The 48771-nt window shown below is 38.6% G+C and carries 61 protein-coding genes and 1 pseudogene (1 of these 62 cut by a window edge); 12 read left to right on the top strand and 50 right to left on the bottom strand.

Annotation, left to right across the window (positions count from 1 at the left end; translation table 11 throughout):
• Positions 1 to 234: 234 nt before the first annotated feature.
• Both N0B29_RS12040 and N0B29_RS12035 read left to right on the top strand, forming a co-directional pair.
• A complete protein-coding gene (locus N0B29_RS12040) occupies positions 235 to 2115 on the top strand; it encodes a methyl-accepting chemotaxis protein (RefSeq protein ID WP_263833968.1) in 1881 nt (626 codons plus the stop codon).
• Positions 2116 to 2399: 284 nt separating this feature from the next.
• Complete coding sequence (locus tag N0B29_RS12035; protein ID WP_263833967.1) at positions 2400 to 4259, top strand: methyl-accepting chemotaxis protein; 1860 nt, start codon at positions 2400 to 2402, stop codon at positions 4257 to 4259.
• 3 nt (positions 4260 to 4262) lie between these two features.
• Here N0B29_RS12035 and N0B29_RS12030 read toward each other — a convergent pair whose 3' ends face one another.
• From N0B29_RS12030 to rpsJ, 38 genes and pseudogenes are all read right to left on the bottom strand, one after another.
• A complete protein-coding gene (locus tag N0B29_RS12030) occupies positions 4263 to 4919 on the bottom strand; it encodes an HAD family hydrolase (RefSeq protein WP_263833966.1) in 657 nt (218 codons plus the stop codon).
• Between the two features lies 1 nt (position 4920).
• Positions 4921 to 6879: a transketolase gene (gene tkt / locus N0B29_RS12025; RefSeq protein WP_263833969.1), complete on the bottom strand. Its 1959-nt coding sequence runs from the start codon at positions 6877 to 6879 to the stop codon at positions 4921 to 4923.
• Positions 6880 to 6901: 22 nt separating this feature from the next.
• On the bottom strand, positions 6902 to 7762 hold the full coding sequence (locus tag N0B29_RS12020; RefSeq protein ID WP_263833965.1) for a polyprenyl synthetase family protein: 861 nt from the start codon (positions 7760 to 7762) through the stop codon (positions 6902 to 6904).
• A 10-nt stretch (positions 7763 to 7772) separates the two neighbouring features.
• Positions 7773 to 8840 carry a DUF7488 domain-containing protein gene (locus N0B29_RS12015; protein WP_263833964.1) on the bottom strand — a complete coding sequence of 356 codons (1068 nt, stop codon included), beginning with the start codon at positions 8838 to 8840 and terminating at the stop codon, positions 7773 to 7775.
• Between the two features lie 10 nt (positions 8841 to 8850).
• Complete coding sequence (locus N0B29_RS12010; protein ID WP_263833963.1) at positions 8851 to 9168, bottom strand: YbaB/EbfC family nucleoid-associated protein; 318 nt, start codon at positions 9166 to 9168, stop codon at positions 8851 to 8853.
• Complete coding sequence (gene panD, locus N0B29_RS12005; RefSeq protein ID WP_263833962.1) at positions 9168 to 9533, bottom strand: aspartate 1-decarboxylase; 366 nt, start codon at positions 9531 to 9533, stop codon at positions 9168 to 9170. The genes N0B29_RS12010 and panD overlap by 1 nt, the downstream gene beginning before the upstream one ends.
• Before the next feature lie 44 nt (positions 9534 to 9577).
• The gene (locus N0B29_RS12000; RefSeq protein WP_263833961.1) at positions 9578 to 10891 is read right to left on the bottom strand and encodes a UDP-N-acetylmuramoyl-L-alanyl-D-glutamate--2,6-diaminopimelate ligase; all 1314 of its coding nucleotides are present in this window, start codon (positions 10889 to 10891) and stop codon (positions 9578 to 9580) included.
• A gap of 9 nt (positions 10892 to 10900) precedes the next feature.
• The gene (locus N0B29_RS11995; RefSeq protein WP_263833960.1) at positions 10901 to 11464 is read right to left on the bottom strand and encodes a tetratricopeptide repeat protein; all 564 of its coding nucleotides are present in this window, start codon (positions 11462 to 11464) and stop codon (positions 10901 to 10903) included.
• Positions 11464 to 11745: a NifU family protein gene (locus N0B29_RS11990; RefSeq protein WP_263833959.1), complete on the bottom strand. Its 282-nt coding sequence runs from the start codon at positions 11743 to 11745 to the stop codon at positions 11464 to 11466. Before N0B29_RS11990 ends, N0B29_RS11995 begins: the two co-directional genes overlap by 1 nt.
• A 151-nt stretch (positions 11746 to 11896) precedes the next feature.
• The gene (gene rplQ / locus N0B29_RS11985) at positions 11897 to 12247 is read right to left on the bottom strand and encodes a 50S ribosomal protein L17 (protein WP_041959209.1); all 351 of its coding nucleotides are present in this window, start codon (positions 12245 to 12247) and stop codon (positions 11897 to 11899) included.
• Between the two features lie 3 nt (positions 12248 to 12250).
• A complete protein-coding gene (locus N0B29_RS11980; protein WP_263833958.1) occupies positions 12251 to 13264 on the bottom strand; it encodes a DNA-directed RNA polymerase subunit alpha in 1014 nt (337 codons plus the stop codon).
• A 15-nt stretch (positions 13265 to 13279) separates the two neighbouring features.
• Positions 13280 to 13906, bottom strand: a complete 627-nt coding sequence (gene rpsD / locus N0B29_RS11975) for a 30S ribosomal protein S4 (protein WP_263833957.1) — start codon at positions 13904 to 13906, stop codon at positions 13280 to 13282.
• Between the two features lie 76 nt (positions 13907 to 13982).
• A complete protein-coding gene (rpsK, locus tag N0B29_RS11970; RefSeq protein ID WP_263833956.1) occupies positions 13983 to 14375 on the bottom strand; it encodes a 30S ribosomal protein S11 in 393 nt (130 codons plus the stop codon).
• 21 nt (positions 14376 to 14396) lie between these two features.
• A complete protein-coding gene (gene rpsM, locus N0B29_RS11965; protein WP_067177758.1) occupies positions 14397 to 14765 on the bottom strand; it encodes a 30S ribosomal protein S13 in 369 nt (122 codons plus the stop codon).
• Positions 14766 to 14767: 2 nt separating this feature from the next.
• The gene (rpmJ, locus tag N0B29_RS11960; RefSeq protein WP_038533455.1) at positions 14768 to 14881 is read right to left on the bottom strand and encodes a 50S ribosomal protein L36; all 114 of its coding nucleotides are present in this window, start codon (positions 14879 to 14881) and stop codon (positions 14768 to 14770) included.
• A 163-nt stretch (positions 14882 to 15044) separates the two neighbouring features.
• Positions 15045 to 15263 (bottom strand): translation initiation factor IF-1, encoded by a 219-nt coding sequence (infA, locus tag N0B29_RS11955; RefSeq protein WP_012857710.1) that lies wholly within the window; start codon positions 15261 to 15263, stop codon positions 15045 to 15047.
• Between the two features lie 16 nt (positions 15264 to 15279).
• A complete protein-coding gene (gene map / locus N0B29_RS11950; RefSeq protein ID WP_263833955.1) occupies positions 15280 to 16038 on the bottom strand; it encodes a type I methionyl aminopeptidase in 759 nt (252 codons plus the stop codon).
• Between the two features lie 4 nt (positions 16039 to 16042).
• The gene (secY, locus tag N0B29_RS11945) at positions 16043 to 17305 is read right to left on the bottom strand and encodes a preprotein translocase subunit SecY (protein WP_263833954.1); all 1263 of its coding nucleotides are present in this window, start codon (positions 17303 to 17305) and stop codon (positions 16043 to 16045) included.
• Positions 17302 to 17706, bottom strand: a complete 405-nt coding sequence (gene rplO / locus N0B29_RS11940) for a 50S ribosomal protein L15 (RefSeq protein ID WP_263833953.1) — start codon at positions 17704 to 17706, stop codon at positions 17302 to 17304. The genes secY and rplO overlap by 4 nt, the downstream gene beginning before the upstream one ends.
• 19 nt (positions 17707 to 17725) lie before the next feature.
• Positions 17726 to 18169 carry a 30S ribosomal protein S5 gene (gene rpsE, locus N0B29_RS11935; protein WP_012857714.1) on the bottom strand — a complete coding sequence of 148 codons (444 nt, stop codon included), beginning with the start codon at positions 18167 to 18169 and terminating at the stop codon, positions 17726 to 17728.
• A 24-nt stretch (positions 18170 to 18193) separates the two neighbouring features.
• A complete protein-coding gene (gene rplR, locus N0B29_RS11930; RefSeq protein ID WP_263833952.1) occupies positions 18194 to 18550 on the bottom strand; it encodes a 50S ribosomal protein L18 in 357 nt (118 codons plus the stop codon).
• A 9-nt stretch (positions 18551 to 18559) separates the two neighbouring features.
• A complete protein-coding gene (gene rplF, locus N0B29_RS11925; protein ID WP_263833951.1) occupies positions 18560 to 19096 on the bottom strand; it encodes a 50S ribosomal protein L6 in 537 nt (178 codons plus the stop codon).
• A gap of 76 nt (positions 19097 to 19172) precedes the next feature.
• On the bottom strand, positions 19173 to 19568 hold the full coding sequence (gene rpsH / locus N0B29_RS11920; protein ID WP_263833950.1) for a 30S ribosomal protein S8: 396 nt from the start codon (positions 19566 to 19568) through the stop codon (positions 19173 to 19175).
• A gap of 11 nt (positions 19569 to 19579) precedes the next feature.
• On the bottom strand, positions 19580 to 19765 hold the full coding sequence (locus N0B29_RS11915; protein WP_012857718.1) for a type Z 30S ribosomal protein S14: 186 nt from the start codon (positions 19763 to 19765) through the stop codon (positions 19580 to 19582).
• A 1-nt stretch (position 19766) separates the two neighbouring features.
• Entirely contained in the window at positions 19767 to 20312 is a 546-nt protein-coding gene (gene rplE / locus N0B29_RS11910; protein ID WP_263833949.1) for a 50S ribosomal protein L5, read from the bottom strand.
• Positions 20312 to 20548 carry a 50S ribosomal protein L24 gene (gene rplX / locus N0B29_RS11905; RefSeq protein ID WP_263833948.1) on the bottom strand — a complete coding sequence of 79 codons (237 nt, stop codon included), beginning with the start codon at positions 20546 to 20548 and terminating at the stop codon, positions 20312 to 20314. Before rplX ends, rplE begins: the two co-directional genes overlap by 1 nt.
• Positions 20548 to 20916 (bottom strand): 50S ribosomal protein L14, encoded by a 369-nt coding sequence (gene rplN, locus N0B29_RS11900; protein ID WP_012857721.1) that lies wholly within the window; start codon positions 20914 to 20916, stop codon positions 20548 to 20550. The genes rplX and rplN overlap by 1 nt, the downstream gene beginning before the upstream one ends.
• Positions 20916 to 21167: a 30S ribosomal protein S17 gene (gene rpsQ / locus N0B29_RS11895; protein ID WP_012857722.1), complete on the bottom strand. Its 252-nt coding sequence runs from the start codon at positions 21165 to 21167 to the stop codon at positions 20916 to 20918. Before rpsQ ends, rplN begins: the two co-directional genes overlap by 1 nt.
• Before the next feature lie 9 nt (positions 21168 to 21176).
• Entirely contained in the window at positions 21177 to 21365 is a 189-nt protein-coding gene (gene rpmC / locus N0B29_RS11890; protein WP_037960715.1) for a 50S ribosomal protein L29, read from the bottom strand.
• Entirely contained in the window at positions 21352 to 21777 is a 426-nt protein-coding gene (rplP, locus tag N0B29_RS11885) for a 50S ribosomal protein L16 (protein ID WP_087439377.1), read from the bottom strand. The genes rpmC and rplP overlap by 14 nt, the downstream gene beginning before the upstream one ends.
• Positions 21777 to 22490, bottom strand: coding sequence for a 30S ribosomal protein S3 (rpsC, locus tag N0B29_RS11880; RefSeq protein WP_263833947.1), 714 nt, complete (start codon positions 22488 to 22490; stop codon positions 21777 to 21779). Before rpsC ends, rplP begins: the two co-directional genes overlap by 1 nt.
• 4 nt (positions 22491 to 22494) lie before the next feature.
• A pseudogene (gene rplV / locus N0B29_RS11875) lies at positions 22495 to 22824 on the bottom strand (50S ribosomal protein L22); the annotation flags it as partial.
• Between the two features lie 7 nt (positions 22825 to 22831).
• Positions 22832 to 23113 carry a 30S ribosomal protein S19 gene (rpsS, locus tag N0B29_RS11870; protein WP_067177783.1) on the bottom strand — a complete coding sequence of 94 codons (282 nt, stop codon included), beginning with the start codon at positions 23111 to 23113 and terminating at the stop codon, positions 22832 to 22834.
• A complete protein-coding gene (rplB, locus tag N0B29_RS11865; RefSeq protein WP_263833946.1) occupies positions 23114 to 23944 on the bottom strand; it encodes a 50S ribosomal protein L2 in 831 nt (276 codons plus the stop codon).
• Between the two features lie 2 nt (positions 23945 to 23946).
• Complete coding sequence (locus tag N0B29_RS11860) at positions 23947 to 24228, bottom strand: 50S ribosomal protein L23 (RefSeq protein ID WP_025345777.1); 282 nt, start codon at positions 24226 to 24228, stop codon at positions 23947 to 23949.
• Between the two features lie 2 nt (positions 24229 to 24230).
• Entirely contained in the window at positions 24231 to 24845 is a 615-nt protein-coding gene (gene rplD / locus N0B29_RS11855) for a 50S ribosomal protein L4 (protein ID WP_263833945.1), read from the bottom strand.
• A complete protein-coding gene (gene rplC / locus N0B29_RS11850) occupies positions 24842 to 25420 on the bottom strand; it encodes a 50S ribosomal protein L3 (RefSeq protein WP_096047369.1) in 579 nt (192 codons plus the stop codon). The genes rplD and rplC overlap by 4 nt, the downstream gene beginning before the upstream one ends.
• Before the next feature lie 9 nt (positions 25421 to 25429).
• The gene (gene rpsJ, locus N0B29_RS11845; protein ID WP_012857732.1) at positions 25430 to 25741 is read right to left on the bottom strand and encodes a 30S ribosomal protein S10; all 312 of its coding nucleotides are present in this window, start codon (positions 25739 to 25741) and stop codon (positions 25430 to 25432) included.
• Between the two features lie 254 nt (positions 25742 to 25995).
• Between rpsJ and N0B29_RS11840 the strand changes: the two genes are divergently transcribed.
• Positions 25996 to 27069 carry an ATP-binding protein gene (locus N0B29_RS11840; RefSeq protein WP_263833944.1) on the top strand — a complete coding sequence of 358 codons (1074 nt, stop codon included), beginning with the start codon at positions 25996 to 25998 and terminating at the stop codon, positions 27067 to 27069.
• Here N0B29_RS11840 and N0B29_RS11835 read toward each other — a convergent pair.
• Positions 27058 to 28308 (bottom strand): ATP-binding SpoIIE family protein phosphatase, encoded by a 1251-nt coding sequence (locus tag N0B29_RS11835; RefSeq protein ID WP_263833943.1) that lies wholly within the window; start codon positions 28306 to 28308, stop codon positions 27058 to 27060. The two genes, N0B29_RS11840 and N0B29_RS11835, sit on opposite strands and share 12 nt — an antisense overlap.
• A gap of 75 nt (positions 28309 to 28383) precedes the next feature.
• Here N0B29_RS11835 and rnhB point away from each other — a divergent pair, with 75 nt between their 5' ends.
• The 4 genes from rnhB to N0B29_RS11815 all read left to right on the top strand — a co-directional run bounded on the left by rnhB (position 28384) and on the right by N0B29_RS11815 (position 33271).
• The gene (gene rnhB / locus N0B29_RS11830) at positions 28384 to 28932 is read left to right on the top strand and encodes a ribonuclease HII (RefSeq protein ID WP_263833942.1); all 549 of its coding nucleotides are present in this window, start codon (positions 28384 to 28386) and stop codon (positions 28930 to 28932) included.
• Between the two features lie 254 nt (positions 28933 to 29186).
• Positions 29187 to 29414, top strand: coding sequence for a FeoA family protein (locus N0B29_RS11825; RefSeq protein WP_263833941.1), 228 nt, complete (start codon positions 29187 to 29189; stop codon positions 29412 to 29414).
• Positions 29414 to 31588: a ferrous iron transport protein B gene (feoB, locus tag N0B29_RS11820; RefSeq protein ID WP_263833940.1), complete on the top strand. Its 2175-nt coding sequence runs from the start codon at positions 29414 to 29416 to the stop codon at positions 31586 to 31588. Before N0B29_RS11825 ends, feoB begins: the two co-directional genes overlap by 1 nt.
• A gap of 105 nt (positions 31589 to 31693) precedes the next feature.
• The gene (locus N0B29_RS11815) at positions 31694 to 33271 is read left to right on the top strand and encodes a transporter substrate-binding domain-containing protein (RefSeq protein ID WP_263833939.1); all 1578 of its coding nucleotides are present in this window, start codon (positions 31694 to 31696) and stop codon (positions 33269 to 33271) included.
• Positions 33272 to 33284: 13 nt separating this feature from the next.
• Here the strand turns inward: N0B29_RS11815 and N0B29_RS11810 are convergent, their stop codons facing one another.
• Genes N0B29_RS11810 through N0B29_RS11775 form a run of 8 tightly spaced genes read right to left on the bottom strand, consistent with a single transcriptional unit; the run spans position 33285 to position 40653 of the window.
• Complete coding sequence (locus tag N0B29_RS11810) at positions 33285 to 35651, bottom strand: TonB-dependent receptor plug domain-containing protein (protein ID WP_263833938.1); 2367 nt, start codon at positions 35649 to 35651, stop codon at positions 33285 to 33287.
• Complete coding sequence (locus N0B29_RS11805; protein WP_263833937.1) at positions 35648 to 36166, bottom strand: YfiR family protein; 519 nt, start codon at positions 36164 to 36166, stop codon at positions 35648 to 35650. Before N0B29_RS11805 ends, N0B29_RS11810 begins: the two co-directional genes overlap by 4 nt.
• Entirely contained in the window at positions 36157 to 36855 is a 699-nt protein-coding gene (locus N0B29_RS11800; protein WP_263833936.1) for a sensor domain-containing diguanylate cyclase, read from the bottom strand. The genes N0B29_RS11805 and N0B29_RS11800 overlap by 10 nt, the downstream gene beginning before the upstream one ends.
• Complete coding sequence (locus tag N0B29_RS11795; RefSeq protein ID WP_263833935.1) at positions 36807 to 37433, bottom strand: CHASE sensor domain-containing protein; 627 nt, start codon at positions 37431 to 37433, stop codon at positions 36807 to 36809. Before N0B29_RS11795 ends, N0B29_RS11800 begins: the two co-directional genes overlap by 49 nt.
• A 20-nt stretch (positions 37434 to 37453) precedes the next feature.
• Positions 37454 to 38527 carry a chorismate synthase gene (aroC, locus tag N0B29_RS11790; RefSeq protein ID WP_263833934.1) on the bottom strand — a complete coding sequence of 358 codons (1074 nt, stop codon included), beginning with the start codon at positions 38525 to 38527 and terminating at the stop codon, positions 37454 to 37456.
• Entirely contained in the window at positions 38524 to 39207 is a 684-nt protein-coding gene (gene rnc, locus N0B29_RS11785; RefSeq protein WP_263833933.1) for a ribonuclease III, read from the bottom strand. Before rnc ends, aroC begins: the two co-directional genes overlap by 4 nt.
• Positions 39207 to 39632 carry a ribonuclease HI gene (rnhA, locus tag N0B29_RS11780; protein WP_263833932.1) on the bottom strand — a complete coding sequence of 142 codons (426 nt, stop codon included), beginning with the start codon at positions 39630 to 39632 and terminating at the stop codon, positions 39207 to 39209. Before rnhA ends, rnc begins: the two co-directional genes overlap by 1 nt.
• Positions 39607 to 40653: a tetratricopeptide repeat protein gene (locus tag N0B29_RS11775; RefSeq protein WP_263833931.1), complete on the bottom strand. Its 1047-nt coding sequence runs from the start codon at positions 40651 to 40653 to the stop codon at positions 39607 to 39609. The genes rnhA and N0B29_RS11775 overlap by 26 nt, the downstream gene beginning before the upstream one ends.
• A gap of 112 nt (positions 40654 to 40765) precedes the next feature.
• On the opposite strand from N0B29_RS11775, the gene dnaG reads away from it, so the two are divergent.
• From dnaG to N0B29_RS11750, 5 genes are all read left to right on the top strand, one after another.
• Positions 40766 to 42424 (top strand): DNA primase, encoded by a 1659-nt coding sequence (gene dnaG, locus N0B29_RS11770; protein ID WP_263833930.1) that lies wholly within the window; start codon positions 40766 to 40768, stop codon positions 42422 to 42424.
• Positions 42402 to 43385, top strand: a complete 984-nt coding sequence (locus N0B29_RS11765) for an argininosuccinate synthase domain-containing protein (protein WP_263833929.1) — start codon at positions 42402 to 42404, stop codon at positions 43383 to 43385. Before dnaG ends, N0B29_RS11765 begins: the two co-directional genes overlap by 23 nt.
• Before the next feature lie 61 nt (positions 43386 to 43446).
• Positions 43447 to 43827 (top strand): response regulator, encoded by a 381-nt coding sequence (locus tag N0B29_RS11760; protein ID WP_263833928.1) that lies wholly within the window; start codon positions 43447 to 43449, stop codon positions 43825 to 43827.
• A complete protein-coding gene (locus N0B29_RS11755; protein ID WP_263833927.1) occupies positions 43828 to 44427 on the top strand; it encodes a chemotaxis protein CheC in 600 nt (199 codons plus the stop codon).
• Positions 44428 to 44429: 2 nt separating this feature from the next.
• The gene (locus N0B29_RS11750) at positions 44430 to 45440 is read left to right on the top strand and encodes a sensor domain-containing diguanylate cyclase (RefSeq protein WP_263833926.1); all 1011 of its coding nucleotides are present in this window, start codon (positions 44430 to 44432) and stop codon (positions 45438 to 45440) included.
• Between the two features lie 49 nt (positions 45441 to 45489).
• On the opposite strand, the gene N0B29_RS11745 is transcribed toward N0B29_RS11750, so the two are convergent.
• The 3 genes in view from N0B29_RS11745 to N0B29_RS11735 are tightly spaced (at most 5 nt apart) and all read right to left on the bottom strand, a layout consistent with a single transcriptional unit that may run on beyond the window.
• Positions 45490 to 46776 carry a response regulator transcription factor gene (locus N0B29_RS11745; protein WP_263833925.1) on the bottom strand — a complete coding sequence of 429 codons (1287 nt, stop codon included), beginning with the start codon at positions 46774 to 46776 and terminating at the stop codon, positions 45490 to 45492.
• Positions 46769 to 48286, bottom strand: a complete 1518-nt coding sequence (locus N0B29_RS11740; RefSeq protein ID WP_263833924.1) for a PAS domain-containing sensor histidine kinase — start codon at positions 48284 to 48286, stop codon at positions 46769 to 46771. The genes N0B29_RS11745 and N0B29_RS11740 overlap by 8 nt, the downstream gene beginning before the upstream one ends.
• A gap of 5 nt (positions 48287 to 48291) precedes the next feature.
• Positions 48292 to 48771 carry the end of a protein-glutamate methylesterase/protein-glutamine glutaminase gene (locus tag N0B29_RS11735; protein WP_263833923.1) on the bottom strand. It continues 549 nt past the right edge of the window, so 480 of the gene's 1029 nt are visible here — the last part of the coding sequence; the start codon falls outside the window, past its right edge; it ends in the stop codon at positions 48292 to 48294.

Here is a 48771-nt window from a genome sequence, read left to right as displayed (position 1 = left end):
AATTGAGAAGATCAATGTGATCTCTAAAGAGAATGTTGGAAGTATCGACAATGTCTCTCAAGCATCAGAACATTTACATGTAATGACTGAAAATCTCAACAATGAGCTTGGGAAGTTTAAGTCGTAACCTAATTGCTAAGAACAAGTAAAAGAAATTATTTACTTGTTCTTACCTCCCTCTGTGACATTTTGTGCTAAAATTTTTCAAGTAAGTTTATATCAAAGGGGAGTGCTATGCAATTTAAGATAAAAATTACACTGACTATCTCGATACTTATGTTTCTAAGCCTTAGCATTTTTGGTCTTTTTAGTTACATAGATACGAAGAAAAATAGTGTTATTCAAGTAGAATCCAGTATCCAAATGGCATCACGCTCATTGACGGATTATATTGATCTTTGGATTGCTTCGAAGAAAAATGTTGTCGATGCTACGGCACGCTCACTTTCCAATATTGCTTCCTTAAGTGAAAATGAAATCAAGCATACCCTGCAAGAGACAACAAAAACTATCGGAGGTGTTGACTCTTTTATTGGCTTTGAAGATGGCAAAATGCTTTATGGTAGCAGTGCAAAAGTCGCCGCTGGTTTCGATCCTCGAACACGCCCTTGGTATATAACGGCCAAAGCCTCTAAACAAGCAGGTGCAAGCGACGCATTTATTAGCTCTAGTACCAAAAAATATGTTGTTGCCGTTATGGCACCTATTATCAACAATGGGGTCGTGATAGGTGTTGTTGCGACCAATATTGAACTTGATGCTCTGTTTAAGACCCTCTCCGATATTAACTTTAACGGTGGGTATGGTGTTCTTACCGATACAAAAGGCGTCTTGATCGCTCATCCCAACAAAGATCTTTTAGGCAAAGATCTTCCTTCATTAGTGCCTGAGCTAACCCGTCAATTTGGCGATAAAAAAGAGGGTGTGATCAACTACACTTATAAAGATGCTGGTAAAATATTTGCCTATAAAATTTCAACAGAAACAGGCTGGATGCCCGCCATTACCTTTGATAAAGCAACAGCTTATACGTTTTTATCGGCTCAAATAAAAGAACTTTTTCTGCTTGGCTTGGTAATGCTTATTCTCTCTATTGGATTGACCATTTTCTTTATCACTAAACTTCTAAAACCACTCGGAAATCTCAATGGCGTAGTCGAAGAGCTCTCAAGTTCAGAAGGTGATCTTCGCCAAAGACTTCACGTAGAACACAAAGATGAGTTTGGGCAAGTTGCTGGTAACATCAATAGGTTTATTGAAAAGCTCCATGAAATTGTGAAAAAATCTAAATCCATCAGTCATGAAAATGCTTCTATCTCTGAAGAACTCTCACATACCGCTATAGAAGTTGTTAAAAATGTTGATGCAGAATCTAAAATCGTAGAAAGTACCAAACAAGAGGGATTAGCGCTAACGAGTGCTATCGAAAATTCAGTTGAAAAAGCTAAAGCTTCGCAACAGATACTCCAACAAACTCAAACGGATATCCTTAGCGTTAAAAGCAAAGTCGAGCATTTAGAAAACACGATGCAAAGCACTGCTTCAAAAGAGCAAAGTTTAGCAGAACGTCTTAATACAGTCAGCCACAATGCCAATGAAGTCAAAGATGTTTTAAACATTATCCGTGAAATTGCAGATCAAACCAATCTTCTTGCCTTAAATGCGGCTATTGAAGCGGCACGGGCAGGCGAACACGGACGTGGATTTGCCGTCGTTGCCGATGAAGTACGAAAGCTTGCGGAGCGTACTCAAAAAAGCTTGGTAGAGATAGATGCAACGATTAATGTTGTTGTTCAATCGATCATGGATGCCAATACAGAAATTGCAACAAATGCCAATGAAGTGAATGACCTAGCTTCTATCTCCGTCGAACTTCAAGAAGAGATGAGTACCATTGCTTCTATTATTCATACGACAACCAAAGATACCCATCTGACTGTTGAAAGCTTCATTGAGACAGCAAAACGCATTCAACATATTGTTAATGAAATTGAAAAAATAAATGTTATTTCAAAAGAGAATGTCACCAGTATTGGCAATGTCTCCCAAGCGTCGGAACACTTACATGTAATGACTGAAAACCTCAATAATGAACTAGGGAAATTTAAGTCCTAGGTTCTATCCACACAAAATGTCCAAGTACACATTAATTAACTTGGATATTTTGTATTACTGCCTAAAATTTCAACATTTTTTTTGATATTTTGCAACATATTTGAAACGAAGAGATGTTATAATCCTCATATTTTAGAAAAAATAAGACTGGAATCCTCATAAAAGTCTCATTTTAGTCACAAAAAAAGCGCTATAATAAAAATCTTGTCGTCGTTTATTCGATTTAAATAGCCATTCCTGTATTGCAAACATCTAAACACACTATCATAAAAAAAGGAGTCATGATGCACTTCAAAACGAAAGTTACCCTCATTATTGCACTTTTAATCTGTATCAGCCTTACTGCATTTGGTTTTGTAAGTTATATTGATACGAAGAAAAATAGCATTACGCAAGTTGAGGCAAATCTCAAAATGGCTTCGCGCTCATTGACGGATTATATTGATCTATGGATTTTAAGCAAAAAAAATAGCTTAGAAAGTTCAGCGCGTATGCTCACAGATATTGAAAATATGAGTGAAGCACAAGTCAAAGCGATCCTTCAAGAGAGTACCAAAGCATCCGGTGGACGTGATAGCTTTTTAGGGATTGAAGCGAGTGGTGTCATGATTTATGGTAGCAATACTACTCCTAAAGTTGACCCTCGTACACGACCGTGGTATGTCATGGGTAAAACAACAGGCAAAGCAGGGATGACAGATATTTACCGTGGATCTGCCGATCCTATTGATTTGGTTGCTGTTATGGCACCTATCGTTAAAAATGGTAAAATAATTGGTGTTGTGGCAACCTCTTTTGAACTCACCCATATTGTTAAAGCAGTAAGTGATATTAACTTTAACGGTGGCTATGGCATGCTTTTGGATGCCAAAAAAACAGTTATCGCACACCCTAAAGCTGACCGTTTAGGAAAAGAGTCTGTTTTAGCTTCAAAAATCAAAACTGAACCTGAAGGAATTATTGAATTTTATTTAGACACCAATAAACTTTTTGCGTTTAAAGCATCTCAGGAAACGAGTTGGATTCCAGGGATTGTTTTTGAAAAAGAGTCCGCTTATGCGTTCTTAAATGGTCAAATCAAAGAACTTTTTGTGATAGGTTTGATCATGCTGGTTCTCTCCGTAGCTATTATGGCCTTTTTAATTAAAATACTCCTTGATCCACTCGACAAGCTTAACAACGTTGTTAAAGACCTCTCTAGCAGTGAAGGTGATCTTAGACAAAGACTTCAATCTTTAACCCAAGATGAGTTTGGTCAAGTTTCAGGGAATATCAACAAGTTCATTGAAAAACTCCATGAAATTGTTAAAAAATCTAAAGAGATTAGTAATGAAAATGCCTCTATCTCTGAAGAACTTTCACGTACGGCTTCAGAAGTTGTTAGAAACGTTGATGCGGAAGCAAAAATTGTAAGCAAAACCAAAGAGAGCGGTATTGCACTCACGAATGCCATTGAAGCTTCAGTGCAAAAAGCGACGATTTCGCAAGAAGCATTACGTAAAACACAACAAGATATCAATACTGTTAAAAACCAAGCCGAACATTTAGAGAAAACGATGCAAGAGACAGCGGTTAAAGAGCAAAATTTGGCAGATCGTCTTAACACAGTGAGTCACAATGCTAATGAGGTAAAAGAAGTTCTTAGCATTATTCGTGATATTGCTGATCAAACAAACTTACTTGCTTTAAATGCGGCCATTGAAGCGGCGCGTGCAGGAGAACATGGACGTGGTTTTGCCGTTGTTGCCGATGAAGTACGAAAGCTCGCAGAGCGAACTCAAAAGAGCTTGGTGGAGATAGATGCGACCATCAATGTCGTTGTTCAATCCATCATGGATGCCAATACCGATATTGCTCACAATGCAGAAGAAGTGAATACCCTTGCTTCTATCTCTATTGAATTACAAAACGGTATGAACAACATTGATACCACGATTCAAAAAACCATTGAAGACGCACATATGACTGTTGATAATTTTGTTCACACAGCAACACAAATCAAAGGGATGGTAGAGGAGATTGAGAAAATCAATGTCATTTCTAATGAGAATGTCGCTAGTATCGATAATGTCTCTCAAGCCTCAGAACATCTTCATACGATGACAGAAAATCTTAATAACGAATTAGGTAAGTTCAAATCCTAAAATTCAAACCTCAGCGAGGAGCTTTATGACCTCGCTGGGTGTTTTCATTAAATGCTTCGCCCCGTGTTCTCTAAGTTCAGCTTCTTCTCTAAATCCCCATAATGCACCAAGCGCTATCATTCCCGCACTATTAGCCGTTTGCATATCAATCATCGTATCGCCCAAGTAATAACACTCATTTGGCTTTACATGTAAAAAATCGCTAATGTCCAAAGCACCTTTTGGATGAGGCTTTCTAGGTACGCCCTCACGTGCGCCATAAACCACATCAAACTTCCACTGACGTAAATATTTCATAGCACACATTTTGGTAAAGGAGTCTGGTTTGTTGGAGAGAATTGCCATAGCAAAACCTCTTTTTTGAAGGAAACTAAGCAACTTACTGATGCCGTCGTAAAGCTTTGTATTTTGATTAAACTGTTTTGCATAATGACTTTCAAAAAGTGCAACAGCTTCTTGGATCGTCTCTTCAGATTGAGGATTTGAGGCAAAGATGTTTTCAAAAAGCTTGAAAACACCCTCCCCTACAAAATAGCGGTATTTTTGAGACTCTTCTGTGTTAAACCCGAGCGTTGATAACGCAAAATTAGCACTGATAGCAATATCTTCTAATGTATCAAGAAGTGTGCCATCCAAATCAAAAATAATAACTTTGTTCATACTAGCACTTGCAGTCTGTGCCACTACTTTTCTGATAATTTATACCTAAAAATACACATACTTTTTGAGTCACTGTATCAGGTGTCAAACCAAATTTATCAAAGAGAAGTTCCGCTGGAGCACTTGCACCAAAACGTTTCATGCCAATGACTTCGTCTGCAAAGCGGTACCACTCTAGTCCAGCACTTGCCTCGATAGCCACAACTTTGGTCTTAGGATCAATGATGGTATCAATATATGCTTTATCTTGCTCAATCAAAAGATCAAAACATGGTACGCTCACAATATTGGTAGCAACCCCCATTTTTGTAAGCATACAGCCAACTTGAAGTGCCATATAAACTTCACTACCACTTGCCATTAAGGTTAGGGTTGCATTTTCACGTTTAGTGAGCAAATAACCACCATTTTCAACATCACCATACGCTCTCTCATCTTTGAGAGCTTTAAGTTTTTGGCGAGAACAAACAAATGCAGCAGGTGCTTGCATACTGAGTGCTTTTTGCCATGCTTTAACATTTTCTCTGCCATCACATGGGCGATAAACATAAAAGTTTGGAAGCGCTCTAAATTGACTGAGTTGTTCAATCGGCTGATGCGTTGGGCCGTCTTCCCCCACACCAATACTATCATGTGTCCAAATGTAAAAGTTTTTAAGCTTCATAAGTGCGGCTAAACGAACTGATGGTTTCATATAATCACTAAAGATGAAAAAAGTTGCTCCAAAAGGAATAAACAATCCATAAAGTGCAAAAGCATTAATGATAGCACCCATCGCATGCTCACGAATACCAAAGTGAATGTTGCGACCTAAAGGGTAATCGCCCATGCCATTTAACTCACTTTTATTCGAAGGTCCAAGATCGGCACTACCGCCTAAAAAGCTTGGAATTGCTTTTGCTATGGCATTAAGAATCTTACCATTACTATCGCGTGTCGCTACATCACCCTCAAAATTTGGCCATTCGATCTTTGAAAAGTCAGGATTTAAAAGCGCCTCTAAAAGAGCTTTTTGATCACTTTTGAGATCATTTTTAATCAGTGCATTCCATTTTGCTTCAGCCAGATCACCTTTTTCAAGGGCGCAGTTAAAACGAGCATAAACATCTTCATCCACGCTAAAACTTTTTTCAGGATCAAAGCCTGCTTTGATTTTAGAGTTTTTAATCTCTTCGCATCCTAAAGGAGCACCATGTGCATGATGACTTCCTTCCATCTCACACGCACCTTTAGCAATCGTTGTATCGGCAATAATCAAATAAGGCTTTGTTTGCTCTTTGGCTTGCTCTAGCACTGCATTGATCTCATCAAAATCATGCCCATCAATACGAGACACTTCCCAACCTTGCGCTTCAAAACGTTGCTTAACATCTTCGCTCCACGCAATCGAAGTATCACCTTCAATCGTAATGGCATTGCTATCGTAAATAACCACGAGATTATCTAAAGAAAGATGTCCCGCCAATGAACATGCCTCATAGCTAATACCTTCTTGAAGATCACCATCACCGCATAAACAGTACACTTTGTGAGTAATGACTTCTGCTTTTGGGGCATTCAAAAGTGTGGCTGCATATTTTGCTGCCATTGCAAAGCCAACGGCATTAGAAATTCCTTGTCCTAATGGGCCTGTTGTGACTTCAACACCCGGTACATCACCATACTCAGGGTGACCTGGTGTTTTACTGCCTAGTTGTCTAAAATTTTTAAGATCATCTATACTAATGTCATAGCCAGTTAAATGTAAAAAAGAGTAAACAAGTGCTGAAGCGTGTCCACCACTAAAAACCAAACGATCACGATTGAGCCACTTTGGATTTTTAGGGTTATGCGTAATATGTCGTGCTAAAATTGTAACGATGTCAGCCAACCCCATAGGAGCTCCCGGATGGCCACTATTGGCACTTTGCACCATATCTGCTGCTAAAAATCGAATGGTATCAGCTTGTTTTTTTAACATTTTTTTATTTTCCATTGTCCATCTATCCTTTAAAATATTCATCAACAATACTTTTGAGTCTTTGCGACAAAGCAGTATCAAGCTTATTTAACTCAACATCCAACTCGATTAAAAGTTTTCGTTTCTCTTCTTTTGCACCCTCTAATCCTAACAAATTGACAAACGAATTTTTATGCCCATCATTTTGTGTTGGCTTGCCTGCCTCTTCGCTCGTGAGTGTCGCATCAATAATGTCATCTTGAACTTGAAATAAAAGACCCAGTTTCAAACCGAACTGATAAAGTGCCTCTTGCGTCGCCTTATCCAACTCACAAATAACAGCACCCATCAAAAGTGAAGCCGCTATCAATTTTGCTGTTTTGTGCAGATGCAAAAATGTCAGCTCATCTATATTTAAGTGCTTGTCTTCAAAAAAGCAGTCAATCGCTTGTCCTAAAACCATACCATAAATGCCTGCATCGCTTGAAAGAATTGAAACCAACTTGATTTTAATCTCAGCACTCAAAGGAGCGTTGGCTAAAAAATAAAAAGCGTGTGTATTAAGTGCGTCACCGACAAGAACGGCTGTCGTTTCATCATAGGTTACATGTAAAGTAGGATGACCCCGTCTAAGCGGTGCATTATCCATACAAGGTAAATCATCATGAATCAGTGAATACGTATGCATCATCTCTAAACCAAGTGATACATGTAAAGCATTTTCAATCAAAAGAGGACGTGTACCTTCTACAACACTAAGCAACAAAAGGGGACGAAAGCGTTTTCCTCCCACATCAAGCATTTCACCAAAAGCATGGCTAAAATGGGGATGAAAACTCTGGATAACAGGAAGCTTTGCTTTTAAAAATGCTTCAAATTTTTCGACTAACACTTTAGAACTCAAAACATCCCTTTCAACGATTCAGTGTCACAAAAAACTGAAAGTCTTCGCGATCAAATAATAGACTCATCTCTTTATTTCGTGCTTTTGCCATATACGCATCGGCTTCTTGAACTCTCTGAACAGGAAGCTCATCAACTTGCATTAAACGATCACCCACCTTGAGACCACTCTGTTCGGCAAAAGAGTTTCTCGCTATCTCTTTAATTCTAAGATCATTGTCAAACTTAAAGCCTTTCATTTGCAAATAACTCTCTTTTTTTACTTCAGGGACATGGGCTTTTTTTGGTTCAACTTTTTTAACAGGTTTGGGAGCTAAGATATTTTCCTCAATCCATGCATTATCTCTTTGAATCTGAGCACTTACTTTGGTGAGGTCTTGAAATGTTTTAAGGGCATCGGCAAATTCTGTTACATTACTCACTTTCTTACCATTGAGTAACGTAATTTTATCGCCAGCTTTGAGTTTTGCATCTTTAAAATTTGGGTCAACAAAATCAACAACAACGCTCTCATTGCCATCCACTACGCGTACACCCAACTCTTGAAAAGAGGCTGATTTACCCTCTATAAAACGCCCAAGTGCCTCGGAGCCAATAAAAAATTTATCCCCAATTCCAAGACCATACATTTCACAACAAAGTCCACCCACAATGCTATTCACTTCACCAACACCGCCAAATTCAAAAAAATCATTAGCGCCATTACCCATTTTTGAAGCATTGACAGCAACTAACGAATTATCGGTCATACTTGCAAGCCATTCACCCATTTTGAGCTCACTCGTTGCTTTAAGTTTCATAGGGATAAGTGGTTTTGGAGAATCAAACAAATAAAGGTTGGAGAAATAGTCATACCTCACATAAGGCACACTAGGCTTCTCTTTTGAATAGGCTATGGCTTGTTTTTCACTAATGGCAACCGCTCTGGTTTTACCAAAATAAACAACAGATTGTCTGTTTTTTTCATAGCACTGCGAAAAATCAGGATAGACAAACTCTGCTTTAGAAGCAGGCACTGGTGCATCAGCTGAAAAAAGGACTTGGGTTATTAACAAAAGAAAAAGACCTAGACGTTTCACATACCACCCCTTAACTTTTTGCGCCAAATCCTCCAATGCTGGAGAGCATTTGAGTTGTCGCTAGTTTTTTATTATCTTCTACCATTTTGGAAACATCATTCATAGCACTTATGAGTAAAATCTGCAAAGATTCTTTATCATTTAAAAGAGAATCATCAAGGGTTATATCGACCACTTCTCCATTACCATTCATGCTTACGCTCACCATTCCACCACCACTTTTAGCGGTGAATTGTTTACTATTGGCATCTTCTTGCATCTTTTGAGCTTGTTTTTGTGCAACTTCTAGCATTGCACCCATTTTGGAAAGATCAAAATTTTCAAACATTAGATGTAATCTCTCACTTCAATCATAGCATTACTGTCATCAACTAAAACAACGGTTGGCTTAAACGTCTGCATTTCATCTTTGGTCATGTGCGCGTATGCAATGATAATGATTTTATCGCCAATATGGGCCTTGCGTGCTGCTGCACCGTTAAGGCAAATATCTTTTTGCCCAGCCTTGCCTTCAATCACATAGGTTGTAAAGCGCTCACCGTTGTTGATATTGACCACTTCCACTTTTTGCCCCACGCAAAGGTTGGAAGCTTCGATCAACTCCTTATCGATTGTAATTGAACCAACATAGTTCAAATTAGCATCCGTTACGGTTGCTCGATGAATTTTACTGTATAACATCTCAAGCGTCATCGCTTTTATACCTCTTCTAGATTAAGAAATTTGTTTATTTTACCCTATTTTTGCTTAGTCCATTGAGCGATGATACTTTTAACAACTTCTCGATCATCGAAAGGAAATTTTTTCCCTTGAATCTCTTGATACGTTTCATCGCCTTTACCAAGAATTAAAAGTACCTCATTTTTTTCTTGCATCATCAGTGCTTTTTCAATCGCTTTATGGCGATCTACTTCTACATGTAAATGCTCTTTGGGGTGCATTCCAGTCAAAATTTCATCAATAATACTTTGCGGATCTTCGGAACGTGGGTTATCACTCGTCACGACAATCTTTTTAGCATAGCGTTCAGCCATGGCTCCCATTTTTGGTCGCTTCGTTCGATCTCTATCGCCCCCAGCTCCAAAAACAACCACAAGGTCGCGCTCTTTCATACTATCAAGTACCTTTTCCATTCCATCAGGAGTGTGAGCAAAATCAACAATGACCAGTGGGTCATTACTGACCACTTCCATACGACCTTCCACGCCACCAAAGTGCTCTACTGCTTCACAAATCGCCTCCATAGGTGCAACACCTAACATATCAACTGCGCTAATGGCGGCTAAAATATTATAAAGGTTAAAAAAGCCATGTAACGGTGATTCAAAGTCATAGACTTTATCAATTTTGGCTACCGCGGCACTAATGCCTTCTTTGAGTGAATAGGCTAAAATTTTATAAGTTGCGGGATGTTCAATGCCATAACTCATAGCATTCGTACGATTAAAGCGAATTTTACTCTCATCTTTGTTAATCAGTTTCAAACTCGTATCTTCAAAAAAACGACTTTTAACAGCAATATATTCATCAATTGTTTTGTGAAAATCAAGATGATCTTGCGTCACATTGGTCAAAATTTTCAAAGCAAAAGAAAGCCCATCAATACGGTTTTGAACAATCGCATGTGAACTCACTTCCATCACGAAATACTCACATCCAGCATCCACTGCCATTTTAAGATTCTTAATTGTTTGTAAAATAGGAGGTGTTGTAAGGCTTTTATCTTCAATGCGTCTATCGTTAATAAAACAACCTCGCGTGCCTTGCAAACCTACCTTTTTACCTAAATCAAGCAGTATGGAGTAAATAGCCGCAGCGGTTGTCGTTTTACCATTCGTACCTGTAATTCCAATGATTTTAATCGAATCGCTAAGACCTAAAAGATCTAAGCACTCTTTGGGCGAAATAATCTTCGTACAACCATGATCAATGGCGCTTTGCTTATAAATAGCATTTTGATCGCTCATAACAAAGATGCTAGAAGCATCACACTCGTTCGAATTATCCGTTACATGTAAAAACGGCTCATGGTTTTGCAAATCTATTTTCACGGGAACTCTCTATTTTTGTACTTTTTTAATAAGCGATAACAGTTGCTCATCGTTGGGGAAAAGAGTGACAGCACTCTCCAGGTAGTTGAGGGACATTTCAATAAATCCATTTTCAATCAATTTAGCGAGGAAATCGACAAAGTCTTCTTTTTTGGAAATAATCACTTTGGTTGAAAACATAATGTCTTCAAAAGCTTCTTTAAAACTTCCTCGTGATTCAATAAGCGTCATAAAATCTTCATATTTTATGCCATTTTCAGCGTTAATGCGTGCTTCAAAATCATTCTCTTTAAATAAATGAGCTATTTTTTCACTGTGCGCTTCAACCGAATTAATAATCTCTTCCATTACCTCTTCGCAATCTTCAGCGCCATTTTCTTTGGTAAGAATATAGTACTCAAACAAAGCTATAGCTTGTTCTTCATTGTGCATTGCCATATCGCATAAAATGGCTCCAATTCGAGCTTCTTTGGATTTAGGGTCCTCACTTAGAGCTAATGCAAATTGTAGCATTGCCTCTGAAAAGTTTTTTGCGTAAAATTTTTCAATGCCTTTTTTAATATAAGCGTTCATTACTCTCCAATTGCTTCGAACTCATGCTCCGTGCCTGGTAAAATATTTACAACTTCTATTTCAGGATGAATATCAATTCTAAGCTGTCGTTCAACTCCGTATTTAAGTGTTTGTCCACTCGATGCGCATCCTTGACAAGCACCTTGAAGCTGAACAAAAACACGCCCACCTTTAATCCCAAGCAATGTCAATCCACCGCCGTCCAATGCCAACATTGGCTTTATTTTTTCAAGTGATTTTTCAACAACGGGAAACAACTCTTCATCACTAAATGGTATCATAGATTCTCCTATAGCAAAAGTATCTAATTTAACAATAGTTTGAGTTAAAAGTGACTTAATTTTTGAGGGGAAAATGGGTAGTTTAGGGTAAAAAAATTTTAACGAAGGTAAGCTTGGGGACAGAACGTCCCCAAAGCAAAAAAAGCAAGATTTAGACGAGCTCTAAAAACGCCATAGGCGCTGCGTCGCCTTTTCTTATACGTGTTTTAATAATACGGGTGTAACCACCATTTCTTTCAACATATTTAGGTGCGATCTCGTTGACCAATTTTTTTGTACACTCTTTATCTTGAAGCGCCGCAAAAACTGTTTTGTGAGCATGATCGCCACCAACTCCAGCCTTAGTAATCAACTTCTCAACAAAACCTCTAAGCTCTTTTGCTTTAGGAAGTGTTGTTTCGATTTTTTCATATTTAATGACAGCTATAGCCATATTCTTCAACAACGCCGCTCTGTGTGATGAAGTACGACCAAGCTTTCTGTATCCGTGCTTATGTCTCATAAATTAACCCTCGTTGGCTTCAGATTTTAAATCTTCAATTTTTTTCTTGAGCAAACTTGCTGTCTCGTCAGAGAAATTATATCCGACAGGATAACCACTCTCTTCCATAACTTGTCTGATCTCTTCTAACGATTTTTTGCCTAGATTTTTGAGGTTTTTGAGCTCTAACTCGCTCATAAGAGCAAGCTCGCCAATAAATTTAACCTCTGCTCTATCTAAACAGTTGAAGCTACGAGCACTCAGATTTAACTCTTCAATACTCTGTAATAGCTTTCCAAACTCCACGTTCTCATTAGAACTCTCACTTTTTGGAGCCACTGCAATATCCAAAATGCCATTAAAAACTGACATTTGTGCATACATCGCTTCAAGTGAATTTTTAAAAGCTTCGATTGGAGAAACAAGTCCATCTGTTTCGATTGTAAAAACAATTTTTTCATAGTTAGGATTGTCTTCAACCAAAACATTCTCAATATCGTACACTGCTCTTTTTACAGGTGTAAAGAAAGCATCAAGTGCAATATAATCTTCTCCGACCAAACCTCTAATGTTCTCACTTGGAACATAGCCGATTCCTTTTTCGATGATTAAAGAGAAGTTAAACTCTGCATCTTCATTGATTGTTGCCAAATATGCATCTGGTGTAACAATTTCAATTTGTGCATTCGCTAAGTCACTTCCTTTGATCTCTTTTGGTCCAGTAAATGAGTAGTTAACCTCTACACGTTTCTCATCGCCTTTGATTTTGAAACGAATATTTTTGAGGTTAATGATGAAAAGAGCAACATCTTCAAGCATACCGCGCATGCTATCAAATTCATGGGTTACGCCTTCAATCTTTACAGCCGTTGGGGCGGATCCTACTGTACTACTTAAAAGCAATCTTCGTAAAGGATGTGCCAATGTTACCGCAAAACCAGATTCAAATGGGTATGCACTCACTTGAACCTTATTTGCCGCAATATTCTCTACCTCAATTTCAGTTGGCATGTAAGCTGATGTATTGATTTTTTTCATATACTACCTACTTTATTATTTAGAGTATAGCTCAACGATTAATCTTTCTTCAACCGGAATAACTACTTCTTCTCTTTCTGGGATGCGTGTAAAAATACCCATTGCTTTTTCTCTCTCAACGTCAACCCATGGTGCGATACCAGTTTGTTGTGTTAATTCAAGAGCTCTTTTAACCTGTGGATTATTTTTAGATTTTTCACAAACCTCTACTTTATCACCTGCACGTACAACATAAGAAGGAATGTCAACTCTGCTGCCATTCACTAAAATGTGTCCATGTGTAACTAATTGACGTGCAAATCTTCTTGTTGTTGCAAATCCCATACGGTAAACAACATTATCAAGTCTTCTTTCGATAAGAAGTACAAGGTTAATACCTGTGTTTCCTTCTCTTCTTGCTGCTTCGTCAAATATACGTCTGAATTGTTTTTCAGAAACTCCATACATAAATTTAGCTTTTTGTTTCTCTCTTAATTGGAGTCCATACTCACTAATTTTTGTTCTTCTTTGTCCGTGTTGACCTGGTGCATATGGACGCTTATCTAATGCGCTTTTACCAGCAAGTCTGCGCTCACCTTTAAGGGCTAAGCTGACACCAAGTCTTCTCTCGAGCTTTTCGACTGGTCCTCTATATCTTGCCATTTTTTCTCCTAATCTATTGCATAAACGAAAAAATTATTTTGTTTCTCTAAAAGAGGTTCTGTTCTAAAAATTAGAATTAAACTCTTCTTCTTTTTGGAGGTCTACAGCCGTTGTGTGGAAGAGGTGTAATGTCTTTTAGGAAAGACACTTTAATACCTTCTGTTGTACCAGCACTTTTTACCGCTGTCTCGCGACCACTGCCCGGGCCTTGAACTTTAATACCGATTTCTTTGAGACCATGCTCTTTTGCTTTAGTCAATGCATCTTCTACGGCTTGTTGTGCTGCATAAGGAGTAGATTTTTTACTACCTTTAAAGCCCAAACTACCTGCACTGCTCCAAGCAATAACATTTCCCATCTCATCAGTTACAGTTACGACAGTGTTATTAAATGTTGCAGAGATATAAATGATACCTTTAGCAATATTTTTTCTAACAACTTTTTTACGTACTACTTTTCTTTTTGCCATCTGTTTCCCTTTGAGACTTCGTTATTTAGCTTTAGCGCCAACGGTGCGTTTTTTACCTTTTCGGGTACGCGCATTCGTTTTTGTTTTTTGTCCACGAACTGGCAAGCCTTTTCTGTGTCTAAGACCTCTATAGCTTCCCATATCCATCAAAGCTTTAATATCCATAGCCACTTTTTTACGAAGGTCACCCTCTACTTGGAATCCTGCTTGAATCTCTTTACGAATCGCAGCAACTTCATCTTCACTTAGCTCATGAACTCTCTTATCAAACGAAATTCCAGTAGCTGTTAAAATAGCTCTAGAACTTGTTAAACCTATACCGTAGATGTATGTCAAACCATACTCTACTCTCTTTTTCATTGGAAGGTCTACACCTGCAATCCTTGCCATGCTTATCCTTGTCTCTGTTTATGTTTTGGATTTACGCAAATGACTCTAACGATACCTTTTCGTTTTATCACTTTGCACTTATCGCACATCTTCTTTACAGAAGGTCGTACTTTCATTCGTGACTCCTGAACTTTTTTTCCACTGGGATTTTGAGTTAAACTGTCACAGGTTTGATGATGTATCTCAAACCAACAATCGAAAAAACAGTGGTTTCTTTTTCGATTATTCTTCACACAGCTTTACAAAAGGGGTAAATTATACATAAATTAAGCTAATAATTTACTTATACCTATAAGTTATACGCCCTTTATCCAAACTATACGGAGTTAACTCCACTTTTACAGTGTCTCCTGGCATTATTTTAATATAATGCATTCTCATCTTTCCTGCAATGTGACACAAGATCACATGGCTATTTTGTACTTCAACTTTAAAGGTTGCGTTTGGAAGTGCTTCTATCACTTTACCGTCTATTTCAATTACGTCATCTTTTGCCATTTTACCCCCTATAATCTCAAGATAGAGACAAAATTTCTACTTTGCCATCTACGACAGCAACAGTGTGCTCATAGTGGCTTCCTCTTAACCCATCTGTTGAAACAACAGACCACTTATCTTCCAAAATTTTAGGTGTCCCATCTTTATGGCAGATCATTGGCTCAATACAGAACACCATTCCATTTTTGATTTTAGGACCACTTTTAGGATTGATCCCTTCTAAATAGTTTGGAACTTCTGGCTCTTCGTGAGGCTTTCTACCAATGCCATGTCCACAAAATCCGCGCAAAGGAACATAACCTTTTTGAAGGATAAATTGCTCAATAGCATGACTTAGTTCTTTAAAACGCATCTCTGGCTGGATAATATCAATCGCATAATACAAAGCGTCTTTAGCGCAAGCTATTAATGCTTCATCGCTTTTTGAAATTTCTCCAACACCTACAGTTACAGCAGAATCGCCATACCAGCCATCCACTTCTGTACCAATATCAAGCCCTACAATATCACCCTCTTTAAGACGATAATCGGTAGGAATGCCGTGAATAATCACTTCATTGACAGAAGTACAAACACCTGCAGGAAAGCCATAGAGCCCTTTAAATGCTGCGCGAGCACCCAAACTTTGTATGTAAGACTCACCCATGGCGTTCAGCTCTTTCAGGCTAAGCCCTGGATGAATATTACATGTAAGATAATCTAACGTTTTCGAGACTATCTGATTTGCTACCGAAAGCTTTTTTATTTCTTGTGGTTTTTTGATGGTAATTGCCATACCATTAAAGTCCTACAGCACTCAATGTTTCATATTTATTCATGTACATTTGTGCCTCAATTTTGCGCATTGTATCAAGGGCTACTTGAACAACGATCAAAACCGCAGTACCTCCGAAATAAAATGGAACTCCCATAAATTTAACCAAAACCCAAGGAAGTGTTGAAATAAGTCCTAAATAGATTGAACCCCAAAGTGTTAATCTACCTGCTACTTCATTTAAAAAGAGTGCAGTACTTTCGCCTGGTCTAACACCAGGAATAAAGCCACCTTGTTTTTTGAGATTTTCTGAAATATCTTTAGCATTAAAAACAATTGATGCGTAAAAATAAGCAAAGAAAATAACGAATAAGAAAGTGAGGACATTAAAGACATAACTATTTGGATTCAAGAAATCGTGGATTGCTTGAACAATAGGGTTTGTACTTGCTTGCATAATTGTTGATGGAAACATCAAAATTGCACTTGCAAAAATAGGAGGAATAACACCACTTAGGTTCATTTTAATAGGAACATAATTCATAATACGTTTATGTTGATTTTGAAGCACTACTTTGCGTGAATACGAAATAGGAACACGGCGTTCGCCCATTTCAACATAAATAATTGAACCAACTGTCGCTAAGATAACGGCTAAAATTCCAATAACGACAAGGAAATTCAACTCGCCAGTATTCACAAGGTTAATAGTACCGCCAATTGCGTGTGGAATCCCCGAAACGATACCTGCAAAAATAATCAAACTGATACCATTACCAATACCACGTTGCGTAATCTGTTCACCAATCCACATGAGTAACATGGTTCCAGTAAGCATACTCGCTGCAGCAATGGCTGTAAAGGTTGTCATATCGATCATAATGGCACTCTCGCCTGCTCGACCACTTAACCCTCCAAGACCAACGGAAACACCAATGGCTTGTACAATCGTAATACCAATCGTTGCATATCGAATGATCTGCATGTATTTCACCATACCATCACGTTCTTTTTTCATTTTACCAAGTGCTGGGAAAGTTGCTGCAAGAAGTTCCATAATGATAGACGCGGTGATGTAAGGCATAATACCTAACGATATAATACTAAGACGTTGTGCAGCGTTACCGCTGAACATATTAAACATTCCAAGGGCATTTGAGCTATTGGAGTCGAAGAACTCTTTAATTACCTCTAGATTTACACCAGGAACTGGCACGTATGCCAGTATCCTATATGCAAAAATAAAGCCTAATGTAACTAAGATCTTCCTCGTGAGATCTTGGCTCATTTACTCATTCCAGTAAAGATGACGTTTTCGTCTTTGATCTTAGCAGTCAACTCTTTTGCGCCTGCACCGATCAATTTCACTTTAACAACTGCACTGGACATTTTATGTACAGTTCTAATAGCATCAACTGTAATTTCAGCAAGTTCTGCAACTGCTTTAATTTTATCAATGTTGATAATATAAGGTTTTTCAATTTTAGAAGTAAAACCAACTTTTGGTAATCTTCTTTGAAGTGGCTGTTGACCACCTTCAAAACCTCTTTTACGTTTGTAACCTGTACGAGATTTCTGACCGTTATTACCACGGCTTGCGGTTTTACCCATACCACTACCTTGACCACGACCTACGCGTTTGATCTTTTTAGTAGAGTTTTCTGCTGGTGTAAGATTATCTAATGCCATTTTGAATCCTTCTCTTCACTTAGCTTTTAATCATGCTAAGAGCTTTAATTGTTGCTCTTACCACGTTAGAAGCGTTGTTTGAACCCAATGACTTTGTCAAAATATCTTTAATACCTGCAAGTTCAACGACAGGGCGAGTTGCACCACCAGCGATAACGCCGGTACCATCACTTGCTGGTTTAAGAATAATACGACTTGCATTAAATTTAACTTCAACATCATGAGCGATTGTTGAACCTTTGATATTTACTTTGACAATGTTTTTAAATGCATCATCAACTGCTTTTCTAATAGCATCAGGAACCTCTTTAGCCTTACCAAAACCAAAGCCAACAAGACCTTTTTTATTTCCAACAACGACTAGTGCTGTAAATCTAAAACGTCTACCGCCTTTAACAACTTTTGTTACGCGGCCAATGTTAACGATGACTTCTTCAAACTCTTCTCTGTTATATTTTTCCATTGAATCGTTTTCCTCTTCTTTTTCTTATAGCACTATGCCGTTTGCTCTAAGGCCGTCTGCAAAAGCAGCAACTACACCATGATACAAATAACCATTTCTATCATAGACAACTTGAGTCAAATTCTTAGCCTTGAGCGTTTCTGCAAAAGCTTTTGCAACTTCTGCTGCACTTGCTTTGCTAGCATTGAACCCTAATTTTTTGCCATCTACACTTGCCAAAGTAACGCCATTAACATCATCAATCGCTTGCGCATACATAAATCTATTCGATTTAAAGAAAGAAACTCTTGGTCTCTCAGCTGTGCCAGAAATATCTGCTCTTACTCTTTTTTTACGCTTAACTCTTAATGCAAGCTTTCGTTTTAAAATATTTGCTCTCATCTCTTACCCTTACTTCTTGGAAGTTTTTCCGGCTTTACGGATAATAGTTTCATCAGAATATTTAACACCTTTACCTTTGTAAGGCTCTGGAGCTCTAAAACTTCTAATTTCGGCAGCAATCTGACCAACTACTTGCTTGTCATCACCTTGAATTGTAATCACGTTTTTTTCAACTGCAATTTGAATATCTTTTGGAAATTCATAATTGATTGGGTGAGAAAATCCTAGTTGAAGTTCAAGAACATTACCATTAACGGCAGCTCTATAACCAACACCGTTAATCTCAAGTTGCTTTTTAAAACCTTCAGTTAAACCTGTGATAACATTTTGACCAAGCGCACGGTATGTTCCCCAAAAAGCGCTGCTCTGACGATCAGCACCTTTTGAAATAAATACAAGCTCTCCATCTTGAACTTTTACGTCAACATTTCCCTTAGTGTCCAATTCTTTTGAAACACTACCTTTTTTAAACGCTATTACAGCACCATTAACTGAGACTTCAATCCCAGCAGGTATCTTAACAGGCTTTTTACCAATACGAGACATTTTTATTTCCTTTTACTTGTCTACGATAAGCTTACAATCTTAGAATGGATATCGAATACCATAAAAGAACAGCTAATTACCAAATACTACAGATAACTTCGCCACCAAGACCTGCTTTGTGAGCGTCATCATTACTGAGAACACCTTTTGATGTACTAACAACGATAGTACCATAACCATTTTTGAAGCGTTTAATTTCGTCGCAACCTTTATAGACTCTACGGCCTGGTTTTGAGATTTTTTTCACTTCATTAATAACTTGGCTGCCTCTTGCGTCATACTTCAAAACAACATTGATAAATTTCTTAGGACCTTCTTCAACAACGTTAAAACTTTCGATATAACCTTTGTTTTGGAAAATAACTAAAATCGCTTCAACCAGTTTTGAATGCATTAACTTTGTGACATCAAGTTTTCTCATTGATGCATTTCTGATTCTTGTTAGAGAATCTGCTACTAGATCATTAATCATAGTCTATTTCCTTACCAGCTTGCTTTTTTGAGGCCTGGAATAAGACCCTCATTTGCCATTTTACGAAGACAAATTCTGCAGATACCAAAATCTCTGTAAACAGAGTGTGGACGTCCACAAATTTGACATCTTGTGTATGCTCTTACTTGAAACTTAGGCTTTCTAGCAGCCTTTGCAATCATCGATTTTTTAGCCATATTATTTACCTTTTGCGAACGGCAAACCAATGAGTTCAAGAAGTCTAAACGCTTCTTTATCATTGCTAGCAGTTGTTACGATCGTAATATTCATTCCGTGAGTTTTCATAATGTTATCATACTCAACTTCTGGGAACATCAATTGCTCATTAAGACCAAAGTTGTAGTTTGCACGTCCGTCAAAACCTACTCTTGGAAGACCTCTAAAATCTTTTACTCTAGGAAGGGCTACAGAGATAAGCTTGTCCAAAAATGCATACATGTTCTCTTTACGAAGTGTTACTTTAACACCGACTGGGTAACCAGCACGTACTTTAAAACCAGCAACTGATTTTTTAGCATTCGCAACAACCGCTTTTTGACCAGCGATTAAAGAGATGGTATCGACGATATTTTGCAATAACTTAGTATCTTTACCTTCTTCACCAGCACCAACGCTGATAACAACTTTTTCAATTTTAGGTGACAACATAGGATTAGCAATATTAAACTCTTTAACCAATGCTGGTTGAACTTCAGCATTAAATTTCTCTTGCAATCTGTTCATTATTTACCCTCTACTTTAGCCACATTCGAGACATGAATTGGTTTTTCAACATTTGCAAAACCACCCTTAGGGTTACTCTCACTTGGCTTAATGGCTTTTTTTACTACTTTGCAACCCTCAACAACGACTTGTGAAGTTTTTGGCAAAACTTGAACAACTTTTGCCTCTTTACCTTTATCGTCGCCTGCGATTACTTTTACAGTATCGCCTTTTTTAATTTTCATCTTAGTCGCCATTATAGTACCTCCGGTGCCAAAGATACGATTTTCATGAAGTTAGCATAACGAACTTCACGACCAACTGGTCCGAAAATCCTTGTACCGATTGGCTCTCTTTTGTTATCAAGAATAACAGCAGCATTCTCATCAAAACGAATGAGTGAGCCGTTTTCTCTTTGGATCTCTTTTTTTGTTCTTACGATAACCGCTTTGACAACTTGTCCTTTTTTCACTTTACCACTTGGCAAAGCTTTTTTGACAGAAGCAATGATAACATCACCTACGGTTGCATAACGACGTTTACTACCACCAAGAACTTTAATACACATGATCTCTTTAGCACCACTGTTATCAGCAACAGCTAATCTTGTAAAACTTTGTATCATTATTCAACTCCCACTTTAACAATCGCGCTAAGTCTAAAAGACTTTCTTTTTGAAAGTGGTCTGCACTCGATAGCGCTTACTGTGTCGCCGATTTTTACTTGGTTGCTCTCGTCATGGACTAGGTATTTTTTGAAACGTTTAACGAACTTGCGATATCTTGGGTGCATTACACGTCTCTCTACCAAAACGGTGATTGTTTTATCACCAGTTTTCTGAACAACTACGCCTTGAATCTCTCGTTTTAAAGCCATTAGTTACCCCTACTTGTTTTGAGCAGAAATTGCCGTATTAATACGTGCGATATCTCTTCTAACTTCTTTAATCTCATTTGGATTAGTAAGTTGCATTGTTTTTAGCTTTTGTCTTAATGTAAACAAAAGAACCTTTTTCTCTTTTAACAACTCTAAAAGCTCTGACGCGCTTTTGCCGTTTAAATCAATATACTTCATTTTCGCTCTCTCGAGTTACAATCTTGGTTTTGAAAGGCAATTTATGCATTGCAAGTGTCAACGCTTCACGCGCTAATTCTTCAGGTACACCTGCCATTTCAAAAATAATTCTACCAGGCTTAACATTCATAACCCACTTATCAACAGAACCTTTACCTTTACCCATACGTGTTTCGATAGGCTTAGCAGTTAATGGTTTGTCTGGGAATACACGAATCCAAGTCTTAGCTTGACGCTTAACGTGTCTTGTATAAGCAATCCTCGCAGCCTCAATTTGGCGTGAATCAATACGTCCAGCTTCAACAGCTTTTAGACCGATTTCACCAAAAGAGATTGAAGCACCACTATGAGCTTCACCGCGGTTGCGGCCTTTCATCTGCTTTTTATATTTCGTTCTTTTAGGCATTAACATTAGTTTTTACCTCTCTCTTTACGCGCTCTTGGCTTGCGTGAATTCTCTTTTTCAGGTGCTTCTTCTTTCTCAGGTACAAGTCCTTTTACAAGTACTTCACCTTTGAAAATCCATACTTTAACACCAATAACACCGTATGTAGTGTGTGCTTCAGCAAAACCATAATCAATTTTCGCTCTTAGCGTATGAAGTGGAACACGTCCTTCAAGGTACCATTCAGTTCTTGCCATTTCAGCGCCACCAAGACGTCCTGAAACAGAAATTTTAATACCTTTTGCACCTGATTTTTGTGCACCCTGAATCACTTTTTTCATTGCTCTTCTAAAGGCTACACGACGCTCAAGTTGCATTGCAACGTTTTCGGCACAAAGTTGTGCTGAAGCTTGAGGACGTCTCTCTTCTTTAATGTTGACGTTAACATCTTTATCAATAAGTTTGGTCAATTTAACTCTTAATTTTTCAATATCAGAGCCTTTTTTACCAATAATGATACCAGGACGCGCAGCAACAACAGTAACTCTAAGCTTTTTAGCAGTACGCTCAATCAAAATTTGACTCACACCTGCATAGTAAAGCTCTTTTTTCAAAAATGTTCTAATTTTGTAATCTTCACCAATGCTTGTCGCTAAGGTTTGCTTACTTGGGAACCAACGTGAATCCCAGTTTCTATTAATACCAAGTCTTAAACCAATCGGATTTACTTTTTGACCCATCTTAGTCTTCCTTCTTTGCAGCTTTTGCTACTTCAACAAATACATGAGAAGTTGGTTTTCTAATGCCACTCGCACTACCTCTTGCTCTTGGCAGAAAACGTTTAAGTACCGGACCTGCGTCAACGCGACAAGAAGCAACAACAACTTCTTGAGGTTCAAATCCGCCATTAGAAACAGCAGAAGCGATCACTTTAGAAATGATTTTTGCACCTTTGTTTGGCATAAACTCTAAACTTGCCATAGCAAGCTCAGCATTCATTCCTTGAACTTCACGTGCAATTAACCTTGCTTTTGTAGGAGACAATCTGATAAATTTTAATATTGCTTTACTCATATTCTACCTACTTACCAATTTTTTTCTGAACAGAGCCCTTATGACCCTTGAACGTACGAGTTGGTGCAAACTCACCCATTTTATAACCAATATGGTTCTCTGTAACATAAACTGGTACAAAGTTTCTACCGTTATGGACATTAAATGTAATACCGATCATATCAGGAATAATAGTACTTCTACGAGACCATGTCTTAATCGGCTTGTTTGATTTTGTCTCTTTTGCTTCAACCGTTTTTTTCAACAAATGAGCATCAACAAAAGGACCTTTTTTTAGCGATCTAGCCATCTATTTTCCTTTTCTTCTAGAAATAATCAGTTTGTCGCTCGCTTTTTTCTTACGAGTTTTTCTACCTTTAGTTGGTTGTCCCCATGGAGTTACTGGATGACGTCCTGAGTTGGTTTTACCCTCACCACCACCATGTGGGTGATCTACTGGGTTCATTGCAGAACCACGAGTTTGAGGTCTAATACCACGGTGTCTATTACGACCCGCTTTACCGATAACAACGTTTGCCCAATCTTCATTTCCAACAACACCAACAGTAGCCATACACTCTGCCAATATTTGTCTCATCTCACCACTTGGAAGTCTTACCATAACATACTGAGTCTCTTTACCCATAAGTTGAGCGTAACCACCAGCACTACGTGCCATCTGACCACCCTTACCAGGTTTAAGTTCAATATTGTGTAAGATCGTACCAACAGGGATGCTTTTTAGTTTCATTGCGTTACCTGGTTTAATATCAAGACCAGCTTCTGCTGCTTGAATTTTATCGCCAACTTTTAAGCCTGATGGTTGAAGGATATATCTTTTCTCACCATCTGCATAATTGATAAGAGCAATTCTACAATTTCTATTTGGATCATACTCAATGGCAGCAACTGTTCCTTCTACATCAAATTTTCTTCTTTTGAAGTCAATAATTCTGTAAAGTTTTTTAGCGCCCGCTTCTTTATGACGAGAAGTGATTCTACCATTGTTATTTCTACCTGCCGTTGCAGCAATTTTAACAAGGAGTGAAGGAACACTAGCTTTTGCAGTAATGTCGCTTGAATCAAGTCCTGTTAAAAATCTACGGCTCGGGGTATATGGTTTAAATGATTTTATTGCCATGATTACGCCTCCACATTCTCTAGTTTAGCGCCCTCTGGCAACTGAACATAAAACTTTTTAAAATCATTACGTTTGCCTTCAATGCCTTTAAACTTCTTAACTTTTCCCATAACTCTAAGAGAATTGATTTTTAATGGAGTGAAACCAAAGTATTGTTTTAATACTTCTTTTAAACCATTTTTTGTCATTCTTACTGAAGTTTGGATAACAACTGTACCATTCTCTTGAAGGCTCAAGCTCTTTTCAGTATAAAGGATTGCCTTAATATCAGTAATATCAGCCATTCTTAGCCCTCTTTTGTGATTGTTTCAAGCACTGATTTTTCTATGATTACCGCATAGAACGCAGTTGCTAAATACGCATTAAGCTCATTTGATTCAACAAGGTAGCAGTTTTGAATATTTCTAAACGCTAACAATGTTTTTTCATCGACCAATTCTTTAACGATTAATGCATCTCTTGTACCAAGTGTTTTAATGATCTTTGCTGCATCTTTAGTTTTACCAGATTCAACACTCAAAGAATCAACAACAAAAAGTGCGTTATTAGCCGCTTTTTCATTCAATGCGAATTCAAGTGCTAATTTTTTCTGTTTTTTGTTAACTTTCAAATCATAATTTCTGTTAGCTTTAGGGCCAAATGCAGCACCACCGCCAACCCATACTGGACTTCTTCTACTACCAGCACGTGCACCACCTCGACCTTTTTGAGCCCAAGGTTTTTTACCACCACCACTTACGTCACCTTTTGTTTTAGTGTTCGCAGTGTTTGAACGAAGCGCAGCTTGGTATGATTTGACATAAAGATATAGGTTGTGTGAATGGATCTCTTCAAAACTTGCAGGAAGAGCCAATGCACCAACATTTTCTAATTTTTCATTTAATACGATTGCGCTACTCATTTAACAATCCTTACTTTACCTAATGATCCATTTGCACCTGGAACTGAGCCTTTAACAGCCAAGATACCATTTTGTGCGTCAAATGAAACGATCTCATTTTTTACTGTAACTTGAGTGTTACCATAGTGACCAGGCATTTTTTTGCCTTTTTGAACACGACCAGGCCATTCACAGTTACCGATTGAACCAGGAGCTCTGTGAAAACGACTACCATGTCCACCAGGACCACCTTGGAAATTGTGGCGTTTAATAACACCTGCAAAACCTCTACCTTTAGTATTCAAAGACACTTTAAGTGTTTTTGCTTCGCCCAAAGGTGCTGTATCTAAATCGCCAGCTTCTGCATTTGCAACATCAAGTGTCACAAAACGATTGAATGCAGCAGAAAGGTTATACTTTTTTTGCTGACCTGCAATAGCTTTGTTCATTTTTTTGCCACTAACATACGAAACTAAAGCGCGTTTGTCAGCGTTAACTTCACATACTTTCGCTTCTAAAACTCTGAGTAACGTGACAGGAACGCTTGGTACTGCAATTGTTCGGCTCATGCCGATTTTTTCAATAATATATTCCATCATTACCCCTTATTTACCCATAGCTCTAACTTCAACGTTGACTTCTGGAGCGAGGTCAAGTTTCATGAGTGAATCAACTGTATCAGTAGTCGCAGACACGATGTCGATCATACGTGCATGGATTCTCATCTCAAATTGCTCTCTTGAAGTTTTGTTTACGTGCGGAGATCTAAGCACTGTATAGCGCTTGATTTTTGTAGGCATAGGAATTGGTCCGACAATTTCGGCTCCAGTTCGTTTGACAGCTTCAACGATAGCTGCAACAGATCTGTCTAAAACTCTATGGTCATACGCCTTGAGTTTAAGTCTAATTTTTTCCATTTGTACCCCTGTAAAGAACTTGCCACCTTGAAGATGACCTAATTAAAGGACTGTGATTTTACAACAATAGATACTAAAAGTCAATAAATATAGGGGTTTTTGCAGATTGAAGACTCATTTTATTTCCTTTTAATAAGGAAAATAATAGACTTTTTCAATCTCTTTCTGACAATTTTTATGTGCAATTTTTTGAAAAAATATGAAAAATAGAGTCAAATAAATTTTGCTTTTTTAGATCAAAATAAGGAAAAATAATGCAAACACTTCAAACACTCTATGAAGCAAATTTTAAAAATAGTCTCTTTTTTGATCGAAAAATTACAATTGGTTCTAAAAAAACCATTCTTCATGGTCCAAGAAAAAGTGGAAAAAGCCATCTGATTATTGATCATTTGAGCCATTATGAAAAAGGAAGTTATCTTTATATTGATTTTTCTGATGACCGTATTGAGCCTCATTTAGTCGCTGAAAATTTGCCACTTTTTCTGCAAAAAAATCGCATTCAATTACTGGTAATAGAGCATTTCGACTTTTCCTTTGATCTTCCAAAAGTCGAAGAAATTCTCATCACAACCACCTTTACATGTAAAACGCTTCAAGGCTACGAAGAGCTGACACTTTACCCGCTCGATTTTGAGGAATTTATCTCGTTTGATAAAAAACACTCTAACATTGAACATCTTTTCAACCTTTTTGCGAACAATGGAACATTTCCCCAAATTGTGCAAAGTGTTGAGCAGGATTATCAAAGGCAGATGCAATCGATGCTTCATCTTATTCTTAATGACGCTACAACATTTCTTATTTATAAGCGTTTATGCGAACTGCAAAGTACCAAAGTCTCTTTATTTCAAATTTACAACCATCTTAAAGCATTTACAAAAATCTCCAAAGATAAGCTTTATGCCATCACAGCTGAACTCATCGACCAAAAGCTTCTCTTTTTTGTGGAAAAATACAATCAACCAAGTAGCTCGAAAAAAGTTTATCCCATCGATTTTGCGCTCAAAGATGCACTGACTTTTAAAAAAGACTTTTTGAAACGTTTTGAAAATATGGTTTTTTTGGAGCTCATCAAACGAGGTAAAAAGGTCTATTACGAAGAGGGAATTGATTTTTATTTGCCTGAGGAATCTTTGGCGATTTTATGTGTAGGCTTTGCCACCACAGAGGCGATTGAGATCAAACTTCAAAAGCTTTTACCGACATTTTGGTCTTTACATGTAAAGCGTATTGAGGTTGTAACTCTTAGCAGCGAAAGCGCTAAAGATATTGAAGGCTTTAGCTTTTCTATCGCCCCTTTTTGGGAATGGTCACTACAACTCTAACGCTGGCGTTATGAATTTTTGAATGGTAATAGCATTGCCTTTTTTATTGAAATAGAAGTGATCTAAAAGTTTTCGAATAATCACAAAACCTCGTCCGTTGAATTTTTCAGCATTAATGACAATGTTTTTCAGCACCATCGTATCAAACCCTTCACCTTGATCGCTAATCGTTGCTTCAAAAAGCTCACGCTTGCCGCTTTGAATGATGCCATAAACGATTTTGATCTTTTTTTTCTGATGTTCCTTCTCAAGGCGCACCATCTCATCATCAAATAAATTGCTTTCAATAAGATAGTTTTTACGGGCTTTATCGACCCCAAAACTTCCGTGTTCAAGTGCATTTAAAAGAAGTTCGGAGAGCGTAAGCATAATTTGGCTGGAAGTTTTACTATCGACATGATAACTTTTGAGATAATCTGCAACATGCTGTAACGCTTCATCAATAGCCTCATAAGTGCTTTGTATACGCAATACCTTAAATGCCTCAGAAACCTCTAATTTTTGAATATAGATATAGGTCAGGTCATCATCACCTTTACCAATGCGCATCGCTACTTTATCGCGAAAATCCTTCACACAAATCGAATCACTAAAATCTTCCTTGAGGCATGAAGCATATAGCTTGCCATTAGCAATCAGACTTTCACTTAGCCCATCGGTATAGCAGAGCATTTTTGAAATGGGGATGGAAGGAAGGGTGTTAACATGAACGGTATCGGTAAAAAGACTCAGCGGTGGGTTGTTACTACGAATAGACTGAAACTCACCGGCTTCACTAATGATAAAAAAAGTTGGCATCCCGCAAGATGCATACTTGACGATAGAATCTTGAATATTGTATTCCATAAGTAAAATACTCATAATCTCTTCATCGAAAAGATTTTTTTGCAAAAATTTCAATGTTTTGTGAATCCATACATCAAATACAAATCCCTCTTCTTCTTCGAGTTCATCAAAAAAATAGTTCAAAAAGCGTGTAATCGCCATCGCACTCATGGCAGCACTAAGCCCTTTGCCCATGGCGTCCGCGATAAACCCAACCAACCTTCCATCTTTTGTTTTACGTAAAGAGTAGGTGTCACCACTCAGCGTACTGTGTGGTTTGTAAGAAATATCCACGCGTAAAAGCTCTTTTTTGCCATTTTTTGAAAGGTCAATCTGCTGATAATAAAGGTCATTTTTGATGACAAAAAGCTCCTTGTTAAATGCCTTTTCAAGCTCATCTCTCTCATGGATCATGCTTACTCCTTTGGGACATTTTAGCAAATCTACACTAAACTTCGTTTACATGTAAAGATGTTTGAAGGAGTTTTGATGCTATGTGGTATAGATGAAGCAGGCAGAGGATGTTTAGCAGGTCCTTTAGTTGTTGCAGGAGCTATTTTAAAAGAACCTGTTTTAGGTCTTAATGATTCTAAACAACTCACAGAAAAACAACGCGAAGCCCTCTTTGAAATACTTCAAAACGCATCCGAATTCAAAATCGTCTTTTGCGATAATATCATGGTCGATACTAAAGGTTTAAGCGCTTGTTTAAGATATGCCATAGAAACGATTAAGGCACATTTTGAAGGGCATGACATTTTAATGGATGGCAATTGTAATTTTGGCGTATCTGGCATTACCACGATGATTAAAGCCGATGCCAAAGTGCCTGAAGTGAGTGCGGCGAGTATCTTAGCCAAAGTGAGTCGCGACCGCTATATGTGTGAAATTGCTGCTACGTACCCCCATTATGAATTTGAGAAACATAAAGGCTATGGAAGTGCTTTACATGTAGAAAAAATCAAAGCGTATGGGCATTGTGCACTGCACCGCAAATCTTTTAAACTCAAATCCCTTTCACAACCTTCTCTTTTTTAATAGAGTTTTGTAAAACTCTAAAGACTACGTTAACACTGGCTTTTCCTCGAAAGAGAGCCCACGCACCTTGGGTACTTTTCCTTCTTGAACAATGCGTTTTGCAAGAAGCCTAATCCTCTTTTTATAAATTGATAACAGAAATCAAAATAAAGCAAAGTCAAAGCTTTGTTTATCTATTATTTCAATAACAATTATCAAAACCTAAAAACATATTTTCATCAGAGCAGGTTTTGGTAAAACAAAGGAGATAGTTTATGATCGATTTATCACAAATCAACAAAAACCAAAAAGCGCTTATAAAAACGATTCATGCGCAAAACACTCTCAAAAAACGCCTCCTCTCACTAGGGCTTGGCATTGGCAAAGAGGTCGAAGTGGTCGAAACCAGCCTTCAAAAAAATACCATCAAAATTATTATTGGCTTTAGTTCTATTGCTTTGCGTTTTGATGAAGCTAAACTGATTGAAGTGGAGGTAGCATAATGAAAAAAATTGTTATTGCGCTTGTAGGTCAACCCAATGTCGGCAAAAGCCATCTTGCTAATGCGATCAGTGGTTCAAACCTCAAAATTGGAAACTTTGCCGGTGTCACGGTTGAAAAAGCAACCGCACGTTTAAGTACAGAAGGGTTTGCACTTGAATTTATTGATCTTCCTGGTCTTTATTCGCTTGAAGATTTTTCCGCCGATGAAAAAGTCACTAAAGACTTTTTGCAAAAAGGCGAATATGATCTCATCTTAAATGTCCTTGACTCGACCAACTTGGAGCGAAATTTGATGCTGACAACAGAGTTGATGGAACTTCAAAAAAAGATGGTCATTGCTCTGAATATGGACGATGAAGCGATTAAAGAAGGGATTGATATTGACGCAGATGCTATGAGTAAAATTCTATCAGTACCATGCGTACGTGTCTCTTCTAAAACCAAAACCAATATCGAATTTTTGGTTGATGAGATTTTACATGTAACCAAAAATGAGTTTGTTGCACCTAAGCTTATTTACAGCGATGAAGTTGAAGAACAACTCCAAACCATTGTGCGTTTTTTAGAGGATAAACATTTTACGACCCCTCATTTTTCTAACCGTCAAATTGCTGTAGGTCTTTTATGGCAAAAAAGAGAGATTTATGCGCTGATGCACGAACAACCTTTGTATGTCGAGTTGCATCCTATTCTCAATAATGCGCTTGGACATGTTTACATGTACGCTCAAAGTGAAGAGATCGATGAGATTATCAATCGCCAACACGGTGCATTTAGTGCAGGGCTAAGTGCTGAAGTACTTCATGTCACCAAAGTGGTGCGCAAAAACTTCACGCAGACGATTGATGCGATTTTAATTCATAAACTTTTAGGGCTTCCGATCTTTATCTTTTTGATGTGGGGACTCTTTCAACTGACTTTTACGTTGGGAAGAATTCCGATGGATTGGATTGAGGCGAGTTTTGGCTGGCTGGGTGAAACAATCGGTAGTACCATATCCAATGAAGCACTCAAATCGCTGATTGTCGATGGTATCATCGCAGGTGTGGGTAGTGTCGTGATGTTTTTACCAAACATTATGATTCTCTTTTTGGGCATTGCCCTTCTTGAAACGACGGGGTATATGTCAAGAGCCGCTTTCTTACTCGATGGCTTCTTTCACAAATTTGGGCTTCACGGCAAAAGCTTCGTACCTCTTGTAACAGGCTTTGGTTGCTCCGTTCCAGCATACATGGCGGCACGTACTTTGAAGAACAAAAAAGACCGTCTTCTTACCATGTTTATCATCGGCTTTATGAGTTGTGGCGCACGTCTTCCGGTGTATGTTCTTTTCGCTGGCGCTTTCTTTGAAGAAGAGATGGCGGGAAATGTTCTGTTTGGAATCTATATTGTAGGCGCACTTTTAGGGCTTATTGCGGCTAAAATTCTTCGTGTAAGTGCCTTTAAAGGCGAAGACGAGCCTTTCGTTATGGAGATGCCAAAGTATCGACTACCAAGCATAAAACTACTTTGGTTTGTGGTCTATGCCAAATCAACGATGTATGTGAAAAAAGCAGGGACGTTTATTTTAATGGCTTCAATGCTCATCTGGTTTATCAGCTCTTACCCCAAAAATAGCTTGATTGAGCAAGAGTACACTACTAAAATTGAAGCGCTACAACCAAGTACGAATGAAGAAAAAAGCAGTGTTGACGAGGCTGTGAAAACTATTGATGAAGATAAAAGTGTCTCTATTGAAGATGCAATCAAAGCTCTAGAAAACGAAAAACGTGAGAAATTGATGGAGCACACTTACCTTGGAATGATTGGTAAAACCATTGAGCCAGCCTTTGCACCACTGGGTTTTGACTGGAAGATGAGTGTTGCGACCTTTAGTGGACTCGCCGCCAAAGAAGTCATCGTCTCAACCCTGGGTGTTCTGTATTCCTTAGGCGATAAAGTCAGCGAAGACGATAGCTCGCTTCGTGCTATTATTACCGCTAATATAAGCTTTGCTTCTGCGATGGCATTTATTGTCTTTGTTATGGTTTACCTACCATGCCTTGCGGCAACTTCTGTCTTTGCCAAAGAAGCAGAGGAGCCAAAATATACGGTCTATTTAGTTATTTTCACCTTTGCAACGGCATGGGTACTTTCTTTTATCACCTATCAAAGCATTACTTTTTTTAGTTAACATCCGTGGCTACCAATGGGTAGCCACTCTTTCAAAACTTTATCAATAAAAATTAGATAATATCTCTTCTAATACTTTTAATCAAAAGAGGAGGACGAGAGAGCCATGAAGAATCTTTTTTATCTCACCCTTATTTTTCTTTACACCTTTAACCAACCCCTTCATGCCGAAACTACACTTAACGTAGGTATTTATAACAATGCTCCTAAAATCTTTTTAGATAAAGAAAACCAGCCTTCGGGTTTTTTTATTGAACTTTTAAATCAAATCGCCAAAGATAATCACTGGAAACTCAATTATATCCCTTGCGAATGGGAAGAGTGTTTGAACAAACTTGAAAGTGGTGAGCTTGACATTATGCCCGATGTTGCCTACTCAAAAACAAGAGAAAAACGTTTTGATTTTGGTTATGAAGTCGTTCTCTCAAGCTGGTCATCCATCTATGCGAACAAAGAGAGTCAAATCTTTTCGATGCTTGATCTGCACGCTAAGCGCATTGCCGTTTTGAAAAATAGTATTCAACAAGAAGCCCTCAAAGAAAGTGCCATTTCATTTGATATTTACCCTTTTTTCATCGAAGTAGAAAGCTTTGAGCAAGCCGTAAAATTCCTCAAAAATAAACAAGTCGATGCTATGGTTGTCAATAATTTTTACGGTAGCCAATCGCAAGTATTGCGCCATTTTTACCAAACAAATATCTTATTTAACCCTGCTCTTTTAAAGTTCGCTTTTTCTAAAACACTTGATACACAAATCAAAACTACTGTTGATACAACACTCAAAACCTATAAAAAAGACCCTATGTCGATTTTTTATACCGCTAAGAATAAATGGATTGATCAGAATACACATACGACGCTACCGGATTGGGTTATATGGACATTTGCTGCTGTACTGATGGTGTTCTGCATTCTTTTAGGTTTGATTGCTTTTTTCAAACATCTTTTAAGTCGCAAAATCACTGCGTTGAAAGAGAGCGAAAAAGCACTTCTTATTCAGTCACGAAGTGCTGCCATAGGCGAGATGATCAGCATGATCGCCTATCAATGGAAACAGCCTCTTTCTATTCTCTCAATTATCGCTAACAATCTTAAAACAGATGCTGATTCACAGACAATAACAACGCAAAAAGCAATCCAGTACTATGAACAACTGACCCGTCAAACACTTTACCTCTCTCGTACGCTTGATGACTTTCAAGATTTTTTTAAACCCAATACAAAAAAACAGCCTAATACCAACGTTAATACGGTCATTGATAATACACTTGCACTGATTGAAAAAACGCTTGAAAATCATGAGATTACGATTATTAAAGGGTATAATTTTATACCACCGCTTACCATTTACGCCAATGATCTCGTGCAGGTCATTTTAAACCTGATCAAAAATGCCAATGAAGCGTTCTTAAAAAGCCCTCATCCAAACAAGCAAATTCAGCTTCGTACTTTTATTAATGATCAGACGGTTTATATTGAAATTGAAGACAACGCTGGTGGCATGACGGAAGAAGCACGTAACAACATCTTCAAACCTTCTTTAACAACCACGTCAAACTTGGATAGTACAGGCTTAGAACTTTATGTGAGTAAGACGATCATAGAGAAACATTTTGGAGGAAAACTAAGCGTTACATGTAAAGATGAGCGAACATGTTTTCACATTAGCTTTCCATTAAGCTAAAATACACCTGTTGTTAAAAACGCCATTGTGCTCTTGCATAGTAGTACGCTCCATTGTAACCAAAAGGGGCATACTCTGAATACTTCACAACCCAATCTTGCGAATTTGGCCAAGGATCAGGCATAGCGTTGAAAAGGTTTTCTGCACCAATTGCGATACTGAACTCTTTATTGATGTGAAAGACCAGCTCGGTATCTACCGTCCATTTGGCTCTAAAGGTAATAGGCGTATAGTAGTCTGTGCTTTTAAAACTTCCAAAACGATTGACATTCACAATCCAATCAAACGCTTTGGTTTCATACTTATTCCAAAACTTGACAGAATCAATCGGCTGTCCCTCTTCAAGAGTGACCTTTACAAAAGGATCTACCATCAAATCAATCATCGAGACACCCAAGACAGAGGGCGCATCGTTCAGCTTCGTGATGTGGGTTTCTGACCTATTGTACGCTAAAGCATGCTTCATTTTCGCACCCGAATCAAGGTCGTATTTATAGTCCATGCGTACATCAAATCCACGTGTGCGTGTGGAGAAGGCATTGGCAAAATAGACCGCACCATCAACGTTGTTAGCACTTAAAATACTTTGCGCGTATGCACTCAAACCTGAGATCGTATAGCCACTAATATAGCCTGTTGCCATAATGCGATCTTGAATATCGGTGATAAAATAATCTGCGCTAATGGAGAAGTTGGAAATGGGCTGATAGACAAAACCCATTGTGTAATGCTGTGATGTTTCAGGCTTTAAGTCAGTTGCGCCAAGCGCACGCGCAACGGGATCATTGACACCGTAATTGCCAAATGTGACGATATTGCCTGCATCTTCAATCATCTGTGTGTAGGTGAAATTGGACTGTGCCAAGGAAGGGGCTCGAAAACCAGTACTAGCACTGGTACGAACAAGCCAATCTTCGCTCGGCTTTACGCGCAAAGCAATTTTACCATCTAACGTTGAACCAAAGTCGTTATAGTATTCACTTCGAAGGGCCACATCTGTGGAGAGCCAATTGGTAAAAGTGTAGGTATTATCAAGATACGCCGCAACGTTATAGCGAGATGCATCAACCTCATTTTCAGGACGAAATCCAGGGAAACCTTGCGCACCAGAAGCCGAAGAGAAGCTACCAAGTGCATAGGAGGCTTCATCCCCACGATAAATCTGATAGTTCTCCTTGCGAACTTCCACTCCTCCAGCAACTTGCCATTTATCAATGGTGCGAGAGAGGTCAAAATTGAAAATCTGCTCGAGATAACGCGTACCACCACTGTCAAACGAATGCGGTGATGCAACACCCAAAGAGCGATTCAACGTATTGTCCACATAAAAATGGTAGTCGTTATATCCTAAAGTATAACTTGCATCCCATTTAAGGCCATTCTCTAAAATCCCCCTCAATCCTCCTGCCCATGTACCATCGATAATCTCTGGGTGAATAGAAGGAAGGTAGCCATTGGGGTAGACGGAGGGAATATTTCTAAAATCAGCAGGATTGCGAAAGTAGGCACCCGCACGGCTATGTCTATCATCAAAATTACCGTGCATATACCAAATCAGATCATCTCTTGGCGCTTCAACGTTGAGTGCTAAAAGGAGGTCTTGCGTTTTTGCATCACCAAAATGGGTGTCGATGAGATTGTTATTGTAAATATCAGCTTCCGCGCGATTGGTGGCTCCTCGATCTTTAGCTTCAACGGTGATGTTTGCAAAACCATCTTCTTTTAACGGAAGCGTATAAAAAAGATCCGACTGGCGCATCACGCCATCACCCTCATGCGTAACGCCGTAGCTGATGGTTGCTACGCTTTGACTGCCATATCCTTTCAGCACAATGTTAATAATTCCCGCAATCGCGTCAGAGCCATACTGTGCAGCAGCGCCGTCTCGTAACACCTCTATTCGCTCAATGGAGCGCAAAGGAATGGTGTTAAGATCGACACTCAAACTTCCTCTTCCAATCGTTCCATTGACATTGAGAAGTGAACTTTGGTGCAAACGCTTGCCATTGATGAGTACTAAAACTTGGTCTGGATTCATCCCTCGCAAGGTAAAAGGAGGAGAATGATCCGTTCCATCCGCAATGGAAGGTCTCGGGTAGTTAAAACCCGCAATCAGTTTTGAGAGAACTTTGCCAAGTTCGGTGTAACCACTGCTTTGAAGCTGCTCTTGGCTAATGACATCAATAGGAACGAGCGCATCCAAAGCATCACGCGCACCACTACGAGAGCCTACATTGGCTTTGGCTTGTGTTTCCACATTTAAGAGCTCTTCTAACGATTTATCATAATACGCATTGTGCTTTTGAGCCGTTTGCTCTTCTTGCGCGTGCATACCTAGACAGAGTAGAGATACCATAAGACTAAAAGACAAGATTTTCATGGCTTGCCTCTTTGAAGTACTGTAGCAACAGAGAGTAATGGAGAGGCAATTTTAATGCCAGAGCGTGTTGCGGCATCGTGATTGATAGTAATGCGAATCTTTTGATCGACAAAATTAAGCTGAATAATCCCACCGCTCCCAGCAAAACCTCTGGATTCACTGATACTTAAAATAGAGTGTTCTTGCGCATATCTAATCGCCTCAAGTCGGTCTTTTTGCGTGTTGAGGGTTATAAATAAAAGATCCGTTAAGCCAATCTCTTCCACCTTCCTCACCAGTCGCACTAAGACGGGTTTGCCTTTAATACGTTTGTCAATGTAAAGATTATTTAAAATAGACCCAAAAGGATTTTCATCAATAAGGGTGATAATAAAATACTCTTTTGATTTCGCTTCCCAATCAATATAACTTGCAAACCGCCCTAAAAAAGCGGCTTCTAATTTGCGCTCTTCATCGCTTCCCCATGCTAAAGCAACAACCAAACCTAACAGTAAAATAGCCTTGATTAAGCGCATGCACTCCCTTTAAGCACAACACAATTTCGCCCTAATGTTTTAGCTTCATACAACGCATCATCTGCTATTTTAAGCAGAGGTTCGATGTTATTTGAAGTGGGGACATGCACATACCCACCTACGCTGATTGTCACGGAGATAAGAGCTGTTTCATAATATATTTTTGTTGCTTCAACACGAGAGCGAATACGTTCTGCAATGACAGATAGAGCGTGCTGATCGCAACCATCACACACAATTAAGAACTCTTCACCGCCCACACGCGCTACCACATCATACTCTCTGGCACATTCAACGATCAATTTCGCAATCACGCGCAGGACTTCATCACCTGCGATATGTCCATACGTATCATTAATCATTTTAAAATGGTCAATGTCGAGCATGATAACACTCAAAAAACCTTTATGCCTGAGCGCCTTTGCAACTAAAGTGTGCATCATTTCCATCGCATAGTGGCGATTGGAGAGTCCTGTAAGACTGTCGGTGCTCGCAAGGTGCAATAACCGCTCATCTCGCTCTTTAATTTCAACAAGCATGGAGTTGAAGTGCTCATACAAAACACCAAACTCATCATTTTGAGCCAGCTTCACTGAAGTAGCATAATTTTTCGTCTCCGCAATCTTTTGAAATGTGTCAATCAAAGAGACGACAGGATTGATGAAAGGCTTTTGAAACCACCCCACCATGAAAGCAGAAAAATAATAGCCAAAGTCACCAGTGAGATAAAAACTTGAATCATGATAAAATCGTACATCATCTGTTTAAACTGCATGGTGTCGCTGGCAATGACGAGCGCACCTATGGTATTGCCTTCGTAAACAATGGGGTCTACAATTGCCATACTACTATCGCTGGTGTACTGAACACTCTCTTGTTTTTCAAAGAGCTTCTGTTTTTGCGTTTGAATCAAAAATTCCAATGTGGCATTTAGCGTCTCAACCTCTTTTGCTGAATGCCTTTTTGAGGTAAAAGCACTCAACATTCTTCCCTCTTCATCCAAAACCCAAGCACTCATAATATGAGGATTGCTCTCAAAAGCCAAAAGCATTTTATGGGCACTGATTTCATCATGAAAAAGGACAGATGCTTGCATGTTGGTGCTCATAACATTCGTAGATTGCTCAAGGTCATCTAGAAGGTGAGCATGTTGCATTTTTTGCGTATACACAATAATCAACAAGGAAGAGATAACAAGAGCCAATGCCGCGCTAGAGGCTAAAAAGACGAGTAACTTGTGACGAATACTTAAATGCTTAAATCTCATAACATCATCTCTTTACCACCTTACATGTAAACCCGTTTGAGATGTTCGACTTTTGCGCCTAAATTGAGCAGTAAAAGATCGGCTATGACTAAAGCAGTCATCGACTCTGCAACGACACTGCCACGTACAGCGATGCACGGGTCATGTCTTCCTTTGAGGTTACATGTAAGCGCATTTCCCTCTTTATCAATCGTCTCTTGAGCAAGAAAAATCGAAGGGGTTGGTTTAAAATAGACTTTACATGTAATGGTATCGCCATTGCTCATACCGCCCAAAATTCCGCCACTATGGTTGGTGACAAATCCCTCTTTGCTAATGGCATCGTTATTCTGGGAGCCTTTGAGCGCTGAGGCATGAAAGCCCTCTCCGATTTCTACGCCTTTAACACCGTTAATACCCATCATGGCTTCTGCCAAAAGGGCGTCAAGTTTATAATAAATCGGCTCACCCAATCCTGCGGGCGCTCCCACAACCTGCACAAGCGCCACACCGCCCACAGAATCGTGCGCGTTTTTAGCTTCTAAAATAACCTCTTTTTGTGCCTCTTCGACGTTTCCATCTAGCGCGTAAATCTCACTCTTTGCCACACGTTCAAAATCATAACTTTTGGCTTCGATGCCACCGATGGCACAAATACCACTTTGAACCTTTACATGTAAAGTGTTTAGAAGTAGTTTGGCAATAGCACCTGCTGCCACGCGTGCGGCTGTTTCCCTGGCACTACTGCGTCCGCCACCGCGATAATCTCTGATTCCGTATTTGTGAAAATAGGTAAAATCCGCATGCCCTGGACGAAAAAGATCTTTCACACTGTCATAGTCACCGCTTTTTTGATTTTCATTGAAAATAATCATCGCAATGGGCGTTCCAGTACTAACACCTTCAAAAACACCGCTTAAAATTTCAATCTTATCGCCCTCTTTGCGTGCGGTGGCAAATTTGTTCTGACCTGGTTTTCTTCTATCTAACTCGCTTTGAATAAATTCCTCATCGATTTCTAAGCCTGCTGGGACGCCATCGACCACACAGCCAATTGCCTTTCCATGCGATTCACCAAAGGTTGTAAAACAAAATTTTCTTCCAAATGTATTCATCTGATCTCTTTTTTAAGGATTTCAAGTGCGAGCATTGCCGCTTTTTGCTGTGCCTCTTTTTTACTTTTTCCACTGGCAATGGCAAGGTCTTTGCCTCTCACACTCACAGCGATTTCAAACTCTTTTTTATGATCCGGCCCAAAGGAGCGCACCAAGCGATACTCTGGTGTCATGCCAAAATGGGCTTGTGTCAGCTCTTGCAAGGTGGTTTTATGGTCTCTAAAAATCGCATCCATATCAATTTTAGGGTACGCCTCTTCTAAAAGCGCTATCGCCAAAGCTCGGGCTTTCTCTAACCCCGCTTCAAGGTAGAGTGCGCCCATAATCGCCTCAAACGCGTTGGAAAGAAGGGAAGGTTTTTCACGTCCATTGTTATTCTCTTCTGCCAGTGAGATGTAAATGCACTCACCTAAATGAAGCAAACGTGCCAGTTTTTCAAAGCTTTTTTCATTAACAAGCGAAGCGCGTAGCTTGGAGAGTTCACCCTCTGCTACTTCGGTAAATTCATGGTAAAGGTACTCACCCACAATGAGGTCCAGTACCGCGTCGCCTAAAAACTCCAAACGCTCGTTATTGTAGGGTTGTTTTGAACTTTTGTGCGTAAGTGCCTCGATTATCAGGTCTTGATCTTTAAACTGATAACCCAAACGCTTCTGTAACGCTTCTAATCTTTTTTGCATTATCTTTCCTTTACTTTGGTTGCTTCTTCTTTTGCGATCCTATCGCACATTTCATTTTCTACGTGTCCATCATGTCCTCTGACCCAAATACCATGAACTTTATGGTTTTTAGAGACTTCCACATAGCGCTGCCAGAGTTCTGGGTTTTTCACCTTGGCAAAATCTTTGCGCTTCCAGCCTTCAAGCCATTCATTAATCCCTTTGATCACATAACTTGAATCGCTAATAAGCGTAACATCGCATGGCTCTTTAAGGGCTGCCAAGCCTTCAATAACCGCCAAGAGTTCCATCTGATTGTTGGTAGCGTTTGCCATTCCACCACTGACAATGCGTTCAACCGCCCCAAAACGCAAAATAGCGCAATAGCCACCAGCACCAGGATTTCCTAAGGATGAGCCATCACAGAAAAGAGATATTTTCTTCATCGTCTGCTTTGGTCAGTGTGGTTTGGATCGTAACGCTGTCGATGCTTTGGCAATGAGGGCATCTGTAAAAATGGATCGGGAAAACTTGCTTGCATTCACCACAAAGGTACTCAAAACCAAGGCTTGCTTTGCTATAACCGATACTTTGAAGCTTACTTAAGACATCCAGTGCAAAAGGAACTTCACCCTCTTGCTCAACATAAGGGCTCAAGCCCCTTGCCATCGCAATTTGTTGCACCAGTGGATCTTTACATGTAAGAATATCATAGACCATAGGATCAACATACCATAAAAGATCAATGACGCTTTTGAAGGATAACGTTTCAAAGAAAGAAGGCTCAATTTTAATACCATTTTCTTGCATGTATTCAAACAATTTTCGCTTTAAAAAAGGGGCTGTTTTGCAAAGTTCTAAAAGCTTCTCAACTTTTTGGCTCTCTTTAAGATGACTCTCTTTAATCGTCTCAAGTGCTTTAAGATACGTTCTTTGCACACTTACTTTTGCACCCAACTCTTCCAATGAGTCCAAAACCTCTTCGGCTTTCACATACTCTTGAAGTTGCTCATAGGCGACGGTTAGGTATTTGAGGGATTCTGCATTGCGTGGATGCAGACGCAATGACTCTAAAAAGACTTCGGAACTTCGACGCAAAAAACCTGCTTTAAAATAGGTCTTCCCAAGTGTTGAAAGAAGGTACTGTTTTTCGTCCTTACCTTTGACGCGCTTGAGTGTCACAAGGTAGATATTGATCGCTTTTTCATAGTCCCCACTTTTGGCATACGCATGTGCAAGCAATGCTAACGATTCTAAAGGAATCGAAGCGTCTTCCAAAAGTTTTTTATACTCATTTTCGTCGGTGACAATTTCAAATTTTTTAACAAACTTATCGATACTTTGTTTCTCTTCTTTGTTCTTAAAAACACCCCACCAATAATTAGAGAAGGAGATAACAAAAACAATGGCAAACAAAATGATGACACCAAAAAGTGGATCGCGGTATGCTATAAAAAAATTATCCAAATTCTACCCTTTATTTACATATAAGCGTTATTTCATTCCATTACAAAGCTTACGTACCAGTAAGTTTAGTATCCTCAATTTCTTATTATACCAAACTTGATATAATAAGACCATGATAGATAAAACATCCATTGAAAACCTCAAACAACGTCTTGATATTGTCGATGTCGTAGGCTCATACTTAGAGCTGAAAAAAAACGGTGCCAACTATAAGTGCGTGTGCCCTTTTCACAATGACACAAGTCCTAGCCTTGTGGTGAGTCCCTCAAAACAGATTTACCACTGTTTCGCCTGTGGCGCTGGAGGAGATAGCATCAAATTTGTCATGGAGTATGAAAAACTCTCTTACCCTGAAACCATCGAAAAACTCGCCAATATGGTCAACTTTTCACTCTCTTATACCACCAATGATGGCATTAAAAAAGAAGATCGAAAGCTGATGGAGAGTTTGAATCTTTTTTACATTAAACAACTCGATAACAACCCCCAAGCGAAACAGTATTTGAGACAAAGAGGCATCTCTGAAGCCTCTGTTGAAAAATTTGAAATCGGTTATGCGCCTGCCTCTTTTGCGACGCTTGATTTTTTAAGCTCACGTGGTTATGCCATGAGTGAAAGTATGGAGTATGGCGTTGCAGGCATTGGAGAAAACAATCACCCTTATGCACGTTTTATCGAACGCGTTACCTTTCCCATCTATTCACCGAGCAACAGGCTTGTTGGTTTTGGTGGGCGAACGCTTTCGAATCATCCTGCTAAGTATGTTAACTCGCCTCAAACCAAACATTTTAACAAATCGCAACTGCTGTATGGCTACCATCTTGCCAAAGAAAATATTTACAAACAAAAAACAATCATTATTACCGAAGGCTATTTAGACGTTATTATGTTGCATCAAGCAGGGTTTACCCATGCCGTTGCAACGCTAGGCACTGCCCTTACAAACGAGCATATTCCTCTTATCACAAGGGGTGATCCTGAAGTCATTGTGGCGTATGATGGCGATGATGCGGGCATTAATGCCGCTCTTAAAGCCTCTATGTTACTTAGCACGCATGGTATTAAAGGAGGCGTTGTTCTTTTTAGTGGAGGAATGGATCCTGCGGATATGGTGCAAAACAATCTCATTGATGCCCTCAATCACCTCTTTAGAACGCCTCAACCTTTTATTGAGTTTTCACTAGAGCGCATGGTGAAAAAGTACAACCTCAAAGACCCTCTCGCCAAACAACAAGCGCTAACTGAGGCGATGAGTTACCTTAAAACACTACCTCAAGCCGTTCAAGAGAGTTATACAGGGATGCTCTCAGAAAAACTGGGGCTTCACCATAATTTGGTGAAAATTCAGAGCCATAAACCTCAAAGACTCGATAAAAAGGAGCGTGCCTTTGAAGATATGCTGGAACTTACCATCATCAAAACGATTTTAAGTGAACCCAGTCTTATTGATACGGTACTCGATACCATCGATAGCTCTATGTTCAAAACCCACCAAGAAGAGTTTTCGCTTCTTTTGGACAATCAATTTGAACATCCTAAGCTTAGACGCATTTCGCTGTGGGAAGACATCAAAGTGTACGATGAAAAATCACTGATCGCGTCGATGGTCGCATTTTTATACCACTACTACAACGAAAAGTTTCAAGAAATCAAAACTGCACGTGAGCTAAGTTATGATAAAAAGCAGTTTTTGATTCGTAAAATACAAGAAAAAATGATGAAATTAAAACAAGGTGAATTGGTTCCGTATGAAAGCATTAGTACTCTATAGCGGCGGGCTTGATAGCATGCTCGCCATGAAACTCTTAACACAGCAAGGCATCGAAGTCATTGCTCTGCACATTAACATTGGTTTTGGTGTCAAAGAAGATCATTTTGATACCCTTAAACGTCGCGCAGAAATTGCTGGCGCAACACTTGAAGTCATTGATGTCCGCGATGAATACCTTCAAAAAGTTCTTTTTAGCCCAAAATATGGCTATGGAAAACAGTTCAACCCATGCATCGACTGTCATGGTTTTATGTTTAGCGTTGCAAAGTCACTCTTGCCGCGCTATGGTGCTTCATTTATTGCCACAGGCGAAGTGGTGGGTCAACGTCCGATGAGCCAGAATAAAGATGCACTAAGACTCGTGAAGAAAATAGCCGATGATCTTGATGAAGACCTTATTCTTCGTCCAATGTCTGCTTTAGTGATGGAAGAGACCAAACCTGAACGAGAAGGCTGGGTTGATCGAAGCCGGCTTTTAGGCTTTAATGGCAGAGGACGCAACGCACAACTCTCCCTTGCGAAAGAATTAGGATGGGAAGATTACCCCACGCCTGCAGGAGGATGTTTACTGACTGATGTGCAATTTAGCATCCGTATGCGTGATTTCACAAAATACGATAGCTTTGCAAAAGAAGATATTGAAGTGCTTAAAAATGGAAGACATTTTAGACTTCCAGAGGGAGCAAAGCTTGTTATCGGACGCAATGAAAAAGAAAATGACATTATCGATTCTTTGAATAATCCTAAGTTTAATCTTTTACATGTAAACGAAGATATGAGCGCTCCTTCTTCGCTACTTTCCAAAAATGCTTCATGTGCAGATGAAGAAGAAGCGTGTCGTATTATTTTAACATTTACCAAAGCCCTCCCCGATCAAAGTTATGCTCTTCGCATCGGTGAAAGAGTCATTCAATCATCCCCTTATGAAACAAAAGAGGATGCTAAAAAGTATCTTATATAGTTTTTTAAAGATAATTTTTGTACCATTATAAATTATAGAATTAAAATATGAGGATTATGAGATGAGCTTATCTAATAAAATGATTTTTCTAGTCGTTGATGATTCGAAAATTTCACGAAAATGGCTTATTGAGATGATCCCAAAAAAAATTGTTGAAAATGCTGATATTATCGAAGGGTGCGATGGTGAAGAGGCTATCGCTCTTTACGATAAACACAGACCTGATGTTGTTTTTTTGGACATCACCATGCCTGGTATTGATGGCATTGAAGCCCTAGGGCGTATTCGAGCTATCAATCCTGAAGCCATTGTCGTGATGATCTCTGCTGATCGTCAAAAAACAACTAAAGAGAAAGTTTTAGCGCTTGGTGCTTCGGCCATTATTTCCAAGCCTGTGGATGAACAAGAATTTCGCACAACCTTGCTAAAGTTGGTATTTTAAATGACAACACACTATTTTAACCCACAACAAGAAGATGTTTTAAAAGAACTCATTAATGTCTCTTTCGGACTATCCGCGTCTTTGATTGGCGATATGCTGGACAATCATGCCAAACTTCATATTCCTGACATTTCAAGTATTGATATCCACAAATTGGACGATAAAATCATTGAAGTTTTGGAAGAAGAGTACGAATTTTATCTCACAAAACAGCGTTTTCTAGGCTCTTTTAATGGCGAAGTGTTGTTCGTCTTTAACAACTACTCAGCACGTGCCTTTTGTAATCTTTTGCTCAAACAAGAAGTAAGTGATAAGGGTGATATAAAATCATCTATTATGGAACTTACCAATATCATCACATCGGCCTGTATCGGCAAGTTTTGTGAAATCATTCATGGCGAAACCATTTTTAAAGTCCCTTCCATTGAAAAACGCGAAATCTCCGAAATGGATAAGTACGATAAAATCGAAGGCTATGACAATGTCATTGTCATTAAAACAGCACTAGATATTGAAAAAGAGAATATCTTGGGGCACATGTTTATTCTTCTCAACAATGAGATGCTTGATCATTTAAAAAGTACGATTGATAAGTTATAGCCATGATAAATTGTGAAAAAATTATTGATTCGATTAATGTAGGTATCTTAACCATCGATGCCGATTTAAACATCTACTACGTCAACAAATGGGTTGCGGTACACAGTGATGTTGAAGCACAAGATGTTGTAGGAAAAAATCTACTTTCGCTGTTTAATGTAACACCTGAACGTCTTAAATCACTCCAACGTCATATCAAAACAGCCCTCACGCTGGGAGGTCCTTCTTTCTTTACTGCCGATTCTAACCACTATCTGTTTCCTATGAAAAACTCGATAACCACGAAATCAATCTTTGAGTTTATGCAACAAGATGTGACCATTATGCCTTACAACATCGAAAAAAGGCAAGTGACTGTACTTATTTACGATCAAACCAGTTTGATGGAAGAAAAGGCGAAGTGCAACAAAGAGAGTGAAGATCTTGCTCGTTCAATCAAAGTTGCCAATGCAACCATTAGAAAACTTGAGACGGCTAAAAATAAACTTATTAAACAAAAAGACATTATCTATAAACAAGCCCATTATGATCATCTCACTTCTTTAGCAAACCGAACACTGCTCAATCAACGGTTACAACTCTTAGTTGAAAACAATCAAACCAGTGGTAAAAAATTTGGTGTACTCTTTTTAGATTTGGATAATTTTAAAGAAATCAATGATTCATTGGGTCATGATGTTGGAGATATGATTCTCATTCATGTAGCAAAAACCTTACTCTTAGCTACACGTAAATCGGATACTGTCGCACGCTTTGGCGGAGATGAGTTTATTATTCTTGTAGATGACATTGAAGAAACTAAAACATTAGAACATATTGCTAAAAAACTTATTAGCGCTGTTCAACAACCTATTCGAGTTCGCCACTTGGATCTTAGTGTGACTACCAGCATTGGTATTAGCCTCTTCCCTGATCATGGATCTGACTTTAATCAATTGATTAAAAATGCTGATCTTGCACTTTATGTCGCTAAAGCGGAAGGTCGCAATACCTATAAAGTTCACCATCAATAGCTGATAATGCCACACACGCTTTAGCGTGAATGGCATTTTGCATATTTTCCTAAAAGAACTCTATATCATCATCATGATCTAGGCTTAAACTCTTCTCTTCAAAAATGGCTTCAATTTGAATACACGAACTTAAAAGCGATGAGTCAAGATAATGTATATCGCGTGCCACTTGGGTGATAAAGACATTTTCTCTCCATGAGGCTAAGTCATGTAAAAGATTTAAGAGCATCGCCGCAAGACGTTTAGACTTTTCAGGATCAAATTGTTCTTCTGTGAGTGTGCCTAAAAAATCAATCAATGTTTGTACTGCAAACCCTAAATGTTCAAAATCCATCAACTCTTCTAAAATATCTGCGTACTCTTGAAAATTCTCATAAATCACAGCAAGATTTCGCTTGGTAGGTTCTTTTTCAAAGACTAAAATTGCTTTATCGGTTTCATCATTGATCATCTCAAGACCATCAATTTTTGAAATGAAAGAAATCGCAGTATTATTAATATAATCCACGGCACTGAGAACATTGTCATGCGTTTTAGAGAGAATTTTTTTCGCTTCATCACTCACTTCCACAACGCCATTGTCGCGTTTAACTTCTTTATCGAGCTGAAAGGTGAGCATATCATTTGATAAAATATACTTAGCATTGGCAAAATGTTTGAGTAAAATATTTTTAATAATATTGCTGCCCAAAGGTTTTACATGTACCAGCATCATATAGAGTTTTTCCTCATTCTCTTCGACCACTAAACTACACTCATACTCATGCTTTAAAAGCCACAAACCAAACCCATAAATGAGACGGACACAATCACTAAGGTTGATGATATTTTTCTCACTATTAAGCCAATAATCCCAAAACTCAGCCAAAGCACTTTCATCATCAACACGAAACGTCATCGTACGATGATAGACGTGGGCATTAAATGGATTAAGTGCTTGAGGGTACTTGTGAATTTTCTGATTACGAAGCTCTATAATGCGCAGATACTGCCTAATGCGTTGTAAAAAGTGCTCAGAATTAAGAGGTTTTGTAAGATAATCCTCTGCGCCCAACGAGAGCATTTTATGTTTTGATGCGTCATCATCAAGCGCACTTAACGCAATAATCATGCTCTTTTTATTCACCTGTTTGATGAATTTTGTCGCTTCGAAACCATCCATATTGGGCATCATAATATCCATAAAAATCAGATCAAAATGGTTCTTAACACACATTTCTACTGCAAGTTGCCCATCCTCGGCTTCGTAAACTTCAATATCTTCAACTTCTTCAAGTAAAAGATTTAGCGTGAGCCTATTGTTATCGTTGTCATCAACAATCAATACTTTATACATTTTTTTGCTCCTTCAATCGCTTGGTTAAAATAAATTTTGCCCCACCAAGGGTTAGTGAATCTTCTATTTTATACTCCAGTCCCATACCTTCACATAGTAGCTTTACAAAATGAAGCCCGATCCCTGTACCTTTTTTTTCAATACTGCTAAGACCTGAAGAACTTTGGGTGTAAAGCTCAAACACTTCCTCTTTATCTTTAATCCCTTTACCATCATCTTGCACAATAACCTCAATTTTTTCGTTATCCGAAATTAAAAAAATCTCAACAATGGTATGTCCATATTTAATGGCATTGGAGATAATATTGGAGAGAATCTGCTTAAACCGATACTCATCACTCGTAATAAAAGGATCACTCCCATCACTTTGAAACAACATCGTGCGTTTATGCTCAATTGCCAAAGATCCATGCTTTTCAATCACATCTAAAATACTTTCCTTGACATTAAAGAGTGTTAAATTATAATGCAATTTTTGGTTGCGCAATTTTCCTAAGTCTAAGATGTTCGTAACATTCTCTAACATAGAAGTGGCACTCTTATAGATTTGATCTAAAAGATAAAGTCGTTTAGCTTTTGGTACTTCATCAATATGGGGCATGTGTTTGTAAAGGTACTGTGAGAAATTCAAAATCGCATTGAGTGGTGTTTTAAGTTCATGCGTAAACAAAATCAAAAATGCATCTTTAGCTTCTGAAAGTTTCATCTCTTCATCGGCGTGTATCTGTTTTGCCATAATGGCTTTTTTTTCTATTAAAAGCTGCGTAATATCTCGCCTAATGGCCAAATATTCTAATATCTCTCCCGTAATTTCATCTTTAAAAGGTATGATAATCGTATCTGCCCAAAAGTCACTGCCATCTTTATTTCGATTAAGAACTCGCTCCCTCCAGACTTTTCCCTTAGTGATGGTATCCCATAAATCTTTATAAATTTCATTGTCATTGCTAGGGTGTTTTAAAATATTATGGTTCTTGCCCAGAATCTCTTCTTTGGTATAGCCTGTAATTTTCGTAAAATTCTCGTTGATAAATGTGATATTACCTTCAAGATCAGATTTTGAGACAATTGAATGTTCAACAAAAGCATGAAAATATGCCTTGAATCCATGATACACGGTATCATGAAGTGCCATAGCCACACTCTCTTCTAATTCTGTCAAAACCGATGCTTGCGTAGAATCTGTATAACAATACCTCTGGCATTTTAGATCCATAATTTCTTTTAAATGAAGTGTATGTTTCTCTTCAAAATAAAGCACTATATAGGTGTTGATTTTGAGTTTTTTAATCCAAGAAATTGCATCAAGATAAAAAGTATCTTCATGCGAAACTGATCCAAAGATAATATTAGGGTAATTGAGATACACAATATTGAGAAGTTCATCAGAAGTTTGAACTTTAAAAACATGATTACACAGTGTTTGCGCCTTTTCTATCAATGCAGGGTTATGTACAGCATTACCTATTAAAACAATAGACGGCTTTTTATTAAAAAAATCTTCTACCATTGCTGTTACTCACTTTTTAATAGATTTACAATGTCTTGACTTATCTCTCCCAGTGGAGACACTCTATCGACACCACCTAAACGTATTGCTTCTTTAGGCATTCCAAAAACAACACAACTCTCTTCAGACTGAGCAATGGTTTTAGCACCCGCTTCGTGCATGTGCAACATTCCCCGTGCACCATCGCTTCCCATCCCTGTTAAAATGACTCCTACGGCATTGCTTCCTGCAACTTTTGCAACCGAATTAAAAAGAACATCGACACTTGGGCAGTGTCCACTCACTTTTTCACCTATACCAATTTCAATAAAATAACTAGCCCCCGAACGCCTAAGCACCATGTGTTTGCTTCCTTGCGCAATGTAGGCTGTGCCCGTCTGCAAAAACTCTCCATGCTGTGCAATCTTTACATCAATGGCACATAGTTGATTGAGCCTTAAAGCAAAAGATTCAAGAAAACTTTGAGGCATGTGTTGCACAACCAA

Origin of the sequence: Sulfurospirillum oryzae, assembly GCF_025770725.1 — a bacterium.
Taxonomy (GTDB): Bacteria; Campylobacterota; Campylobacteria; order Campylobacterales; family Sulfurospirillaceae; genus Sulfurospirillum; species Sulfurospirillum oryzae.
The sequence above is the reverse complement of the archived record's forward strand: the minus strand, read 5'-3'. Positions and strand labels throughout refer to the sequence as shown.

Excerpts from the sequence above, each read along its gene's own strand:
- secY (WP_263833954.1), bottom strand. The coding sequence starts at position 17,305 with ATGAGCCAAGATCTCACGAGGAAGATCTTAGTTACATTAGGCTTTATT.
- N0B29_RS11800 (WP_263833936.1), bottom strand. The coding sequence starts at position 36,855 with ATGGTGGGGTGGTTTCAAAAGCCTTTCATCAATCCTGTCGTCTCTTTG.
- rpsM (WP_067177758.1), bottom strand. The coding sequence starts at position 14,765 with ATGGCAAGGATTGCAGGTGTAGACCTTCCAATGAAAAAGAGAGTAGAG.
- N0B29_RS11825 (WP_263833941.1), top strand. The coding sequence starts at position 29,187 with ATGATCGATTTATCACAAATCAACAAAAACCAAAAAGCGCTTATAAAA.
- N0B29_RS11750 (WP_263833926.1), top strand. The coding sequence starts at position 44,430 with ATGATAAATTGTGAAAAAATTATTGATTCGATTAATGTAGGTATCTTA.
- rplE (WP_263833949.1), bottom strand. The coding sequence starts at position 20,312 with ATGAACAGATTGCAAGAGAAATTTAATGCTGAAGTTCAACCAGCATTG.
- rnc (WP_263833933.1), bottom strand. The coding sequence starts at position 39,207 with ATGCAAAAAAGATTAGAAGCGTTACAGAAGCGTTTGGGTTATCAGTTT.
- N0B29_RS11995 (WP_263833960.1), bottom strand. The coding sequence starts at position 11,464 with ATGAACGCTTATATTAAAAAAGGCATTGAAAAATTTTACGCAAAAAAC.
- N0B29_RS11840 (WP_263833944.1), top strand. The coding sequence starts at position 25,996 with ATGCAAACACTTCAAACACTCTATGAAGCAAATTTTAAAAATAGTCTC.
- N0B29_RS11810 (WP_263833938.1), bottom strand. The coding sequence starts at position 35,651 with ATGAAAATCTTGTCTTTTAGTCTTATGGTATCTCTACTCTGTCTAGGT.
- rplB (WP_263833946.1), bottom strand. The coding sequence starts at position 23,944 with ATGGCAATAAAATCATTTAAACCATATACCCCGAGCCGTAGATTTTTA.
- N0B29_RS11990 (WP_263833959.1), bottom strand. The coding sequence starts at position 11,745 with ATGATACCATTTAGTGATGAAGAGTTGTTTCCCGTTGTTGAAAAATCA.
- rpsS (WP_067177783.1), bottom strand. The coding sequence starts at position 23,113 with ATGGCTAGATCGCTAAAAAAAGGTCCTTTTGTTGATGCTCATTTGTTG.
- tkt (WP_263833969.1), bottom strand. The coding sequence starts at position 6,879 with ATGTTAAAAAAACAAGCTGATACCATTCGATTTTTAGCAGCAGATATG.
- rplO (WP_263833953.1), bottom strand. The coding sequence starts at position 17,706 with ATGGCATTAGATAATCTTACACCAGCAGAAAACTCTACTAAAAAGATC.
- rplF (WP_263833951.1), bottom strand. The coding sequence starts at position 19,096 with ATGTCTCGTATTGGTAAAAAGCCTGTTAAGATACCTGCTGGGATTGAA.
- N0B29_RS11795 (WP_263833935.1), bottom strand. The coding sequence starts at position 37,433 with ATGAGATTTAAGCATTTAAGTATTCGTCACAAGTTACTCGTCTTTTTA.
- rplD (WP_263833945.1), bottom strand. The coding sequence starts at position 24,845 with ATGAGTAGCGCAATCGTATTAAATGAAAAATTAGAAAATGTTGGTGCA.
- N0B29_RS12035 (WP_263833967.1), top strand. The coding sequence starts at position 2,400 with ATGCACTTCAAAACGAAAGTTACCCTCATTATTGCACTTTTAATCTGT.
- rpsJ (WP_012857732.1), bottom strand. The coding sequence starts at position 25,741 with ATGGAAAAAATTAGACTTAAACTCAAGGCGTATGACCATAGAGTTTTA.
- rpsE (WP_012857714.1), bottom strand. The coding sequence starts at position 18,169 with ATGGAAAAATATAACAGAGAAGAGTTTGAAGAAGTCATCGTTAACATT.
- dnaG (WP_263833930.1), top strand. The coding sequence starts at position 40,766 with ATGATAGATAAAACATCCATTGAAAACCTCAAACAACGTCTTGATATT.
- N0B29_RS11980 (WP_263833958.1), bottom strand. The coding sequence starts at position 13,264 with ATGAAAAAAATCAATACATCAGCTTACATGCCAACTGAAATTGAGGTA.
- rplR (WP_263833952.1), bottom strand. The coding sequence starts at position 18,550 with ATGAGAGCAAATATTTTAAAACGAAAGCTTGCATTAAGAGTTAAGCGT.
- rpsK (WP_263833956.1), bottom strand. The coding sequence starts at position 14,375 with ATGGCAAAAAGAAAAGTAGTACGTAAAAAAGTTGTTAGAAAAAATATT.
- infA (WP_012857710.1), bottom strand. The coding sequence starts at position 15,263 with ATGGCAAAAGATGACGTAATTGAAATAGACGGTAAAGTGATAGAAGCA.
- N0B29_RS11815 (WP_263833939.1), top strand. The coding sequence starts at position 31,694 with ATGAAGAATCTTTTTTATCTCACCCTTATTTTTCTTTACACCTTTAAC.
- rplC (WP_096047369.1), bottom strand. The coding sequence starts at position 25,420 with ATGGAATATATTATTGAAAAAATCGGCATGAGCCGAACAATTGCAGTA.
- rplN (WP_012857721.1), bottom strand. The coding sequence starts at position 20,916 with ATGATACAAAGTTTTACAAGATTAGCTGTTGCTGATAACAGTGGTGCT.
- N0B29_RS11835 (WP_263833943.1), bottom strand. The coding sequence starts at position 28,308 with ATGATCCATGAGAGAGATGAGCTTGAAAAGGCATTTAACAAGGAGCTT.
- rpsD (WP_263833957.1), bottom strand. The coding sequence starts at position 13,906 with ATGGCAAGATATAGAGGACCAGTCGAAAAGCTCGAGAGAAGACTTGGT.
- N0B29_RS11760 (WP_263833928.1), top strand. The coding sequence starts at position 43,447 with ATGAGCTTATCTAATAAAATGATTTTTCTAGTCGTTGATGATTCGAAA.
- rplP (WP_087439377.1), bottom strand. The coding sequence starts at position 21,777 with ATGTTAATGCCTAAAAGAACGAAATATAAAAAGCAGATGAAAGGCCGC.
- rpmC (WP_037960715.1), bottom strand. The coding sequence starts at position 21,365 with ATGAAGTATATTGATTTAAACGGCAAAAGCGCGTCAGAGCTTTTAGAG.
- rnhA (WP_263833932.1), bottom strand. The coding sequence starts at position 39,632 with ATGAAGAAAATATCTCTTTTCTGTGATGGCTCATCCTTAGGAAATCCT.
- N0B29_RS11745 (WP_263833925.1), bottom strand. The coding sequence starts at position 46,776 with ATGTATAAAGTATTGATTGTTGATGACAACGATAACAATAGGCTCACG.
- N0B29_RS11805 (WP_263833937.1), bottom strand. The coding sequence starts at position 36,166 with ATGCGCTTAATCAAGGCTATTTTACTGTTAGGTTTGGTTGTTGCTTTA.
- feoB (WP_263833940.1), top strand. The coding sequence starts at position 29,414 with ATGAAAAAAATTGTTATTGCGCTTGTAGGTCAACCCAATGTCGGCAAA.
- rpsQ (WP_012857722.1), bottom strand. The coding sequence starts at position 21,167 with ATGGCTTTAAAACGAGAGATTCAAGGCGTAGTTGTTCAGAAAACTGGT.
- N0B29_RS11765 (WP_263833929.1), top strand. The coding sequence starts at position 42,402 with ATGAAAGCATTAGTACTCTATAGCGGCGGGCTTGATAGCATGCTCGCC.
- rpsH (WP_263833950.1), bottom strand. The coding sequence starts at position 19,568 with ATGATTAATGATCTAGTAGCAGATTCTCTAACAAGAATCAGAAATGCA.
- N0B29_RS11915 (WP_012857718.1), bottom strand. The coding sequence starts at position 19,765 with ATGGCTAAAAAATCGATGATTGCAAAGGCTGCTAGAAAGCCTAAGTTT.
- panD (WP_263833962.1), bottom strand. The coding sequence starts at position 9,533 with ATGACGCTTGAGATGTTATACAGTAAAATTCATCGAGCAACCGTAACG.
- N0B29_RS12040 (WP_263833968.1), top strand. The coding sequence starts at position 235 with ATGCAATTTAAGATAAAAATTACACTGACTATCTCGATACTTATGTTT.
- aroC (WP_263833934.1), bottom strand. The coding sequence starts at position 38,527 with ATGAATACATTTGGAAGAAAATTTTGTTTTACAACCTTTGGTGAATCG.
- rpsC (WP_263833947.1), bottom strand. The coding sequence starts at position 22,490 with ATGGGTCAAAAAGTAAATCCGATTGGTTTAAGACTTGGTATTAATAGA.
- map (WP_263833955.1), bottom strand. The coding sequence starts at position 16,038 with ATGGCAATTACCATCAAAAAACCACAAGAAATAAAAAAGCTTTCGGTA.
- N0B29_RS12010 (WP_263833963.1), bottom strand. The coding sequence starts at position 9,168 with ATGTTTGAAAATTTTGATCTTTCCAAAATGGGTGCAATGCTAGAAGTT.
- N0B29_RS11860 (WP_025345777.1), bottom strand. The coding sequence starts at position 24,228 with ATGGCTGATATTACTGATATTAAGGCAATCCTTTATACTGAAAAGAGC.
- rpmJ (WP_038533455.1), bottom strand. The coding sequence starts at position 14,881 with ATGAAAGTACGACCTTCTGTAAAGAAGATGTGCGATAAGTGCAAAGTG.
- rplX (WP_263833948.1), bottom strand. The coding sequence starts at position 20,548 with ATGGCGACTAAGATGAAAATTAAAAAAGGCGATACTGTAAAAGTAATC.
- N0B29_RS12030 (WP_263833966.1), bottom strand. The coding sequence starts at position 4,919 with ATGAACAAAGTTATTATTTTTGATTTGGATGGCACACTTCTTGATACA.
- rplQ (WP_041959209.1), bottom strand. The coding sequence starts at position 12,247 with ATGAGACATAAGCACGGATACAGAAAGCTTGGTCGTACTTCATCACAC.
- N0B29_RS11755 (WP_263833927.1), top strand. The coding sequence starts at position 43,828 with ATGACAACACACTATTTTAACCCACAACAAGAAGATGTTTTAAAAGAA.
- N0B29_RS11740 (WP_263833924.1), bottom strand. The coding sequence starts at position 48,286 with ATGGTAGAAGATTTTTTTAATAAAAAGCCGTCTATTGTTTTAATAGGT.
- rnhB (WP_263833942.1), top strand. The coding sequence starts at position 28,384 with ATGCTATGTGGTATAGATGAAGCAGGCAGAGGATGTTTAGCAGGTCCT.